58 protein-coding genes, 2 tRNA genes and 1 pseudogene (1 of these 61 cut by a window edge) are annotated in these 57,286 nt (G+C 39.6%); 27 read left to right on the forward strand and 34 right to left on the reverse strand.

What is annotated here, in order from left to right:
- Positions 1-150: 150 nt before the first annotated feature.
- Together B1C82_RS17270 and B1C82_RS17275 are read left to right on the forward strand one after the other, a co-directional pair.
- Positions 151-468, forward strand: a complete 318-nt coding sequence (locus B1C82_RS17270; RefSeq protein ID WP_086448841.1) for a hypothetical protein — start codon at positions 151-153, stop codon at positions 466-468.
- A 3-nt stretch (positions 469-471) separates the two neighbouring features.
- Positions 472-1,116, forward strand: coding sequence for a hypothetical protein (locus B1C82_RS17275; protein WP_086448842.1), 645 nt, complete (start codon positions 472-474; stop codon positions 1,114-1,116).
- Here the strand turns inward: B1C82_RS17275 and thrB are convergent.
- On the reverse strand, positions 1,113-2,090 hold the full coding sequence (gene thrB / locus B1C82_RS17280) for a homoserine kinase (RefSeq protein ID WP_086449343.1): 978 nt from the start codon (positions 2,088-2,090) through the stop codon (positions 1,113-1,115). The two genes, B1C82_RS17275 and thrB, sit on opposite strands and share 4 nt — an antisense overlap.
- Before the next feature lie 120 nt (positions 2,091-2,210).
- Here thrB and B1C82_RS17285 point away from each other — a divergent pair, with 120 nt between their 5' ends.
- Positions 2,211-3,668 (forward strand): sodium:solute symporter family transporter, encoded by a 1,458-nt coding sequence (locus tag B1C82_RS17285; RefSeq protein WP_086448843.1) that lies wholly within the window; start codon positions 2,211-2,213, stop codon positions 3,666-3,668.
- Here the strand turns inward: B1C82_RS17285 and B1C82_RS17290 are convergent.
- The 5 genes from B1C82_RS17290 to B1C82_RS17310 all read right to left on the reverse strand — a co-directional run bounded on the left by B1C82_RS17290 (position 3,643) and on the right by B1C82_RS17310 (position 9,315).
- Positions 3,643-4,458 carry an alpha/beta fold hydrolase gene (locus tag B1C82_RS17290; protein ID WP_086448844.1) on the reverse strand — a complete coding sequence of 272 codons (816 nt, stop codon included), beginning with the start codon at positions 4,456-4,458 and terminating at the stop codon, positions 3,643-3,645. The two genes, B1C82_RS17285 and B1C82_RS17290, sit on opposite strands and share 26 nt — an antisense overlap.
- Positions 4,443-5,432, reverse strand: a complete 990-nt coding sequence (locus B1C82_RS17295; RefSeq protein ID WP_086448845.1) for a hypothetical protein — start codon at positions 5,430-5,432, stop codon at positions 4,443-4,445. Before B1C82_RS17295 ends, B1C82_RS17290 begins: the two co-directional genes overlap by 16 nt.
- Before the next feature lie 4 nt (positions 5,433-5,436).
- Positions 5,437-6,654 carry a pyridoxal phosphate-dependent aminotransferase gene (locus tag B1C82_RS17300; RefSeq protein ID WP_086448846.1) on the reverse strand — a complete coding sequence of 406 codons (1,218 nt, stop codon included), beginning with the start codon at positions 6,652-6,654 and terminating at the stop codon, positions 5,437-5,439.
- A gap of 14 nt (positions 6,655-6,668) precedes the next feature.
- Complete coding sequence (locus B1C82_RS17305) at positions 6,669-8,366, reverse strand: DNA repair helicase XPB (RefSeq protein WP_086448847.1); 1,698 nt, start codon at positions 8,364-8,366, stop codon at positions 6,669-6,671.
- Positions 8,367-8,442: 76 nt separating this feature from the next.
- Complete coding sequence (locus B1C82_RS17310; protein WP_086448848.1) at positions 8,443-9,315, reverse strand: aldose epimerase family protein; 873 nt, start codon at positions 9,313-9,315, stop codon at positions 8,443-8,445.
- A 169-nt stretch (positions 9,316-9,484) separates the two neighbouring features.
- Here B1C82_RS17310 and sppA point away from each other — a divergent pair, with 169 nt between their 5' ends.
- The 6 genes and pseudogenes from sppA to B1C82_RS17340 all read left to right on the forward strand — a co-directional run bounded on the left by sppA (position 9,485) and on the right by B1C82_RS17340 (position 15,305).
- A complete protein-coding gene (sppA, locus tag B1C82_RS17315) occupies positions 9,485-10,480 on the forward strand; it encodes a signal peptide peptidase SppA (RefSeq protein ID WP_086448849.1) in 996 nt (331 codons plus the stop codon).
- A 23-nt stretch (positions 10,481-10,503) separates the two neighbouring features.
- Positions 10,504-11,922 (forward strand): MBOAT family O-acyltransferase, encoded by a 1,419-nt coding sequence (locus B1C82_RS17320; RefSeq protein WP_086448850.1) that lies wholly within the window; start codon positions 10,504-10,506, stop codon positions 11,920-11,922.
- 144 nt (positions 11,923-12,066) lie between these two features.
- Positions 12,067-12,684: a hypothetical protein gene (locus B1C82_RS17325; protein ID WP_086448851.1), complete on the forward strand. Its 618-nt coding sequence runs from the start codon at positions 12,067-12,069 to the stop codon at positions 12,682-12,684.
- Complete coding sequence (locus tag B1C82_RS17330; RefSeq protein WP_086448852.1) at positions 12,681-13,661, forward strand: PP2C family protein-serine/threonine phosphatase; 981 nt, start codon at positions 12,681-12,683, stop codon at positions 13,659-13,661. The genes B1C82_RS17325 and B1C82_RS17330 overlap by 4 nt, the downstream gene beginning before the upstream one ends.
- A gap of 50 nt (positions 13,662-13,711) precedes the next feature.
- A complete protein-coding gene (locus B1C82_RS17335; RefSeq protein ID WP_086448853.1) occupies positions 13,712-13,999 on the forward strand; it encodes a hypothetical protein in 288 nt (95 codons plus the stop codon).
- 14 nt (positions 14,000-14,013) lie between these two features.
- Positions 14,014-15,305, forward strand: a pseudogene (locus tag B1C82_RS17340) (hypothetical protein).
- Here B1C82_RS17340 and glpK read toward each other — a convergent pair.
- Positions 15,306-16,799, reverse strand: a complete 1,494-nt coding sequence (gene glpK, locus B1C82_RS17345) for a glycerol kinase GlpK (RefSeq protein ID WP_086448854.1) — start codon at positions 16,797-16,799, stop codon at positions 15,306-15,308.
- A gap of 31 nt (positions 16,800-16,830) precedes the next feature.
- Entirely contained in the window at positions 16,831-17,787 is a 957-nt protein-coding gene (locus B1C82_RS17350; protein ID WP_086448855.1) for an MBL fold metallo-hydrolase, read from the reverse strand.
- A 276-nt stretch (positions 17,788-18,063) separates the two neighbouring features.
- On the opposite strand from B1C82_RS17350, the gene B1C82_RS17355 reads away from it, so the two are divergent.
- The 9 genes from B1C82_RS17355 (at position 18,064) to B1C82_RS17395 (ending at position 23,686) form a co-directional block, all read left to right on the forward strand.
- Positions 18,064-18,378 (forward strand): STAS domain-containing protein, encoded by a 315-nt coding sequence (locus tag B1C82_RS17355; RefSeq protein ID WP_020768055.1) that lies wholly within the window; start codon positions 18,064-18,066, stop codon positions 18,376-18,378.
- A gap of 33 nt (positions 18,379-18,411) precedes the next feature.
- Entirely contained in the window at positions 18,412-19,227 is an 816-nt protein-coding gene (locus B1C82_RS17360; protein ID WP_086448856.1) for a hydroxyacylglutathione hydrolase, read from the forward strand.
- A 169-nt stretch (positions 19,228-19,396) separates the two neighbouring features.
- On the forward strand, positions 19,397-20,776 hold the full coding sequence (locus tag B1C82_RS17365; protein WP_086448857.1) for a dihydrolipoyl dehydrogenase: 1,380 nt from the start codon (positions 19,397-19,399) through the stop codon (positions 20,774-20,776).
- A gap of 62 nt (positions 20,777-20,838) precedes the next feature.
- A complete protein-coding gene (locus B1C82_RS17370) occupies positions 20,839-21,756 on the forward strand; it encodes an ABC transporter ATP-binding protein (protein WP_086448858.1) in 918 nt (305 codons plus the stop codon).
- The gene (locus tag B1C82_RS17375) at positions 21,753-22,526 is read left to right on the forward strand and encodes an ABC transporter permease (protein WP_086448859.1); all 774 of its coding nucleotides are present in this window, start codon (positions 21,753-21,755) and stop codon (positions 22,524-22,526) included. The genes B1C82_RS17370 and B1C82_RS17375 overlap by 4 nt, the downstream gene beginning before the upstream one ends.
- A gap of 1 nt (position 22,527) precedes the next feature.
- Positions 22,528-22,800, forward strand: coding sequence for a BolA family protein (locus B1C82_RS17380; protein WP_086448860.1), 273 nt, complete (start codon positions 22,528-22,530; stop codon positions 22,798-22,800).
- Positions 22,801-22,865: 65 nt separating this feature from the next.
- Complete coding sequence (locus B1C82_RS17385; protein ID WP_086448861.1) at positions 22,866-23,090, forward strand: BolA/IbaG family iron-sulfur metabolism protein; 225 nt, start codon at positions 22,866-22,868, stop codon at positions 23,088-23,090.
- A gap of 22 nt (positions 23,091-23,112) precedes the next feature.
- On the forward strand, positions 23,113-23,424 hold the full coding sequence (gene grxD, locus B1C82_RS17390) for a Grx4 family monothiol glutaredoxin (protein ID WP_086448862.1): 312 nt from the start codon (positions 23,113-23,115) through the stop codon (positions 23,422-23,424).
- Position 23,425: 1 nt separating this feature from the next.
- Positions 23,426-23,686 (forward strand): glutathione S-transferase N-terminal domain-containing protein, encoded by a 261-nt coding sequence (locus tag B1C82_RS17395; RefSeq protein ID WP_086448863.1) that lies wholly within the window; start codon positions 23,426-23,428, stop codon positions 23,684-23,686.
- Here B1C82_RS17395 and gshAB read toward each other — a convergent pair.
- Genes gshAB through B1C82_RS17430 form a run of 7 tightly spaced genes read right to left on the reverse strand, consistent with a single transcriptional unit; the run spans position 23,669 to position 32,353 of the window.
- A complete protein-coding gene (gene gshAB, locus B1C82_RS17400; RefSeq protein ID WP_162494901.1) occupies positions 23,669-24,709 on the reverse strand; it encodes a bifunctional glutamate--cysteine ligase GshA/glutathione synthetase GshB in 1,041 nt (346 codons plus the stop codon). The two genes, B1C82_RS17395 and gshAB, sit on opposite strands and share 18 nt — an antisense overlap.
- Positions 24,697-26,238, reverse strand: a complete 1,542-nt coding sequence (gene gshA / locus B1C82_RS17405; RefSeq protein WP_086448865.1) for a glutamate--cysteine ligase — start codon at positions 26,236-26,238, stop codon at positions 24,697-24,699. The genes gshAB and gshA overlap by 13 nt, the downstream gene beginning before the upstream one ends.
- Positions 26,239-26,266: 28 nt before the next feature.
- Entirely contained in the window at positions 26,267-28,030 is a 1,764-nt protein-coding gene (gene ggt / locus B1C82_RS17410; protein ID WP_086448866.1) for a gamma-glutamyltransferase, read from the reverse strand.
- Positions 28,030-30,273 carry an ATP-dependent Clp protease ATP-binding subunit ClpA gene (gene clpA, locus B1C82_RS17415; RefSeq protein WP_086448867.1) on the reverse strand — a complete coding sequence of 748 codons (2,244 nt, stop codon included), beginning with the start codon at positions 30,271-30,273 and terminating at the stop codon, positions 28,030-28,032. The genes ggt and clpA overlap by 1 nt, the downstream gene beginning before the upstream one ends.
- A complete protein-coding gene (gene clpS / locus B1C82_RS17420; protein WP_086448868.1) occupies positions 30,270-30,593 on the reverse strand; it encodes an ATP-dependent Clp protease adapter ClpS in 324 nt (107 codons plus the stop codon). Before clpS ends, clpA begins: the two co-directional genes overlap by 4 nt.
- Entirely contained in the window at positions 30,590-31,762 is a 1,173-nt protein-coding gene (locus B1C82_RS17425) for a GNAT family N-acetyltransferase (RefSeq protein ID WP_086448869.1), read from the reverse strand. Before B1C82_RS17425 ends, clpS begins: the two co-directional genes overlap by 4 nt.
- Positions 31,763-31,765: 3 nt before the next feature.
- Positions 31,766-32,353, reverse strand: coding sequence for an RNA polymerase sigma factor (locus B1C82_RS17430; RefSeq protein WP_086448870.1), 588 nt, complete (start codon positions 32,351-32,353; stop codon positions 31,766-31,768).
- A 125-nt stretch (positions 32,354-32,478) separates the two neighbouring features.
- Between B1C82_RS17430 and B1C82_RS17435 the strand changes: the two genes are divergently transcribed.
- Positions 32,479-33,105: an NrsF family protein gene (locus B1C82_RS17435; RefSeq protein ID WP_086448871.1), complete on the forward strand. Its 627-nt coding sequence runs from the start codon at positions 32,479-32,481 to the stop codon at positions 33,103-33,105.
- A 3-nt stretch (positions 33,106-33,108) separates the two neighbouring features.
- On the opposite strand, the gene B1C82_RS17440 is transcribed toward B1C82_RS17435, so the two are convergent.
- The 9 genes from B1C82_RS17440 to B1C82_RS17480 form a co-directional block, all read right to left on the reverse strand.
- The gene (locus B1C82_RS17440; protein ID WP_086448872.1) at positions 33,109-34,992 is read right to left on the reverse strand and encodes an AAA domain-containing protein; all 1,884 of its coding nucleotides are present in this window, start codon (positions 34,990-34,992) and stop codon (positions 33,109-33,111) included.
- 5 nt (positions 34,993-34,997) lie between these two features.
- Positions 34,998-35,999 (reverse strand): PLP-dependent cysteine synthase family protein, encoded by a 1,002-nt coding sequence (locus B1C82_RS17445; RefSeq protein ID WP_086448873.1) that lies wholly within the window; start codon positions 35,997-35,999, stop codon positions 34,998-35,000.
- Positions 36,000-36,029: 30 nt separating this feature from the next.
- The gene (gene leuD / locus B1C82_RS17450) at positions 36,030-36,656 is read right to left on the reverse strand and encodes a 3-isopropylmalate dehydratase small subunit (protein WP_086448874.1); all 627 of its coding nucleotides are present in this window, start codon (positions 36,654-36,656) and stop codon (positions 36,030-36,032) included.
- 12 nt (positions 36,657-36,668) lie between these two features.
- Positions 36,669-38,066, reverse strand: coding sequence for a 3-isopropylmalate dehydratase large subunit (gene leuC / locus B1C82_RS17455; protein WP_086448875.1), 1,398 nt, complete (start codon positions 38,064-38,066; stop codon positions 36,669-36,671).
- 124 nt (positions 38,067-38,190) lie between these two features.
- Positions 38,191-39,666: an FHA domain-containing protein gene (locus tag B1C82_RS17460; RefSeq protein ID WP_086448876.1), complete on the reverse strand. Its 1,476-nt coding sequence runs from the start codon at positions 39,664-39,666 to the stop codon at positions 38,191-38,193.
- Positions 39,650-40,435 (reverse strand): ATP-binding cassette domain-containing protein, encoded by a 786-nt coding sequence (locus tag B1C82_RS17465; protein WP_086448877.1) that lies wholly within the window; start codon positions 40,433-40,435, stop codon positions 39,650-39,652. Before B1C82_RS17465 ends, B1C82_RS17460 begins: the two co-directional genes overlap by 17 nt.
- Positions 40,436-40,438: 3 nt before the next feature.
- Positions 40,439-41,026, reverse strand: coding sequence for a D-sedoheptulose 7-phosphate isomerase (gene gmhA / locus B1C82_RS17470; RefSeq protein ID WP_086448878.1), 588 nt, complete (start codon positions 41,024-41,026; stop codon positions 40,439-40,441).
- Positions 41,027-41,028: 2 nt separating this feature from the next.
- Positions 41,029-41,808 (reverse strand): LBBP_01157 family protein, encoded by a 780-nt coding sequence (locus tag B1C82_RS17475; RefSeq protein ID WP_086448879.1) that lies wholly within the window; start codon positions 41,806-41,808, stop codon positions 41,029-41,031.
- 1 nt (position 41,809) lies between these two features.
- Positions 41,810-42,709 carry a glycosyltransferase family 2 protein gene (locus tag B1C82_RS17480; protein ID WP_086448880.1) on the reverse strand — a complete coding sequence of 300 codons (900 nt, stop codon included), beginning with the start codon at positions 42,707-42,709 and terminating at the stop codon, positions 41,810-41,812.
- A 109-nt stretch (positions 42,710-42,818) separates the two neighbouring features.
- Here B1C82_RS17480 and B1C82_RS17485 point away from each other — a divergent pair, with 109 nt between their 5' ends.
- On the forward strand, positions 42,819-44,789 hold the full coding sequence (locus B1C82_RS17485) for an O-antigen ligase family protein (protein ID WP_086448881.1): 1,971 nt from the start codon (positions 42,819-42,821) through the stop codon (positions 44,787-44,789).
- Positions 44,790-44,791: 2 nt separating this feature from the next.
- Here B1C82_RS17485 and B1C82_RS17490 read toward each other — a convergent pair.
- Both B1C82_RS17490 and B1C82_RS17495 read right to left on the reverse strand, forming a co-directional pair.
- Positions 44,792-44,878 (reverse strand) — tRNA-Leu (locus B1C82_RS17490).
- A 17-nt stretch (positions 44,879-44,895) separates the two neighbouring features.
- Positions 44,896-44,966: transfer RNA gene (locus B1C82_RS17495), tRNA-Cys, on the reverse strand.
- A 59-nt stretch (positions 44,967-45,025) separates the two neighbouring features.
- Here B1C82_RS17495 and B1C82_RS17500 point away from each other — a divergent pair.
- Positions 45,026-45,466, forward strand: coding sequence for a DUF4505 family protein (locus B1C82_RS17500; protein WP_086448882.1), 441 nt, complete (start codon positions 45,026-45,028; stop codon positions 45,464-45,466).
- 32 nt (positions 45,467-45,498) lie between these two features.
- Here the strand turns inward: B1C82_RS17500 and guaA are convergent, their stop codons facing one another.
- Positions 45,499-47,310: a glutamine-hydrolyzing GMP synthase gene (guaA, locus tag B1C82_RS17505; RefSeq protein WP_086448883.1), complete on the reverse strand. Its 1,812-nt coding sequence runs from the start codon at positions 47,308-47,310 to the stop codon at positions 45,499-45,501.
- An 89-nt stretch (positions 47,311-47,399) separates the two neighbouring features.
- Between guaA and queF the strand changes: the two genes are divergently transcribed.
- Complete coding sequence (gene queF / locus B1C82_RS17510; RefSeq protein ID WP_086448884.1) at positions 47,400-47,813, forward strand: preQ(1) synthase; 414 nt, start codon at positions 47,400-47,402, stop codon at positions 47,811-47,813.
- Positions 47,813-48,076, forward strand: a complete 264-nt coding sequence (locus tag B1C82_RS17515) for a SemiSWEET transporter (RefSeq protein WP_165780250.1) — start codon at positions 47,813-47,815, stop codon at positions 48,074-48,076. The genes queF and B1C82_RS17515 overlap by 1 nt, the downstream gene beginning before the upstream one ends.
- Before the next feature lie 58 nt (positions 48,077-48,134).
- On the opposite strand, the gene lsa33 is transcribed toward B1C82_RS17515, so the two are convergent.
- Positions 48,135-49,064: a surface adhesin Lsa33 gene (gene lsa33, locus B1C82_RS17520; protein ID WP_086448886.1), complete on the reverse strand. Its 930-nt coding sequence runs from the start codon at positions 49,062-49,064 to the stop codon at positions 48,135-48,137.
- Between the two features lie 254 nt (positions 49,065-49,318).
- On the opposite strand from lsa33, the gene B1C82_RS17525 reads away from it, so the two are divergent.
- Positions 49,319-49,537 (forward strand): ferredoxin, encoded by a 219-nt coding sequence (locus B1C82_RS17525; RefSeq protein ID WP_086448887.1) that lies wholly within the window; start codon positions 49,319-49,321, stop codon positions 49,535-49,537.
- A gap of 116 nt (positions 49,538-49,653) precedes the next feature.
- On the opposite strand, the gene fliM is transcribed toward B1C82_RS17525, so the two are convergent.
- The 6 genes from fliM to B1C82_RS17555 form a co-directional block, all read right to left on the reverse strand.
- Complete coding sequence (fliM, locus tag B1C82_RS17530) at positions 49,654-50,679, reverse strand: flagellar motor switch protein FliM (RefSeq protein ID WP_020768525.1); 1,026 nt, start codon at positions 50,677-50,679, stop codon at positions 49,654-49,656.
- Complete coding sequence (locus B1C82_RS17535; protein ID WP_086448888.1) at positions 50,676-51,659, reverse strand: hypothetical protein; 984 nt, start codon at positions 51,657-51,659, stop codon at positions 50,676-50,678. Before B1C82_RS17535 ends, fliM begins: the two co-directional genes overlap by 4 nt.
- A gap of 113 nt (positions 51,660-51,772) precedes the next feature.
- Positions 51,773-52,381, reverse strand: coding sequence for a hypothetical protein (locus B1C82_RS17540; protein WP_086448889.1), 609 nt, complete (start codon positions 52,379-52,381; stop codon positions 51,773-51,775).
- Positions 52,381-53,283 (reverse strand): peptidylprolyl isomerase, encoded by a 903-nt coding sequence (locus tag B1C82_RS17545; RefSeq protein ID WP_086448890.1) that lies wholly within the window; start codon positions 53,281-53,283, stop codon positions 52,381-52,383. The genes B1C82_RS17540 and B1C82_RS17545 overlap by 1 nt, the downstream gene beginning before the upstream one ends.
- The gene (argH, locus tag B1C82_RS17550) at positions 53,280-54,701 is read right to left on the reverse strand and encodes an argininosuccinate lyase (protein WP_086448891.1); all 1,422 of its coding nucleotides are present in this window, start codon (positions 54,699-54,701) and stop codon (positions 53,280-53,282) included. Before argH ends, B1C82_RS17545 begins: the two co-directional genes overlap by 4 nt.
- Positions 54,702-54,719: 18 nt before the next feature.
- Positions 54,720-55,157, reverse strand: a complete 438-nt coding sequence (locus tag B1C82_RS17555) for a heme-binding domain-containing protein (RefSeq protein ID WP_086448892.1) — start codon at positions 55,155-55,157, stop codon at positions 54,720-54,722.
- A 72-nt stretch (positions 55,158-55,229) separates the two neighbouring features.
- Here B1C82_RS17555 and B1C82_RS17560 point away from each other — a divergent pair, with 72 nt between their 5' ends.
- The 3 genes in view from B1C82_RS17560 to B1C82_RS17570 are tightly spaced (at most 32 nt apart) and all read left to right on the forward strand, a layout consistent with a single transcriptional unit that may run on beyond the window.
- A complete protein-coding gene (locus tag B1C82_RS17560; RefSeq protein WP_086448893.1) occupies positions 55,230-55,700 on the forward strand; it encodes an NfeD family protein in 471 nt (156 codons plus the stop codon).
- A gap of 32 nt (positions 55,701-55,732) precedes the next feature.
- Positions 55,733-56,668: an SPFH domain-containing protein gene (locus B1C82_RS17565; protein WP_086448894.1), complete on the forward strand. Its 936-nt coding sequence runs from the start codon at positions 55,733-55,735 to the stop codon at positions 56,666-56,668.
- Between the two features lie 6 nt (positions 56,669-56,674).
- A protein-coding gene (locus B1C82_RS17570; protein WP_086448895.1) for an SPFH domain-containing protein crosses the window boundary here: on the forward strand, positions 56,675-57,286 show its 5' portion. Its footprint extends 315 nt past the window's final position; 612 of the gene's 927 nt are visible here — the first part of the coding sequence; the start codon lies at positions 56,675-56,677; its stop codon lies off the right edge, out of view.

Raw genomic sequence — 57,286 nt, forward strand, 5'->3', positions numbered from 1 at the left:
GGGGCGAAAAAGGCAGAAATCCGCCCATATCCATGTGAAAAAAACCGTTCAAATTCAGGCTTATAAAGGAATTATTTCGAAAAAAAATTAAGCAAGCAACCGGATTTCCGATAGGAATTAATAGAGACCTGAAAACGGAGGTTTAGGTTTATGAACGTAAATGGGATACATTCGGGACAGTATCCGGCGACTTGGTCTCCGGTGCAGAAAGAAATTAAACCCGAACAAGAGCCAAGTGGTGATGTATTGGAAATCCATACCGCCGATTGGAAAGGAATCAAACTGAAAAACGAACCCAAAGCAGATGAATTGGTTATGAAACCGACTCCAGTAAGTGCAGAAGAAAGATTGAGCCAAGTGATCAGTCCGGAACAAATGAAAGATCTTTTATCTATGATTGTAAGTTCCAGATTTAGCTCTCTTTCAGAACCGAAAACCGGTCGCGGTAAGATTGATTTAAAAGGCTAACACTTGTCTTTTGAATTAGGTCTTGTATTTTCACCCAAGCTAGATTTAGCCTTAGGCGTCCTTGCGCTCATTGCAGTATCGGGGATGGGATTCTTTTTTTATTGGGAAATACTACGCCCATACGCAGCCAAAACACGTCCAGGCCAAATGGACCCTCCTGAAGAGGGAGATAGCTACGAGATCGTAGTTCCAGAAAGTACTCGTTTTTATAAATTTTCAGTCGGGCAAATCTATGGTAATATCCCTACTCTGTGTAAGTCCATACAAGACGATCATCTAGTATTCGTTATAAAAAAGGGAAAAGATACTGAAGATTACGATATTCTTATCAATCGTTCTGGCCCTGCCATAATGAAACCACCTCGCATGCAGCATTTTGCAAAGATGGAATCCCAGGAAAAATTGGAGAGCCATGAGATTATAGGACAAATCGCTTCTTTTAGGATATCCGATAAGATCATCAAGGATCGTATGACCCAATATTTCGAGATTGGGATTACATCTAACTTTTTTGTAAATAAGCTTGGAAAAGAAAGAATGAGATTCGTATTCTCAGTCCAGAAAATACATCCTGGACTTGCTACTAGATCCAGAGATAAAAAAGGACTCTATTCATTCGGTAAAGAAAGATCTTCGGAAGAAGATTAAGAAATTTTCTTAAAAGAAATTTTCGCTCCGCTTGTATCAGGAGAAAGTCGAACAAGTCTGCACCTTAGCCCTGATTTTTCAGAAAATTGTTTTGTCAGTTCCGAGAATTTTTTCTCCAATCTTTTGGAGTCCTTTCTTCTCGTATAAATAAGAACAGCAGGACCACTTCCGGAAAGAGAAACACCGATAGCGGACTTTTCTATCTCTTGCACGAGAGGTAAAAGTGGATATTCGGAATTCATTCTATACGGAGTATGGATTTTATCTTCCAATGCTCTTTTTAAAAGTCCAGGCTCTCCTGATTCTAAAAATTCCCACCAAGTAGACATTCTACTCAAATTAAAAATAATATCAGAAACCGGATAAGTATCTGGAAGGCATTTCCTTGAATGATTGGTTGAGGTCTCCAGTTCAGGAATGAGAAAGAAACAATGAACATTCTTAGGAAATTTTTTCTTAAAATAATAAAGTTTCTCTTCTGCAAAATAAGAGAAAACGAATCCGCCTAGATAAGCGGGAGTTGTATTATCAGGATGACCTTCTAATAAAGCTAATTGGTATAAGAACTCTGACTCACTGGGAAGTTTGGTATCAGGGAAATATTTCTCTTGAGCGAACCTTGCGGCAGAAAAACCGGCAACAACCGCACTCGCACTAGAACCCAAGCCGCCTTTCAAGGGAAGTCCAAGCTCCATAGTCACAGAATAAGGAATGGGCTGAGAGGATGATTTGATTTGTGGAGATACAAATACTGAAAAATATGTTTTATAAGATTGTAAAACTAGATCTTCATCATCTGTAAACACAGGAGCAGAAGATCCTTTGATCTTTCTCTCGAACTTTGAAGTTTTTCCGAATTCGAAGCTGAACTCATTATAAATCTGGAATGCCAATCCCAATAGATCGAAACCAGGACCTAAATTGGCGGAAGTTCCTGGGACCTTAATTTGGAATTTGTATTTTGGAGTGCTCATTGAACAGAGTATCCGGATTTTCTGCCATCTTTTGGGAAATTCTCCGATCGTCATTTGCTTTTCTAAAATAGAAAGAATTCTGATTTGCGCTTAGGTTCGCAGAAGAAAGAATGCTCGCGTATGCATTTTGCTTGGTCCGATGCTTTGGTTCTATTTTTTTATTTTGGGATCGTTCTTTATTCTGGTTATAAATCCGGACGTAATAGTTCAGAATCCAAGGAATTCTTCTTAGCGAACAGATCTATCTCTTGGGTTCCACTTTCACTTTCCATTGTAGCGACGGAAACCTCTGCATTGACCTTTCTTTCCGTTCCTGGAATTGCTTATTCAGGAAACTTTACTTTCTTACAGGTTGTTTTTGGATATATTTTAGGAAGAACAGTCGTTGCATTAGTTCTCATCCCGCTCACCTATCATCATAATTTTCTTTCAGTTTACGAATGGGTCGGAACCAGATTCGGGAGAAAGTCCCAAAAAACAATGTCAGGTTTGTTTTCAGTCACTCGAATTTTGGGAGATGGAGTTCGACTTTATGCATCCACACTTCCTGTAGCAATGTTATTAGAGCTAGGACTCCCAAAAATTCTACCCTATTCGTTTAGTCAATATTCGATCGGAGTTTGGACATTAGCAATAGTAACCTTGATCACTGTTTTATATACAATGCAAGGTGGGTTCAGATCCGTTGTTTGGGTCGATACATTACAATATTTTGTATATGTGTTTGGAGGAGTATTCGCTCTCGTTCTACTCTACCAATCGAGTCCAGAACCTTTAACAATTATTTCCTCCGCTTGGGAAGGAAATAAACTTAAGTTTTTAGAATGGGAAAATAGTTCAGCGACCTACTTCTTGCCTTGGGCTGTCTTGGGAGGAGCGTTACTTAGTCTAGGAACTCATGGCGCAGACCAAATGTTTATCCAAAGATCCTTAGCCGCACGAAACGTAAAGGATGCTCAAAAGGCAATGGTCGGCTCCGGGATTGCGGTCTTCTTCCAAATGATTTTATTCCTGGCGATTGGAACGTTCTTATACTATAAGTTTAATGGACAGACAATCGCTCAAGACAAGGTATTTTCCAAATTTTTAATAGAAGAAGTTCCAGCACCATTTTTAGGACTTCTACTTTCTGGAATCTTAGCATCCACAATGTCTACATTATCCAGTTCTATAAACTCCCTATCTTTAACAGCGAAAGCAGACTTCGGATGGAATTTGGGAGGACAGAAACTTTCTTCCCTATTCTTTGGGATTTTACTTTTTTTTAGTTCCTTCTTCTTTTTTTCCCTACCCGAAAATTATACCAAAGGACTCCTGGAATTGGGATTAAAAATCTCATCTTTCACAGTCGGATCGATGGTTGCTGTGTTCCTATCCGAAGTAATCCCGTTCTTGCGAAAAAGAATCACTGTTTCTGATTTGGGTTTAGCCTTAGCGCTCGCAGGTTCTATCTTAATAACTGGAATTTCAGGAACCTTGAAGAACTATAATTTCACAGTTCTAGTTCCACTTGGAATGATCTTGTTCTGGAGTTTCGCTTTAATAGCAGGATTTATCTTCCCGAATCGGAAACAATAGAATCCATAAAGCTAGTAAGAATCTTACGAAATTCTTCTGCTTTTGTAAAATGGATATAATGATCCCCACCTGAGATTGTTTCAAATTGAGCATTCGGAAAATATTCTAAACATACAATCTTATCACTTGTATGAAAATATTCAGAGTCTCCGCCGATAATAAATATCACTTTTCCAGAATATTGTTTGTCGGCGCCTGAAAACTCCGCCTGAAACATATTTTTAGAATGAGAGATTGCGTCCACATTCAATTTCCAGCGGTATAGCCCAGATTCGGTTCTATCCAGATTCATGAGCAAAAAATTACGAATAAAAGGATTGGTTACAAATTTAGAAGTCGCCGAATCAATTTCTTGTCTGTTCTTAAAATTAGAAAGATCCGTTCTTAAAACTGCAAGTTCCCCTTCGTATCTGAATTCATAATCTCTAGGTGCAATATCTTGGATGATGAGATCTTCTACTTTTTCGGAATATCTGAGTGCAAATGCCATTGCGACCAGACCTCCCATAGAATGTCCAAGTAGAATGACTTTATCAAAGTTACGATCTTCAATAAATTCTTTTACATCTTCTGCCATTGCGCTCAAAGAATGTTCAGAAGAATGTGGAGAATCACCGTGGTTCCGGAGATCCAGGCTGTACACATTAGAATAAGAACTTAAAAAATCGGAAACGCTTACCCAGTTTTTAGAAGAGCCGAATAGTCCGTGTAATATTAGGATAGGTGTAGTAAGTTTTGCATTTTCTTTTGCAGGATATTCTTTAAAGAAAAGTTTCACTTCTTTAAACATTCCTCTTCTATTACTCTGAGCTTAGAGTAAAACTTCTTTCCGTATCTTGCGGGGAGCTCTTGCACTTTAGTCCTGAAATTTTTAAGGCCCGATTCTTTAGGAAGTTTGGTATCACAAACTAAGGTTTCTCTATCTTTAGAAAAATGAAGAAGTCGTTTTTCTAAATGAGAAGAGAATATAGGGGCATAGTTCCCATTTGGTTGAAGAAGCAGATATTTTAATCTGCGGTTTTCTTCGTCTTGCAAAACACAAATTGGATCCCGGCCGCATCTTATCTCAGGTGTATATTTTACAGCCAAGTATGCAGCGAAATCTCCCGGTTTAGAATTTGGATAAGCTTCCGCTACTTTCCAAAAAGTTTCCGGTCTAACTTTTAGTTTAGAACCTTCTGGAGCATTTGATAATGTATCTGTCCAGGTTCCTGTTTTAGAATATACGCCAAGCTCTGTAGGATTATTCTTTAATAGATCTTCTAATTTTTGTCTCGATTTGGATCTGTATTCTGGTGATTGTAGAACTTCTGCGTATCTTTGTAGAACCACTAATCTACGGATCTTCAGGAACAAATACTCGTTTCCTTGGAAGATGGGACCTTCTTCTATTTTTGTTAAATAGGTAAAAACGGATTCTAATTCGTTTGGTCCAGAGTCTTGGTATAAAAGTTTTTCGATAGCCTTTGTGATAACGGAATAACTTCCCTTATATCCCATCTTAAAAAGAGCACGAGAATCCACCCAACCGGTGAGTCCATCTTTATCAGTGAGTAATTGGAATTTGGAATCTGCTTCTTTTTGATTTTCTGCTGAAAGAATTTCGCCGAAGGAAAGTTTACGTAGCACTTCCGATTTTTTTTCCGGGAACAGATAAAGTTCCGTTCCCGGATCTAAAACGATGTACTGCTTTCTGCCTTGCGGAGAAATGGAGAATGTACAGGTCGCGATCAGTATTAGATATACTAACCGACGGATATACATTCTTTTAACGGGAGAAATCCTTTACCATTTCGGAGATTCTTGCGACACCTTTTTTGATATCTTCTTCTCCCATTGCATAAGATAGACGAAGTGCATTATCGTCGCCGAATGCTATCCCTGGGACCGCAGCTACTTTATACTTATCCAAAAGATGAGCACAGAATAATTTACTCTTGCTTGTCTCTGAACTTGCAGCTTGGAGTTTTTTGAAACCGTCAGTTTCATAAGCTCCAGTCAAGTACGGGAATACATAGAATGCACCTTGAGGAACATTCACTTCTACACCTGGAATCTCATTTAAAAGTCCTACGATCAGGTCCCTTCTCTTCTGGAATGCTTTTGCCATCTCACCTACACAAGCCTGATCTCCATTCAGCGCAGCTTCTGCGGCAGCTTGGGAGATAGAAGAAGGATTGGATGTAGACTGACTTTGGATCGTATCCATGTTCTGGATAATATGCAAAGGTCCTGCACCATAACCGATCCTCCAACCTGTCATGGAGTATGCTTTGGACACACCATTCGCAACAAATGTAAGCTCTTTTAGTTCAGGAGAAAGCATTGCCAGATTCGAAAATTGGAATCCGTCAAAAACAATGCTCTCGTAGATATCGTCGCTTAGGACCATGACCTTATGTTTTAAGATCACTTCTCCGATTGCTTCTAATTCCTTTCTAGAATATGCAGAACCTGTTGGGTTGGATGGAGAGTTTAGAACCACTACCTTTGTTTTAGGAGTAATCGCTTTCTCTAATTGTGCTGGAGAAATTCTGAAGTTGTCTGCCTTGCTAGTAGGAACAATAACCGCCTTACCTTCTGCCAGACGTACTATATCTGCGTAACTTACCCAATAAGGAGCCGGGATCACAACCTCGTCTCCTGGATTTAAGGTAGCTAAGAAGAAATTATAGATAACCTGCTTTCCGCCTGTTCCTACAATGATCTGGTTTCTGGAATATTCCAGCCCATTATCTCTTTTGAATTTAGTGATGATTGCGTCTCGTAGTTCCACCGTTCCGGAAACAGCGGTGTAACGGGTCATGCCCTTATCGATCGCTTTTTTAGCAGCCTCTTTAATATGGGCCGGTGTCTCGAAATCAGGTTCGCCTGCTCCGAAACTTACGATGTCTTCGCCTTTCTTTTTTAGTTCTGCCGCCTTAGCGCTGATTGCTAAAGTGGGTGAAGGCTCGATCACATCCAGCCTTCTTGCATTCCATTCCATTTAGACCTCTTTTTTTATTGTGCTCCGACTTTTTCTTCGAGAGATTCTCTGAATTGGTCTAGAGTATATATTTCGTATTCGTAACCTTGTTCTGTAAGGAAAAGTTGTCTGTTCTGACCGAATCTTTCTTCGTTCGTATCTCTCGAGATCAAAGAATAGAATACAGCAGTATTATCCTCACCTTTTGGTCTCAGAATTCGGCCCAAACGTTGTGCCTCTTCCTGACGAGAACCGAAGGTTCCGGAAACCTGGATTGCGATATTCGCATCCGGCAAGTCAATAGAGAAGTTTGCCACCTTACTAACGACTAGTGACTTAATCCTACCCGATCTGAACGCATCGTATAATTCCTGTCTTTCTCCCAAAGGAGTTTTTCCTGTAATTAGAGGAATTTTGAAGGCCTTAGAAATCTCTTCCAACTGATTGATGTACTGCCCAATCACGAGTAGATGAGACTCTGAGTGTTTTTTCATGATCATTCCGATCGCTTTCAACTTCTCAGGGTTTTCCGAAGCTAAGCGGAACTTCTCCCTATCGTCTGCGATAGAATATCTCATGCGAAGATCGTCTTCCATGGAAACACGGATCTCTTTACATTTTGCTTCCGCGATCCAAGATTTACTTTCCAGTTCCTTCCATGGTACATCGTATTTTTTAGGTCCGATGAGACTGAATACATCCTCTTCCAACCCATCTTCTCGAACCAAAGTCGCAGTGAGTCCCAATCTTCTTTTTGCCTGTAATTCGGAAGTCATTCTGAATACAGGAGCAGGAAGTAAGTGAACCTCGTCATAAACGATCAGTCCCCAGTTATTCGCACTGAATAGATGGAAGTGAGTGAAATCACCTCCCTTCTTCTTTCTGTGTGTGAGAATATTATAAGTAGCGATTGTGATCGGTTTGATCTCCTTCACTTCTCCAGAGTATTCCCCAATATCAGATTCAGGAATATCAGTTTTGTCTAAAATTTCGTTTTTCCACTGGCGAATGGAGAGTGTGTTCGTGACTAGGATGAGAGTTTCCGCTCCCACGATCTGCATTACACCGATACCTACGATGGTCTTACCAGCACCGCAGGGAAGAACAACTACTCCGGACCCACCTTCGTTACCACCGCCAGCATGGAATACTTCCACAGAGGCTCTTTGGTAGTCTCTCATTCCGAACTTTCTACCGGACTTGGTAGTAGGCCTTAGATTAAATCCGTATTTGTTTCCTTCGTCGTAACCTGCAAGGTCCTCTACAGGGAAACCAATCTTGATCAGAGCCTGTTTAATATGGCCTCTGAATTCTTTTTTAATATAGATCTTATCGTTCTCAGTCTTTTCTATATACGGCTGGACCGCTCTATGGTTAGAGATCTCTTGTAAAAATCCTTTTTCGTTGGAGATGATACAAAGATCTCCATTCTCTTCCTTGACTAGTTTTACTTTTCCGTATCTTCCAATCTGTTCTTTGATCTCGTTGACTACGTTTTTCGGAACCGAGTATCTAGAATATTTTTCCAAACATTCTACGATCTCATCTGCACTCATTTTGATAGACGCAGCGTTCCACAAGGAAAGAGGAGAAATTCTATAAGTGTGTAGATATTCCGGACTTTTTTCTAATTCCGCGAATTTAGCTACGACTAGCTGGCAGGCTTCGAATTCAGGATTATCCACCTCTAAAAGCATAGTCTTATCACTTTGTACGATTAACGGTTTACTCACGGCGTGGAATCTCCCCTAAAACTTAGACTGAAAATGACCCCCTCCTTGTCAAGAAGAAAGCGATTATAAGGCCGAATCATGACGCTCTCACCAGAATCCTGAATTCTCCGAAGGTTTCGGAGTGACCTTTTAGCTCCTTCAGATCCTGTCCGGACAAAAGTGCATTGCCTGGAGAGCTACAAGGTTCGACTGCAATTGCAGATCGATCTGGTTTTGTATAAATTTGATAATAATTTAATGGAATCTGTCCTTCATCTGGCGGAGGACTTAGGATCGTGATAGAATACTTTTTAGATTCATTTTCCAAAATAACTCTAGGTTCTTTTCCATAGAACAAATGATCTAAAGTCGGGATCTTCTCTCCTTCCAAAACAGAAGAAATCGGATTAGAAATAAAAGGTTGGATTGGAACTAGATTCTCTCCTAATTCCAAATTTTTATCCAACTGAAGACGGAGTTTCCATTCTTCATCATTTTTTCCTAAATTTATATAAGGATGATAACCGTAAGCAAATCGGATAGAATCAGACCTTAAATTATTAAATTTAGTCTTCACACTCAGAAGAGTCCCGGAAGAAGTCTCTTCGATTGAATATTCTTCTCTGATAGCAATTCCCGAAAGTGGAGAATCTTTCCAATCTTCTGGAAAGTTCACCCTGAACTCTGCTCCCTTTTGGTTATTCTTCAGTTTTAGAAGTTTTCTCTCTAGAGAATGTACGATTCCATGAACAGGGAATTGATTGGAATCTCTGATCATTTCCTTGGCATTCCAATCTTTTCCATTTAGAATGAATTCTGTAGAAGCATATCGATTCACCCAAGGGAACATGAGAAAATTACCGGATTCGAATATACTTATGTTTTTATTATAAGGAAGAATAATAGGAAAACTTTCCTTTGTAATTGGATGAGTCCAGTCCCAAGAAAACCATTGGGTACCGTCGGTCAAAAAACGAGAGTTCTCCGTCCGAAATTCATACATTGCGGGAAGGAGGTTGGGAAAACTAGCTGAGAGGGAAAGTAAAAAACGGATCTGAGACTTTTTTTTGGGCGTCTATTCGAAAGGAAAGGAATTGAAGCGATACCCAGGGCTCCCAGAATGGGCTTGAGGCTTGCCGATGAAATTCCTGTTCCACAAATCCATTCTATTTGTATTAGGAATCTTGTTTTTAAGCCAATGTTTGTTTCTTTCTTTTCCGAACCAAACTTCTCCTATCCCCAAAGAAAAATTAGTCACCGGTTCTTCTACAGATAGCCCTGATAAAATATTACTTATTCCAATTGAAGGAGAGATCTCCGGACAAAAATCCTCAGGAGGACTCTTAGGCGGAGAGAAGGACAGCATAGTCAGCAGGATCAAAACCTATTTATCTATGGCAGCATTAGATCCTGCTATCAAAGGTGTGATCTTAAAAATAGATTCTCCCGGCGGTTCCGTAACTGCGAGCGATCTAATCCATCATGAAATTTTAGAATTTAAAAAGAAGAAGAATGTGCCTGTCCTTTCCCTATTCATGGACACTGCTGCTTCAGGTGCATATTATCTGAGTATGGCAACCGATCATATCCAAGCGCATCCTACTACGATTACAGGTTCCATTGGAGTTCTTAGATTCGGGATCAACGCCAAGGAAGCATTAGACAAACTTGGCATTAAGAGTAGCACAATTCGTTCTGGTCCAAACAAAGCGACTGGAAATCCAGTGGAAGAATTCACACCGGAGCAAAAGAAAGTTTTCCAAGACATTATCATGGAGAATTATGAAAGGTTTTTGAGTATTATCAAAAAAGGAAGACCTAAATTAAAAGAAGCAGACCTTAGAAAACTAGCAGATGGAAGAATTTACTCAGCGAACCAAGCATTAGAAACAGGGCTTATTGATTCTATTGGTTATTTCGAAGACGCCGTCGTCCAAGTGACTAAACTTCCAGGTTACAGGGCTTCTTCTTCCCAAACTCCTAAGATAGTATTCTATTCGTATAAGGGTGTTCAGCCAGAAAACTTCTATCAAATAGACAGTGATACTGGAACTGGCCCTACAATTTTGGAATCATTACTACCTTTCCGGATCTCTCCAGATCATAAATTGCATTATCTATTCTCACCCGAATAAGGTTTTTATAAAATAATTCTAAAATGCTTTTTAACTCCCTTCCCTATCTAGCTTTATTTTCGCTCACTTTCTTGTTGTATTGGAGTCTCCCTCAAAAAGGAAGAAAACCTGTACTTTTAGTTTCTTCTCTTCTTTTTTATTTTTATTCTGGGGCCGCATTTTCGATCCATTTCTTGTTAGTGATCGCAGTGAACTTCTATTTTTCTCTAAAACTTTGGGAGAAAAAAAGAGAAGGTAAGTCTACATCCAAACTTCTGACTTGGATCATAGTTCTTAATTTTGTTAACCTAGCATTCTTCAAATATTTCTATTTCTTTCTGGATTCGCTGGACTTCTTTACTGGGACTTTGAAATTTTCAGAATTTGGAAAAGGGATCCATATTCCCCTTCCACTTGCGATCAGCTTTTATACATTCCAATTGATCGCTCTGCAAGTGGACATTCACAGGGACCATGTTCCCGAAAGGATCTCTTCTTTAGATTATTTCTTATTTATTCTATTCTTCCCACAATTGATCGCAGGGCCGATCATGAGAACTACTGACTTTCTACCTAAACTAGATAAACCTGCAATCGATTTCAATCGTGTACAATGGGGGATCTTTCTCATTCTTTCCGGTTTGTTTAAGAAAGTAGTGATCGCAGATAATATCTCTGGGATAATCTCCGGGATCTATCAGCATCCGGGAGAATATAATTTTTTCAGTTTGTATCTAGTAACATTCGGGTTTGCCTGCCAGGTATATTGTGATTTCAGCGGATACACTGATATGGCAAGAGGTTCCGCATATTTACTTGGTTACGAAATTCCTGAAAACTTCAGAGGACCTTTCCTTTCTCCTAGTTTCAGAGAGTTCTGGGGACGTTGGCATGTAACCTTATCCACTTGGCTCAGAGATTATCTTTATATTCCATTAGGTGGAAGCAGAGGTGGCTTCTGGAGAACTCAAGGTAATTCCATGATAACAATGACCTTAGGTGGTCTATGGCATGGAGCAAACTTCGGCTATGTGCTTTGGGGAGCTTATTTAGGTTTGATCTTAGGAGTGGAAAGATTCTTCTCCCCTGGTGATCCTAAAAAAGAGGAAGAACCAAGAGGATGGAAACGTTTTTGGAAAGTGGCATTGATCGTTCATTTATTTGCGATCTCAGGTATTTTCTTTCGAACTGCGGCTGCTGGTAAAAACTCTCTCAATTTAGCCTGGGACTATTTTACAGGTTTCTTAAATATCGTAGGCGGAAAGGCGATGGTACGTTGGGAAGAATTGGCAGTATTTATTCTGTTTACCTTTTTCTGGAATGCGGTTCAATATTACCCAAGCATCAGAGAAAAAATACAGATCCGATTCCGCTGGTTATTACCTTCTTTCTCCGTAATTATACTTTTACTAATGGGTATATTCGGGGACGGGGGCGGAGAATTCATTTACTTCCAGTTCTGATATTTTACCACCGGGCTTTTGTAAGTTTGGTATAGGCGATTAGAAGATTTACGGTTTGCCTTTATCCGGCCTTAAGCGGATTTTGGAAGTAAAAGCGGATTAGAAACTTGCAAATAATATAATTTTCTTTTCCCTGAATTTCCAATGAAAGATCTACTTACAGTTTTAAGAATACTAGTATTTCTTTTACTTTTTACTGGATGTTTTCCTCCTTCTTGGATCAGAGAACTCCCAGAAAAACCAGAGTCTTCGAGCGATATAACCTTAAAGGGAATTTACAGCAAAAAGCTTCCTCCCTTCTCTCCTTTAACTTCAGTAACTTATAAGGAAAACCAATCAGAAAGATTGGAATTTTCTAATTCAGAAAAATCTTTCCAAAAGTACTACTTGAGGGAGATCGAAGAAAAAGGAAAAATCCGTCGCATCCAAATAGAAGGATCAGGAAAATACGAGTCCAGAGGAAACTGGCTACTCCTAATTACCCAAAGAATCAAAAATGAAGAATCTGTCTGGGAAGATGGAAAACAAATCTCAGGTCCTGAAATAAATTTCCTGGAAACTTCTCACAAACTATTGTATCATTACGATCCTTCTAACGATTCCTTAATTCCGATGATCTACGAATCCGGCTATAGAGAGAAACCTTTTGGAGTTGTAGAAGGAACAAATACACCTTATGCAGAAGACGAATTATTCCGTATTGCACGCAGGAATTATTCCAAGAAGGAATACCAAGGCCATGCCTATTTTAAAGTAAGATGAGAAGCTCCACTACGATCAAACAGTATATGAAGGACGCCTGGCCGGTTTTGATCGTGCTAAATCTTTCTGTTTTGGGTAGTTTGGCAATAGGACTTAAATTTTACACTCCACCTGTTAGAATTCCGATCGTTTTACTTTTAGTATGTTGTTTTACTCTATTCATTAATTTTTCCGCATTCGTTTTGTTTTTAACTGAGAAGATCCTACCTAGAGAACAAGAGTTTGGAAAGATCATCAAACGTTTCCGTCGAGGAGATAGTAGAATGCAAAACTACGTTCTCCCTCTGGACTATGTGGATGAAAATTATGAGATCCGCGGAAGATGTATGACATACAATCCTATCGGCGGAGACTTCTATAATTTTTTAAAAGACAAAGATGGAAATTATTGGATGGGAATTGGAGATACATCAGGTCACGGATATGTGGCTGGGCTGTTTAGCTTAATGATCATGAACCAAATGAGCCACTTAGTCCATAAATTCGAAACCCCTCATGAGATCATTGATCAGATGCTGGAACATTTGGAAGAAAGAACAAACACATTTCCGCATATCCACCGTAGTCTTTATGCTACTTTTCTTTTGATGAAGGCGGATATAAAAGGAAATTTTCTACATTCAGGGATACATCCAAGTTTGGTTCTTTATAAGAGCAAGGAAGACAAAACGTATGTTGTAAGTACAGACGGAAAATTCCTATCTACAGTTATGAATTCTCCTCTCAAAAAGCCGAAACCTTCTCAAATTTTTAAAATGGATAGAGACGATATTTTATTTTGTTTTACCGACGGGCTTTTTGAACAAAAAAATAGAAGTATTGGCGGATACTATGGAGAGAATTTATATAAATTTCTGGAAACTGCTCCCAAAAAAAATATCCGCAAACTGATAGATGATCTATTCTCCGACGTTGTGAAACATACAGGTGGAAGAATACAAGACGATATGAGCCTTTTAGTCGTCAGAAAATTTTAAGAACTTAATTTACTCTTGAATAAAGGGAAATAATCGACAATTTTGTAAGAATGGACCATGAATATTGGGTCGTAAGACTTTCTGGAATCCTAGTCTGGAATGAGAGAGATATTCGTAAAATTTTAAGAGTTGTTTCTGATAGCAGTCTTGTCACAGGACTTACGGAAGAAGAGACGCTGGACTTTTTACAATATGGATTCGATGAAGAACTAAATTCTTTAAAACAAACCTATGACTGGACTCTATTTAAGAAACAATTGGTTTCTAAACTTTCGAAAAGGGAAATGAAAGCACCCGGCCTTTCCGTTTTACATCCGGATCTATTCGAAGAAGAATAATCCTTTCCGTTCCCATGATCTATTTCGAGGGAGAAAACTATCATTTTCTATTTTGCAATCCTGATTCTGTAGCAAGGGTGCATTCTAAAATTTCTCCCTTTTACGACTTTCCATTAACCCAAATAGAAGAACTTCCTTATCTATATTCTCAACCGGCCCTCATCCCTAAATTTCTTTATGAATTAGAATATGATCGTAAACTTACTCCAAGTTCTGCAATCAGAACGCCCCCCTATCTGAAATTCGCAGACGGTTTGCTCTATTCAGAAGATTCAAAATTCCCAAAAGAGTCTGAGGAAATATTTGAAGGCACCAGCTATCCTATCCGTTCCATCCATACCGTGTTGTAGGAACTCCAAAAGGACGTCCTGCAATTCCAATTATAATCGTAAGAGAAAACCTTCAAACCCAGATTGGCCCTGTCCAAATTGGAAAGTTTACACTATATAGAATGTTCCGGAAAAGAATGTTCTCTACCAAATATCTTTCCCTTAGAGATATAGTGAATCCTGAACTGAATGAAGAGGAAGTGATTCAAAAAATTGAAGAACTGTATTTTGATCCTGAAAGCAAAACCTATCTATTTCGTTTAGTAAAGATCTTGTATGCAGGGACTCCTGCAGAAGAGCAAGGATTGGTATCAAATCTATTTACCCACGAAATGGAATTCGCAAAATTTCTGAGGGACCGGATCTTCTCCATTGAAATACTTCCTCTAATACATGGGCCATTCTTGAATTCTATTTTAAATAAATTGGATGAAAGGATCTTAAAATTTTCTATTCCAAAACTCTCTCCTCCTGTTCGCAAAATGGTCGAGAGGAATGTTTCTAAAAATAAATGGAAACAAATCTTAGATGGCCCGAGCAAGAAACCGGAGCAAGGAGAATCATTTCCGGAAATCGTAGAAAAGGAGATTTTTAGCCGTTTTTCCAGAAGGATTTACTATGAAGAAGGAAATTTCCCATTATATAAGGAGATTGCAGAAGAAGAAACTTCTAAAATAGAACTAGAATTCGAAGGTATGTCAGGAGAAAAATTTAATCTAAATCGAACAAGCAACCAGATAGAACTTTATGCAGTTACAAATGACAAAATACTCTTCCGTATTCTAAAGTATATGGAAGTGATCAGAATCGATATTTATCTTTCAAAGAAGGAAAGAGATCAATACGAATTTTTTAAAATTTCGGCTAATTCTATATTAGAGATGCCGAAATATGATCAGGCTAAACTGATTACTGGAGCAGGCATTAATTCCGAAAGAAAACCTTTGGAATTCAGCCTGCTCTCTTTTTCATACTAATCAAGATTCTGAAGTAAGAATTCTTTTTACTGAATTTTTCCAGACTCGAATCTCTTTTTCTCTCAGACTGGAACTTAGTTTAGGAGAGAATTCCTTACTAGTTTTTTGGTTCTTCTTCAGATCATTTACGGAAGAATAAAAACCTCTTTCTAATCCTGCAAGATATGCGGCGCCCAATACAGTCGTATCCAAGTTAGAAGGCCTTACGATCTTCTTTCCTAAAATATCTGCCTGGTATTGCATAAGCCAATTATTAGCTGTTGCTCCGCCATCCACTTTTAGGACTTTGAGTTTGGAGCCTGTATCATTCTCCATCGCTTCTACTAATTCATAAGACTGTAATGCGATTGATTTTAATGCCGCTCTGGTAATCTGCTCTTGAGTAGTATCTCTGGTTAGGCCTAGGATTGCACCTCTTGCATTCATATCCCAATAAGGAGCGCCGAGTCCAGAGAACGCTGGAACAAAGACTACCTCGTCATCCTTAGTTACGGATGCCGCCATCTTCTCAGAAAGTTTGGATTCTTTAAAAAACCTAAGATTGTCTCTCAGATATTGAATCACCGCACCACCTATGAAGATGGAACCTTCTAAACAATAGACAGTTTTTCCTTCGGGCCCGCAGGCAAGAGTTGTGATCAGATTATTTTTGGAAATTTGTAATTTGTTCCCTGTATTGAATAATAAGAAGCATCCAGTTCCATACGTATTCTTTGCTTCCCCAGGTTCTGTACATAATTGTCCAAATAATGCGCCCTGCTGATCCCCTACTAAAGAAGAGATTGGAATTCCATCAGGTAATCCTTTTACACCTTCCGTTCTTCCGAATAAGCTAGAAGAATTATGGGTTTCTGGAAGAATTGCTTCAGGTATTTGCAGAATCTTTAATAGTTCTTTGTCCCATTCTTTTTTTTCGATATTAAAGATAAGAGTTCTACTGGCATTTGTATGATCCGTTTTATGGGACTTACCTGCAGTCAAACGATATAGAAGATACGTGTCTATTGTTCCGAATAAGACCTTGCCTTTTTCTGCTTTTGCTCGAACACCTTTTACATTATCCAAGATCCATCTAATCTTGGTGCCGCTGAAATACGCATCAACTACGAGTCCCGTTTTTCTTCTGAATGTTGGCTCTAAACCTTCTTTCTTTAATCCGGAACAAAAGTCGGAGGTCCTACGGCATTGCCATACGATCGCGTTGTAAACAGGGACTCCAGTTTCCTTATCGAATAGTACAGTGGTTTCTCTCTGGTTGGTAATCCCTATCGCTACCGCTTTTTCCGGTTTCAACTTTCCATTGCGGATCGCTTTCAGGATCAACTTTTCAGTTTTTGCCCAGATTTCTTCGGCATCATGTTCCACCCAACCTGGTTTAGGAAAATGTTGTTTGAATTCGGAATATGCGCTTGAGATCACAGTCCCGGATTTACTAAAACAAAATGTACGTATACCTGTGGTACCTGCATCTATTCCGATGATATATTCACTCATTCGATATCTCCCTGATCGATTGAATTAAAGATTAAATTTGGATTTCCAGACCTTCTCTTGCCATGATGATCTCTAATTGGTTATCTGGATCAAACATTTCTTTGTATTTAATCGCACGCAGATAAACTGCATCCAATTTTTCGTCATCATAAGAAGGATCATGGTGAAACATTACTAATTTTTTAACATTCGCTCTAAGGGCAATATCAGTCGCCATGGAAGCAGTACTATGCCCCCAATCGATTTTCTGTAAAGACTCTTCGAAAGTATATTGAGTATCGAAAACCAGAACATCTGCACCTCTGAAATAGTTCAGATAATCCTCTATATTTTCCATCTCGTCCAAATTGAACTCAGCGTCGGATGCGAAGATCAATGCCTTACCATCCTCCTCAAACCTGTATGAAAAACTTCCACCAGGATGACGCACTGCCTTTGAAATCGATGTAATAGAATCAGTAACTCTGAATGCCCGACCTTCCGGAACATGACGGAAAATTTTCTCTGCTTGGAAACCGTCGAAAGGAACCGGGAAATGAGTGAATGTATGCTGGTATCTTAATCTTTCTTCTAGATTTTCAACAGAGCTGACAAATTCGAATTTATTGCCCGGAGTGTACAAAGGAACGAAGAATGGAATTCCTTGGATATGATCCCAATGAGTATGGGTGAAGATCCAAACCGCCTTTCCCTTTCCGGAAGCGTAGCCCTCGTGTAAGATGGAGTTTCCCAGTTCTCTGAGTCCTGTTCCACCGTCTATGATAACAAGTTTATCTTCTTTGTCTCGGATCTCAATGCAGGTCGTATTTCCACCGTAGGTGCTCCAGTTGGAAAGCGCCAATGAGTCTAAAAAATCCTCGATTGCCTCCGGACTTTGGAGGTCAGACGGAGATGCCAAGCTTAGTATCCTAAGAATTTTAGATCGAATCAGGTCGCCCTGAACGGGGGAAGAAATGGAGCCCCGCACTCCCCAGAATTTGATCCGCATACAGTTTTAAATATCGTCCGAAACCCGTAGTTTCGGTAGAAAATCGAGCACTCAGTTTTACTGAATCAGTAGTTTTTGCGAGCGATTTCTTATTTTATTTGAAATAGATTTAGATCTGTTTTTACTTTAAAAAAGAGTTTACCTCCGCTTTGCCACAAATTAGTCTATTGGATCGGGTTCCCTACCGGTTTGGAAATTTATTCCGAGATTTCTTTCGGAGATCCGTTGTTTTCTTAACCCGAGGATAGTCAGAGAAATAGAGATCGGAGCCACTCATTGGAAGGTTTTCAAACAGACGTATCCCTAGAACAAGGGTCTTGTGTAGTTAAGATCCAAGGGAACGTAAGCCTAAAGAACGCATTTGCGTTAAAAGAACTCATCATTCGACAATTTGATGAGGGCCATAAAGATATCATCCTGGACTTCGAAGGTGACGTGTATCTGGACTCCTCCGGGATCGGCGCCATTTTCAATACCCAAAAGTACGTCACAGAAAGACATGGTCATCTCAAGCTTAGAAACCTAAGCAGAGACGTAATGACTATTTTACGGATCGCAAATTTAGACAAACACTTAGATATCATCCAATAGGACATCTTCCCTTCTTGCCCTTGTCTAAAATCCATGTTAGAAGTTCTTAGGATCTATACAGACAGTCCTCTCCGAAATTTTACCTATCTAATCAGAGAACCTATCTCTCAAAAAACTCTTTCAATAGATCCATATGATCCTGACCAGATTTCTCAAGTTTTAGCGAAGAAGTCTTGGAACCTGGATTATATCCTAAACACTCATGAGCATAATGATCATACCTGTGGAAATGATGGACTGTTTTCCAAATATAAAGCCAAGGTGTTAGCACATCCCGCGGGGATCGGAAAGATCCCACATGCTTCTCATTCCTTGGAAGAAGGAGAGAAAATTTTAGAAAGCCCAGACGGTAATTCGTATCTCAAAGTCCTTTATACTCCGGGACATACGTTTGCACATGTATGTCTTTTACAGATAGAAAATGGATCCCCATACGCAGTGTTTACAGGGGACACTATCTTTAATTCAGGCGTGGGAAATTGCACTAGAGGTGGAGATCCAAAAATACTTTACGAAACTGTTCTGAAAGAATTCCAAAATCTTCCGGGAAACGTTAGATTATATCCAGGACATGATTATCTCAAAAACAATCTAAAATTCAGTTTAGCAATTAATCCTAAAAATGAAGAAGCTGCCAAAGCTTTGTCCAAAGCAGAATCGATGAAAGAAAACCAAGAATTTTGGACTACGAATTTTTCGGAAGAAAGGACCTTTAATCCGTTCTTCCTTGTATTTGATCCAAAAGAAAATCTGGTTTCTGGCATACGTAGTAAAACAGGAAATCAGTCCCTGGCTTCTGATCCTCAAACCCTGTTCATTGCTCTACGATCTCTACGTGATAAATGGTAAAAAGATACTCTGATATTTTCTTTTTATTTTTCCGAAATCAGTACAAACAATATCTAATATTTTGTGAATAAGAGAGAATACTCTGGTAAAATTTTGCAATTTATCGGAGCTTCTCTTGAAAAGATTTCTTTTCGTTTAGAAGCATCCCATTCTCCATTGAATTAATTGCATGAAAAAATATGATATTCTCGTAATAGGCTCTGGTGGAGGGACTAAACTAGTTACTCCTCCTTCTAAACTTGGTTATAAGGTAGCAATTTTAGAAAAAGATCGTTTGGGAGGAACCTGTTTGAACAGGGGTTGTATCCCTTCTAAAATGCTGATATATCCTGCGGAAATATTAGCCCAAGCAAAAGACGTTTCCAAATTTCAGTTAGAAATTCCAGGTCCATTCTCAGTAGATTTTAAAACCTTGATAGAGAGAGTTTCTGCAACAGTAGATGCTGACTCTGATAGCATCATTCCTGCTTATGAAAAAAATCCAAATATAGACTTTTATCCTCACGAAGGAAGATTCGTGGAGAACAAAGTTGTGAAGGTAAACGATGAACTCCTAACTGCAGATCGAATCTTTATCGCGGCAGGTTGTAGACCTTCTATCCCAGATATCCCAGGGCTTGCTGGAACTCCTTATATGACGAGTAGAGAAGCTTTGAGAAGAACTGAACTTCCTAAAAGGCTTTTGGTTATTGGTGGAGGTTATATTGGTCTCGAGCTTGGATTTGCATATTCTGCATTTGGTTCTAAAACCACTTTTATTGTTCGCAACAGAATGCTTTCTCATGAAGATAAAGATATAATAGACGGTTTCGAAAAAGCCTTTTCAAAACGGGAAGATGTTCGTCTTGGCACAGAAGTTAAGAAGGTGGACTATAAAGATGGGATCTTCCGATTAGAATGCCAAAATTCTAAAGAGACCTATACTTTAGAAGGAGACGCTCTCCTCGTGGCGACAGGGATAAAGCCGAATACAGATTGGTTAGACCTCCAACATACAGATATTCAGACAGACGAAAAAGGTTATATCAAAACCAATGAATACTTTGAGACAACAGCAAACGGTGTATATGCTTTAGGAGATATTATAGGAAAGTATTTCTTCCGTCATTCGGTCAACTTTGAAGGAGAATTTCTATTTAACACCCTATATCTAGACGAACTTAGAACTCCGGTCGAATATCCACCAGTTCCCCACTCAGTATTCACCCATCCTCAAGTAGCCGCTGTGGGCAAAACTGAGCAACAATTGAAAGAAGAAGGAGTAGAATATATCTCAGCAATCAATCCATATTCCAGTAGCGCCACCGGAATGGCTAGACTATCCGAAGACCAATTCGTCAAAATATTAGTAAGTCCAAAAACGAGAAAAGTATTAGGAGCTCATATCCTGGGTGATGAGGCTTCCAATCTCGTTCATCTTTTCATACTCCTAATGACCATGGGTGGGACTCTAGATGACTTGCTAAAGATGATTTACGTTCATCCCGCTTTACCTGAAATCGCAAGAAATGCTGCCAGGAAAGCAAGAGAAATCTTAAGCTCTTCCTAAAGCCAAAAGATTGTCGAAACAGGGCTTGTTCAAAATCATAGAATTGGAGCGGTTTTTCGCGGATGAACAAAGCCTTAGAAATAAAAAATTTGGTAAAGACCTATGCCGGAGGGGTGCAGGCCTTAAAAGGGATTGATCTGACTGTGGACGAGGGGGACTTTTTTGCCCTCTTAGGTCCGAACGGTGCGGGGAAGTCCACTACAATCGGAATCTTAAGTTCCCTAGTAAATAAAACTTCTGGAGAAGTGAAAATTTACGGAGCGGACATAGACACGGACATCACATTAGCAAAATCTTATATTGGCGTGGTTCCTCAAGAATTCAATTTTAATATTTTCGAAAGAGTGGAACAAATAGTGGCGAACCAGGGCGGATATTACGGTCTTTCCAGAAAGATCGCTATTGAAAGAACCCATAACTATTTAAGCCAACTTGGATTATACGAAAAAAGAAAAGAAAGTGCAGGTAGACTCTCAGGCGGAATGAAAAGAAGGCTCATGATTGCAAGGGCCTTAGTTCACAATCCAAAAGTTTTGATCTTAGATGAGCCAACCGCTGGAGTCGATATTGAGTTCAGAAGATCTCTCTGGGATTTCTTAGTAAAACTGAATGAATCCGGCATCACTATCATTCTCACCACACATTATTTGGAAGAAGCGGAGAATCTTTGTAAGAAGATCGCAATTATCGATCAAGGAAAGATTGTAGAGAACACTTCAATGAAAGAACTTCTGGTTAAATTAGATTCTCAGACATTTGTGTTGGATCTAAAACAGCCGGTTCCTTCTACAATTGACCTAAACGGATTTCATTTGAATAAGGTAGATGATCTGACATTAGAAGTAGATATAGGTAAAAATAATTCGTTAAACGAGCTATTCCGACTTTTAGACAAGAGCGGAATTCAAATATCAAGTATGAGAAACAAGTCGAACAGATTGGAGGAATTATTTTTGAAACTAGTGGAGAAAAAACTATGAACTTCCAAGAAAAATTCAACGCATTCTCCACAATCGTTCGGAAAGAAACGGTTCGTATTCTAAGGATCTGGATCCAAACATTAATTCCCCCAGGCATTACAATTTCATTATACTTTTTGATCTTTGGAAAACTGGTGGGATCTCAAATTGGAGATGTAGGAGGTCACACATATATCCAGTTCATCGTTCCTGGACTTGTTATGATGTCAGTGATTTTGAACGCTTACAATAATGTTGTATCTTCTTTCTTTGGAGCAAAATTCGGGAAGAATATTGAAGAACTATTAGTTTCCCCTACTCCGGCTTATCTAATCGTTCTCGGATATTCTATCGGTGGAGTGATCCGAGGAGTTTTAGTTGGTTTTATAGTAACAATCGTCTCCCTATTCTTCACTGAATTAAAATTATACGATGCAGGTGTTGTAATCATAACTGTGGCACTTTCTGCTTTGATGTTCTCCATGGGTGGATTTTTAAATGCGCTTTACGCTAAAAAATTTGACGATGTTACCATAATTCCTACATTTATACTTACTCCTCTTACCTATTTAGGTGGGGTATTCTACTCTATCAAAATGCTTCCGGAAGCATGGCAGATCGTTTCTAAGTTCAATCCTATTCTATACATGGTAAATGCATTCCGTTACGGCTTTTTAGGCGTGAGTGATATTGATCCATTAGAAGCAATTACACTCTTGGTGGTTGGAACAATTTTCCTATATTCACTCTCCGTTTTTTTACTCAGCCGTGGTTTCGGTACGAGGACCTAAAATGCAGGATATATTTATAGAAATGGAAAGGCTTCTGAGAAAAGGACTTTCTCCTTCTGAATTACGGATAGAGGATTTTTCAGAACAACACGCAGGTCATTCTGGAAATCCCACACGTAAAAAAAGAGGCACCCATATTCGGATATTTATCACGAGTCCTATGTTCCAAGGAAAATCACTTTTAGAACAACATCGTTCCGTTTATCAGATCATGGACCCATTCCTAAAAGAATGGGGTGTGCATGCCCTGGAATTAAAGACCTCCATCCCTTAGAAAAAAGATTGTCCAGGAAGAGATTCTAAAAACTGCTGATACTATAAGAGTCTAAGATATAACAGATGACTGTCCAAGAAATTCGGGAAAGAATCCAATCAGGACTTCCGGGCTCGGAAGTAGAGATCCAAGATCCATACAACGATGGAGTACATATCAAAGCGATAGTAAAGTTTTCTGGATTTGCCGGAAAGTCTATCGTGGAACAGCATAGAATGGTGTATGCAACATTAAAAGACGAACTCAAGGCAGAAGTCCACGCTTTAGGACTGGAAACGAAGATATCATAAGTAAGAGATAGGAATAAATATTATGGATAAAGAATTACAGGGTAAGATCGAAGGATTGATCGCTTCTAAAAAGGTATTTCTGTTTATGAAGGGAACCCCCGATGCTCCTATGTGCGGGTTTTCCGCCGGAGTAACAAATGTTCTCAGAAGTCTTGGTGCAGATTATAATTCATTTAATGTTCTTTCCGACCAGACTGTCAGAGAAGGAATCAAAGAATTCGCAAATTGGCCAACCATTCCTCAGTTATACATTGACGGAGAATTTATCGGTGGTCATGATATAGTCGTGGAAATGGCAAGAAGCGGAGAACTTCAAAAAAAGATCGGCGTTTAATATGATGAAACTCTTCCAATACGATACCTGTCCTTATTGTGCGTTTGTTCGAGGCCATTTTTCAGAAATGGGCCTGAAAGAAGGTAAGGATTATGAATTGGTGGAGGCTAGCAGAGGAACCCCAGGCAGAGAGGAAGTCCTACGTTTAGGAGGACTATCTCAGGTTCCTTTTCTGGTAGATGGTGATATCAAGATGTACGAGTCCAGAGATATAGTGGACTATGTAAAAAGTAAGATCCAAAAATTAGGAACTGTAACCTAATACATCTAAAATTTTTTCTCCCACCCTTCTATTTTTTCCTGAATAAGGATAATTATGAATATATAATACTGGATTGAAGTTTAATTCTAAGATCCTATAATCTCCTTCTGATTCCAGATTTTTTACTATAATATCTACACCGCAAATCTTTGCTTCTACTGCTTTTGCAGCTTGCACTGCCAGTGTTTTATAAGAAGAATCTGCAATATCAGTTACATCTACTGAATCTCCGCCTGTGCTTATATTTGAGTTTTTACGGATGAAAACCTTTTCTCCTGAGGCAGGGATTGTATCAGGAGTTTTTCCAGATTCATTAAGAACACTCAATTCTGTATCATCCAAACGGATCTTCTCCAGAGGAGTCACATGCCCAACTCCTCTTCTTGGATCAGAGTTTTTTTCTTCTATTAACTCACGGATGGTCTTTTTACCATCACCAGTAACATTCGCAGGAATACGATTGCATACCGCGACACATTCGTCCCCTATCACTAAAAATCTATATTCATTTCCTTCCGCGAATTCTTCTACGATTGCAGTTTCTGAAAATCCAAGTGCAATTTCCAGAGCCTTCTTTTTTTCTCCATTAGAAGAAGAAGGAGGAAGAATACTGATCCCAATCCCGAAATTGGTAGTAACAGGTTTGACCACCATTTTTCTGTCTGAGTTTTTATTTAAGAATTCTAATCCCGAATTTAGATCTGAGACTGCAGTTCCTCTCGGCACCAATATATTCGATTCTTCTAAAATACGTTTAGTGATAGTTTTATTTTCCATCACGAGAAAGGTCATATATGAATCCAGTTCCGTTTTGGAAGCTTCTTTTACAAGTCTTGTGATCCCTTGACCTTTGAGCCGGATAAAATGACTGGGCCTATCCAAAACTTCTACTTCCAATCCTCGATTGAGTGCGTCTCGGATCACGATCTGAGTAGAAATTTCCAGATCCTCGAATCCTTTTAGGATGAATTCATTTGGATCTAATTTCTGCCCGGCTTCCAGTTTATATTTCAATGGTTGCAGATCCTTGCAGTCGGGTTCTTTTTTACTTTTTCGGATTCTTCTATTTTGACTTTTTCAGCCAGAGATTTCTGGACTTCCTTGGCAAACATAGCGAATTTACCAGGTGTTAGCTCCATTTGGGATTGGTTTCTGTAGTTTTCTTTAGCTAAATGGATACCCAAATCTCTGAATTCCCAACCCTCATTTAAAATCCGATCCATTACTTTTCCGGAAGGTGTACATTTTGGGTCTTCCCAGCGTTTATTCATAATATTTAATATTTCTTGGTAGAATCTTTTTCCGGTATGACGATCCAATTCTTCCGCGATCGGCAACAGGCTTTGAGTAAATTCTTTTCCTCTAGTAAGGAAATCTTTCTCTTCCCCATCATCGTCCAAGACTGTTAAGCCTGGCTTTCTTCCTTCCCAGATAATCCTTTTCGTATTTTCTCTGATCCTAAGTTTTTCCTTTTGATCAATGGATTTGCTTTCCTTCAATAATCCATCAAGAAGAACCATTTGTATATAGCCTAAACTCGGTTTATGGATTCCAGTTGGGGATTCAGGTTGTAGATCCAAACAACGGATCTCAATGTATTGGATTCCCCGACTTTGAAGCGCATCTAATGGTCTTTCATCATTTTTAGGAATTTGTTTAGGTCGGATTGGAGAATAAAATTCGTTTTCAATTTGCAGATAATGATCGTTTAGCTGGTTCGGAATTCCACCGTAAGGTTGATATTTCGGATAAGGAGTGCTCACTGCATAACACATTCCATCTATATATTCCTTTAAGGAATTATAATTGATAGGAAGTTCATCTTGAACTTTGCTCGTGTATCCAATCTCGCTCATTCTTAAAGAAGTAGCGTAAGGAGCATAGTAAGTATGATTTTTATGCTTAACAAAAGGAAAATCGCTCTGCACAGGCAAAAAAGTTTCATCAAAAACCGGAGTGGCACCGGTTAAGTATAAAATTTCAGGCACCCTTCTCATAAAGTTTCGTGTAACCGAAAGATATAATTCAGAAATTTCTTCTTTAGTGAAGGAATGAATCTCTTTTCCTAAAATTTGTTTTAAGAATAGATTGGAAAATGAGAAATTATAATGCACACCTGAGATCGTTTGCATTCTCCTTCCATAACGAAGACCTAACCCATTTCGATAGACTGTCTTCCATTCTCCAGAAAAAGAATGACCATATTGTCCCAGAGGAATGTCTTTATCTTCTTTCGGAAGAATTGGAGGCATACTAAAAGGCCAGATCCATTCCTCTTTTAGATGCCTGGAGGTGAATATATGCAGATCTTGTAATTCTCTTACGATAGCCTCAATTCGCGGGCGAGGATTCGTAGCAAACTCAAGCTGTGGTTCCGAAAAATCTGTCTTAATAAAATGGTTAGTAAGACTGGAACCTAAGGATTCCGGATGAGGAGTAGTAGCAATTTTTCCATCGAAAAATATGCGCATACTTTCCTTTTCCAAACCATGTTTAGCCTTAACAGCATGACGCAGATTTGGAAATACCGGAGTTTTGGCGGATCGATTCATTTTATATTCCTAGTTCTTTTTTTCAATATTATTCCCCCAGAGGAATTCCGTCTCCCCTAGGATCCGCAGCACCATATAATGTACCATTCTCTCTTTTTACGCAGAATAGTTTCGCCATATTATTACCGAGTCTTACCTCGTGTTTTTTTGCCTTAAGCTGATTAAAAGTTGCAGTATCAGTCGCGGGGCCTTCGACGGAAAGTGCGTCAGGAAAGAATTGATGATGTATTCTTCCTCTAGCGACTGACTCATATAAGGTCAAATTTAAATCCAGTGTAAACAATATGGATTGTAATACCGCATTGACTATATAAGAACCTCCAGGCGCACCTGTTACTAAAAATGTCTCGCCGTTTTTCAAAACAATTGTGGGAGACATGGAACTTAAAGGCGTTTTTCCAGGTTGGATAGAATTTGCCTCTGCGCCGATCAAACCATACACATTAGGCTCACCCGGAGAACGACTAAAATCATCCATTGTATCATTCAGAACAAAGCCATAACCTTCTAAAACAACAGCTGCACCAAATCTATAATTGATGGAATGTGTAGTGGAAACTGCATTTCCTTCTGCATCCACTACAGAAATATGAGTGGTCTGGGGAGATTCTGCCTTTAAGTTTAATCTGCTTAAGTAAGTAGAACTTGGAGTCGCTTTTCCAGGATTAAAGTCTGAAATTTTTTCTTTGGCATAGTCAGATGAGATCAAAGTTTCCACTGGGATCTTGGTGTATCCAGGATCTCCACCCAAGACCGCTCGATCAGAATATCCTCTTCTCATAACTTCTGCCAAGAAATGATAATAATCGCTTTGGGAAAAATCATACATTGAATGAAGCTCTTTTGTTTCCAGCATCTTTAACATTGTAAAAAGATGAACTCCCGAAGAAGGAGGAAACATAGTTCTAATATTATAATTTCTATAAGTAATTTCTAAAGGTTTTTCTTCTTTTACCTTATAACTTTTTAGATCATTGAAATGAATTGGCCCACCGTTTGTAGAAACTTCCTCTGCGAGAGCCTTTGCGATTGCACCAGTATAAAAATCCTTATCTCCCGTTTCAGAAATGATCCTAAGAGTTTTTGCTAAATCCTTTTGAACAAATACTTCACCCGACTCAGGAATCTTTCCACCTGGTATAAATATTTTTTTCATACCTGGGCTCATATCTTGTTCTGATTCTTGGATTGCCTCTGAAAGATCTGGATATACTACAAATCCTTCCTCTGCTAATCGGATTGCAGGAGCTAAAACATCTTTTAGAGGAAGTTTACCGAACTTCTTATGGATCTGAACTAGACCCGCCACCATTCCGGGAACTCCCACAGATTTATATCCGAGCAGGGATTCTTCCTTTGGGCGTCCTTTATACATATTACGGCTTGCTAATAAAGGAGCTCTTTCCCTGAAATCGAAAGCATATGACTTTCCTGATTTTGCATGGTGATAAACTAAAAATCCCCCTCCTCCGATGCCTGTGGAAGAAGGGCGGGTAACAGAAACTGCAAAGGAAGAAGCAACGGCCACATCAATAGTGTTACCACCCTTCTTATAAATCTCCAATCCGACCTTAGAAGCATCAATAGAATCCGTAGAGATCATAATCTTTTTAGATTCAGCAAATAGAGTGTTTGGATCGATTCCGAATTTAGGAGCGACAAGGTTCTGTGTAGAAACTTCCCTTCCTTCAACAAATAAAACGTTCTTCTTGCAGGATACAAACGCAAGAAGAAGCAAAATAGAAAATAAGAAGAAATATTTGGGATTAGGTCTAACCGTTCTAAAAGACATTATTTTTCTCTAGAACGGAAGACTAATTTAAGTTCTTCGTTTTGTATTTCCAAATTCACATCCCCGCCGTTTTTTAATTCTCCGAATAAGATCTCTTCAGAGAGTTTTTTGGAAATATTGGAATCAATCCATCTTTGGACTGGCCTTGCCCCAAATAGAGGATCATAAGATTTTTTAGCGATCCAGATTAGAACATCCTCTCCATAATGAAGTTGGATACTTTTTTCTTTTAGTCTAGTTTCCAAAAGTTCTAACTGTTTACGAACAACCTTAGAAACCGTTCCTTCATCCAAAGATGCAAATTCTATTACTGCAGTTAATCTGTTTCGGAACTCGGGAGAAAATTGCTTTTCGATGGCTTTCAAACCTCTGTCGGTCAAAGCAGTATTATCAAACCCTAATGGATTAGAGGCCCTTTCTCTGGCACCTGTATTTGTGGTCATGATCAGAATGACTTGTTTGAAATCAGCCTTTCTACCGTTATTATCAGTAAGAGTAGCATGATCCATGATCTGCAAAAGAATATTATAAATATCCTCATGAGCCTTTTCAATTTCATCTAAAAGTAGAACACAATGCGGAGTGCGAACGATCGCATCTGTCAACTGACCGCCCTGCTCAAACCCAACATACCCTGGAGGAGATCCGATAAGACGTGATACCGTATGTTTTTCCATATACTCACTCATATCGAACCGGATGAATTCCACACCTAAGATTGCAGCAAGTTGTTTGGATAATTCAGTTTTACCCACACCTGTTGGTCCTGCGAATAAGAAAGATCCAACAGGTTTCCCTGGCTCTGATAAACCGCTTCTGGAAAGTCGGATCGCTTGCACGAGTTCTATTACAGCCTTGTCCTGACCATAAATTTTACCTTTTAATTCTTCATCCAAGTTCTTGAGCTTTTCTCGATCGTCTGCTTTAACTGTCCTTGGAGGAATTTTAGAAATTTTCGACACAAGTTCTTCGATTTCTTTTACACTCACGATCTTAGATTTGGAACTTTCTCTAAGTTTAACTTTTGCTCCTGCCTCGTCGATTAGATCGATTGCTTTGTCCGGAAGTTTACGATCTAGAATATAACGTTCCGCGAGTTTTGCGGCTTCTTCGACCGCTCCTGCAGAATATTTCACAGAATGGAATTGTTCGTATTTAGGAAGAAGTCCCTTTAAGATTTGGATGGTCTCTTCAACACTTGGTTCATTTACTTCCAATTTTTGGAATCTTCTAGAAAGTGCATGATCCTTCTCAAAGATTGCTTTATATTCTTTATATGTTGTAGTTCCTATACAACGAAGTTCCCCATTGGAAAGCGCTGGTTTCAAAAGATTCGAAGCATCCAAAGATCCGCCAGATACAGCACCAGCACCAATGATAGTATGAATCTCATCCACAAAAAGTACATTGTCCGGATCGGAAGAAATCGACTGCACGACATTCTTCAGCCTTTCCTCGAACTCTCCTCTGAACTTAGTTCCTGCGAGAAGTAATCCCATGTCCAAGGAATATACCTTCGTATTCTTTAATACATCTGGAACTTTTCCGTTTACAATTTGAAGAGCAAGTCCTTCTACAATGGCAGTTTTACCTACGCCTGCGTCTCCCACGAAGATAGGATTATTCTTTCTTCTTCTTGCAAGAATATGAATGGTTCTTTCGATCTCTTCTGCTCTACCAACTAAAGGATCTAATTTGCCTTGGCTTGCTTTTTCAGTTAGATTGACGCAGAAATCTGCCAGTGCATCCCCGCTTTGTTTTTTGGAAGTTTCGTCTGTTGGAGTTCCATCACCGACATTCTCTCCAGACTTTTTGATCCCATGAGAAATATAACGTATAACATCCAGACGGGAAATATCCTGTTTTCCCAAAAAGAATACTGCATGAGACTGATCTTCTCTAAATAGAGAGGCTAATACATAACCCCCATCTAACTTTTTCTTTTGTGTAGACTGCACCTGAAACGCTGCTAACTGAAGAACTCTTTGAGCGCCAATTGTGTATTCAGGCTCTATCTCACCAAAAGAGTCGGGAACTGATTCCATTTCAGTATCTAGATACTCTTTTAACTCGGAACGTAACAGATCTAGATCCGCACCGCAGGCAAGAAGAACATCTGCTGCAACAGGATCATAAGTTAAAGATAGAAGAATATGCTCAAGGGTGATGTATTCATTTCTCCTTTTGAGGGCTTCCGTTCTTGCTTGGTTAAGAGATTTTTCTAGTTCTTCGGATAATGTCATGATTCTTCCCCCTCTTCAATTTCCATTTGGCAATGCAGAGGATGTCCGTGTTCCTCTGCGAGCATATGGGTCTCGTTCACTTTTGTTTTGGCCACATCATGAGAATAGACTCCACAAAGCGCCTTTCCGGTTGTATGTGCCTGTAACATTATTTGTTCGCTCTCGACCTGAGTCCGATAAAATACCACGCGAAGTATCCAAACCACAAACTCCATAGGCGTGTAATCATCATTTAAGATTACTACCCTGTACTTTGCTGGTTTTTTAAGCTTCAGTTTCTCTTTAGTGAGAACCTGCTCTTCTGTTTTTAAATCGCTCATTGGTTTTCGGATTCTCCCCTGACTGCCTCGTCTTTTAATGGGGAAGATAGATTGGTTTCCCTTATCATTTCCTGCATATGCATTCTTTCGCTTTCTAAAAAACGTTCAATCGCATTTCGAGCCTGGTCATGGAAAATAAAATGAGAGCTATAAGTAGGAACGGCAGGAAATCCTCTTAAAAACTTCTGCTCTCCTTGAGCTCCAGCTTCGAAAATTTCAAAACCGTTATTGATAGCGTATTCAATCGGAGCATAATAACAACATTCAAAATGTAGAAAAGGATAATGTGCAGAAGAACCCCAGTATCTCCCATACAACTTCTTTCCTTTTTTGAGATTGAATGTTCCGCCTATCGTGTCCCCATCCTTCTTCGCTAAAAATAATACCAGATTTTGGGAAAACTTCTCCAAAATGATCTTAAAAAATTTACGATTCAAATAAGGAGATCCCCATTTTCTGGAATAAGTCTCCGTGTAAAAAGAATAGATAGAATCCATATCCTCTTCAGCGATATCTTTGCCTTCTTTGCATAAAATCTGAATACCGGATTCTTTGATTGTCTCTCTTTCTTTTTTGATCTGTATCCTCTTCTTGGATCTGAAATCTCCCAGAAAATTTTCGAAACTAGTATAACCTCTATTCTTCCAATGAAATTGGTGGGTTATGCGAGTGGCAAATCCTCTTTTCTCCAAAGCCTTGGCTTCTTCTTCCTCTAAAAAAAGAAAATGGATACTGGAAAGTCCTTCTGTTTTTGAATTTTCTAATAAAGGAGGAAGTAGGACATCCAACGCTTCTTCCGCAGATACATTATTTCTTCTGAATATTTTCTTACCGTTCACCGGAGTGAATGGATAAGCAACAAGTCCTTTAGGATAATAAGAAAGCCCATTCTGAGAGAAAAAATTCGCCCAGGAATGATCGAAAATATACTCACCATAAGAATCATACTTATGATAAAAAGGAAGAGCGGAATGTATCCCATCCTCGTCTTCCGCCACCCAATACTCAGGATGCCAACTAGTCCTTCCGCCTACACAAGAAGAAAGTTCCAGAGAATGTAAAAATTCGTGATTGGAAAAAGGATTTTCAGGATCCCCCAACAGATTCCACTCCTCAGGAGAAATTTCTCGGAGCGATGGTATCCTGGAGATCTTTGTTTTACCGGGCATTTTCTATTTCTTGGACGTTTTTGAGCCTTCTATCGTTCTCTCGGACTCAGAAAAAAATCGTTTCAATTTTTCCAGAGAACGATGGACGATCACCTTAACATTCGATTCGGAAAGTCCAGTGGTTTCGGAAATTTCTCGGACCGATTTTCCTTCTAGCTTAGCCATTGTAAGGATCCTTCTCTGTCTAGGTTCCAAAACATTTAGCCAAGATTCTAGTCCTTGTTGGACTTCCCACTTGTCTTCGATAGAAGTTTTTTCTTCCTGAGCAAAACCTTCCATTTCAGTAGACACTAGTCTATCTCTGGTGCCTTTTCTGCGGATATAATCGATTGTCTTGTATCTTGCGATGGAGAAAAACCAAGGTGCAAACGGTTTTTCCCTTCTGTATGTGGCTCTCGCTTTATGGATACCAATTAGAATATCCTGGATCAGATCTTCTCGATCTTCTTTGTCACGAACCTTAGAGCTCAAATGATTATTTAAAATTTCCCTGCATTTGGAAAGAAGGAGTTCATATTCCTTAGAATCTCCGTCCTGGGCTAAGCGCATCCTTTCCGAAAGAATTTGCCAGATTTCTTGCTTTTCCGCCATGTAACCTTATGCAGTTTGACTCGAATGAATTCATGAGTCGTATAAAGAATAGCTATTGGACTGGATTTTTTAAGGATGTCCAATCTTTCTTACTTTAAAGCGGAAAATCTAAACCGGGAGGAAGCATGTCTTATTCAGAATCTGACAAAACCGAAAAACTGATCCAAACATTGAGTTCCGACCTGGGAAAAGGAAGCCTAAACATTTATACCCTTTTCGTGTCCTGTTTAAGTTTGGTAGTTTTAGGAATTGTATTAGGATGGTCCGCTTCCAATTTAATAGGACGTACGAATGCTTTTCCTGGATGGTGGCCGGAGCCTATATTATTACTAGTTTGGGGAATTTTTTCGGCCTATCTACTAAGCAAACTAGCCTTCCCTGAGGAAACTTCCTCTTGGGTATTTTGGGCAGCGGGTGGCTTTTTACTCTCCTGGACAGTTTTTATTTTAAGCCGTTTTTTTACCGAGGAACCTTCAGCACATGTTCATGTCGGACTTTGTTCAGTAATCTTAGCAACAACTTCGATTATATTCGGAACCGGGGCTTGGTTTATTCTTAGGAATATGGCAAGTTCCAGACCTGGACTCTCTGGATTTTTATTCTTAAACCTATTATTAGCGAGTTCTAATCTAGGGCTAAAGTTTGTCTGCCCGGTCCAAGATCCTTCTCATATTTTGATCTCGCATGTAAGTTTTACATTAGTTTGGATCGCACTATTATATTTTCCGATCCGAAAAAAATTCAGTTGGTAAGTTTTAGTCTAAAAACTCCCAAGCAGTTCTAAGCTCTCCCGCAAGTTCTACAGTTTCCAGTAGATCATTAAAAAAATCATTTTGTCCTAAAGTGGAACCATCTCCCACCATCACCAAAAGTTTTTTAGCTCTGGTCATCCCGACATTCCATCTTCTTGTCTCGGACAAAAATCCGATCTGTCCTTCTGGATTAGATCGTACCAAACTGAAAACCACTGCATCCGATTCTCTCCCTTGGAAAGAATCCACGGTTTCCACATCTAATTGAGAGGAATACTCCGGCAGGATCTCCTCTAGTTTTTGTTTCAAAAGATATCTCTGGTATCTATAAGGAGAAAGAAGGATGAGATTTTTAGGATCCCATCCGGAATCTATGATCTTCTTTACTATATTTACCGTAAACTCTGCTTCCCAAGGATTTCCCAAACTTCCTTCCGAATTTTCTTCAGCAGTGTCTGTGCCTGAACTATCTAAAAATACTAAACTGGAACCAAAAGGTTCTCCTGACTCAAAAGGAATTTTCTCTCTAAGGTTTTGTTCTAATCCGGATTTTAATCTGTTCTCATAGAACTTTAAATTAGGGAATGTTTGGATGGGATCTGTCATTCGATACTGTGTATCCAAAAGAAAAACTCTTTCCTTGTCTTGGAACACAGGAAGAAGTCTCTCCATTAAGGAAACCTTTAGTAATGGATCTTCCGAGATTACAGTTGGAGGAAGTTGAAATGGATCTCCTGCAATTACAAACTTATTCGCTTTTAAGATCGGTATCCAAGAAGAAGGTTCTATTGCTTGGCTACCCTCATCTAAAATTGCATAATCAAATTCTAAATTATGTAGTTGGTAAGAAGAAGCCCCAGTATGAGTGCATACAATTACCGGATGAGACTCAAGTAGATACCGGATCAGGACCTTTTGTCTTTCCTTAATACTTTTTCGTAAGGAGTCCGCTTCTTTATAAAGGCTTCTTCTTTCTTCTGCTTCTTCTTTGCCAAAACTTCTCTTGTATTTTCGGGCCTTCTTCAATAATTCCTGGACTTCTTTTCTGTCCCTTTCTATCAGCTTTGCTTCTGGAGAATGATTCAATTTCATCTCCAAAGAGTTCTGAATAATATCAGGATGCATCCTAGCCGGATGACCAATTCTTAAAACTGGTACTTTTAGTTTTTCTAAAGATTCTACAAGTAAATCAGAAGCTGAGTTCGTAGGAGCAGAAGCAAGTATTCTTTTTCCCTCGGAGGCGAGAAGCCTGATCGCTTCTACGATCGTTTTAGTCTTTCCAGTTCCAGGAGGTCCATGAACTAAAATAAAATCTTCTGTCTGCAAAATTGCAGATACTGCTTTCTTTTGAGAATCGTTGAGTGTTTCAGGTAGATTTGATAAAGGTTTAAAATTCGGTTTTGAAACTTCTAATTGATTCGAGAATAGATCCGCAAAGTATTTTTCTCTGGAACCTTTTTTAGCGGAGATTATTTTTTCTAGGGCCCGGTCCCATTCCTTAAAACTTGTCTCATCAGGAAGGATCTCTAAAGCAAGTTTGCCCTCTTCTACCCAATCAGGAACTTCTTCCATATATACTAGATAGGAATCTTCGTTTGCTTTTAATAGGACCGAGATATATTCTTCTGATTCTTTTACGATCCTGACAGGTGTACCTGGTCTAAATAGTTCAGGAATGTTTTTGGATTTTGTGGGTTTGAGTAAAACCTTCCAATTTCCATCTGCGCTCAATTCAGCGTCTTCGAATACGAGCGGAAATACGGTAAATCCGTCTTGGACTCTTTTGTTTAGATCGGAGGAAGAAATTTCTTCTTTATACTTATCCAGCTCCGCCTTTCTTTCTTTTTTTAAAGAATCACGTAAGGCGGAATAATAAGATTCTTCCATTCCAATTAGAGTCGGTCAGGAGAAAGTACTACAATCTTATAGCTAGGAGTTTTTTGGTCCTCTCGAGTAGGAAGGCTTTCCGCATAATGGATGGCAGATGCGAGTGTGGTACCGGTAGTCAATCCAGCAAAAATACCTTCTTTTTGGTAAAGCTCGGATTGGTAACGAAGCGCCTCGTCTCTATCTACTCCAATGTATTGGTCAGTCACTTTTGGATCAAAAGACTCAGGAAGTCGGATACTGGAATCACCTTGGATCATTTTACGGATGAATCGGGAATTTTTGCTCACTCCCATAATCACTCTCAAAGAAGGCTTTTTACTCTTTAAATATCTTCCTACACCAGAAAGAGTTCCACCGGAACCTCCTCCTGCAACGAACGCATCCACATTGCCAGCAAGGTCTCTCCAGATTTCAGGCCCGGTAAATAAAAAGTGTGCATTCGTGTTTGCCATATCCTTGAATTCATTCAGGATCACGCTATTTTTCTCTTTGTCCTTGGCTGCCTTTGCAGTTTCTAAAAGAGAATCATCCCAGTTGCCTTTTGCAAGTTGAACAACTTCGACACTAGCACCGTAGGATTTTAATTCTTTGATCTTTTCCTGATCTGTATCAGGAGCTAAAAATACTTTAAACTTGTATTGGCGAAGAGTAGCGATCCAAGCAAGAGAAATAGCAGTAGTATTATATCCGGCTTGGAAAATAGAACCGCCGGGTTTTAATTCTCCCCTTCTTTCTGCAGCAAGAATCATAGAAAGTGCAGTTCTATCTTTTACACTTCCGGTAGGATTACAGAACTCAGCTTTTAGATAAATTTCCACATTCGGAATATGAGAACCGATCTGGTTCAATCGAATAAGAGGAGTATTACCAATCATCTGGAGAACATTCTCCTTGATCGGCTTAGCTACACTTAGCTCTCTTCCGAAAGCATTTTGAACATTATTCAAAGCCCCCAGAAGGCTATTGCCGAATTCATCTATGGAGCGTGAAATTTCGTCGAACATAGTCTTCTAGAGTCCTGTATTTTTAGAAAATTACTTATGAGAAGCGTACAACCAAGGAACATCTTTTCGATTTTTCTCTTCATAAGAAGAGATTTCTGCAGCATGCTGCAAAGTTAAACCGATATCGTCCAAACCATTGAATAAACAATACTTACGGAAAGAGTCCACTTCAAAATTGTAAACTTTTCCGGAAGGACTGATCACATTCTGTTTATCCAGATCGATCTTAATTTTGGCTCCCGGAGTCTTATCCACAATTTTGAAAATTTCGTCTACTTCTTCCGGCTTTAAAACAACTGGAAGCATACCGTTTTTGAAACAATTATTGTAGAAAATATCGGCGTAAGAAGGAGCAATAATTGCCCTAAACCCGTAGTCTTCCAATGCCCAAGGAGCATGCTCTCTAGAAGAACCACATCCAAAATTGTCTCTGGTAACTAGAACGGAAGCACCTTTATATCTGTCTTGGTTTAGAGAAAACTCAGGATTCGGCTTGGTTCCCTCGTCATCCAGGTATCTCCAATCATGGAATAGATGGATTCCGAAACCGGTACGTTCTATCTTCTTTAAAAATTGTTTAGGGATGATTGCATCCGTATCTATATTTGGGCGGTCAATTAGTACCGCTAAACCTTCGTGTTGAGTAAAGGGTTTCATGAGTCAGTATCCTTATTTCCAGTTCCGAATATCTACAAAATGTCCTTCGACTGCAGCAGCTGCAGCCATTGCAGGACCAACTAGGTGAGTTCTTCCACCTTTACCTTGTCTTCCTTCGAAGTTACGATTAGAAGTAGAAGCGCATCTGTCTCCTGGTTGTAAAACATCGTCGTTCATAGCAAGGCACATGGAGCAACCCGGTTGTCTCCATTCAAAACCTGCTTCTATAAATATTTTATCCAGTCCTTCGGATTCAGCCTGGCGTTTCACACGGCCGGATCCTGGAACTACAATTGCCTGGACCTTACTCGATACCTTCTTACCTTTTACAGTAGTAGCAGCCACTCTCAAGTCTTCAATCCTTGAATTTGTGCAAGAACCGATGAATACCTTATTCACAAAGACATCTTGCATCTTTTGTCCAGGTTTCAGGTCCATATATTTAAGCGCGTTTTCGATACTGATCTTTTCTACAGCATCAGGTGCGTCTTTCGGATCAGGAACAATCCCAGTCACAGGAACTACTTGTCCTGGAGAAGTTCCCCAAGTTACTTGAGGAGCGATCTCTTCTGCTTTTAATACTATGCTAGTATCAAATTTAGCTCCCTCATCTGTTACGTAACGTTTCCATTTTTGGACAGCTAGATCCCATTCTGCACCTTTAGGAGCGAAATCTTTTCCTTTCAGATAATCAAAAGTAGTTTGGTCAGGAGCGATAAGCCCTGCTCTTGCACCTGCTTCGATAGACATATTACAAACAGTCATACGAGCTTCCATACTAAGGGAAGAAATTGCAGATCCTCTATATTCGATTACATATCCGGTTGCTCCACCAGTACCTATCTTTCCGATGATCGCAAGAACGATATCCTTAGCGGTTACATGAGGAGAAAGTTGGCCATCTACTCTGATCTCCATTGTTTTTGCTCTTCTTTGCAAAAGAGTTTGGGTAGCAAGCACATGCTCTACTTCTGAAGTTCCTATTCCGAAAGCAAGTGCTCCAAATGCTCCATGAGTAGAAGTGTGGGAGTCCCCGCAAACAATAGTCATACCTGGATGAGTGAGTCCCATCTCCGGCGCGATCACATGGATGATCCCTTGGTCAGGGTGATTTAGATCGTATAAAGTAATTCCGTTCTCATTACAATTCTTGATAAGAGTTTTCATCTGGTTGGCAGAGATCGGATCAGCCAATTCCAGGTCACGGATCCGAGTGGAAACGTTATGGTCCATGGTAGCAAAAGTAGCTTCTGGACGACGAACCTTTCTTGCTGCCATACGAATGCCGTCGAAAGCCTGGGGACTCGTTACCTCATGGATGAGATGTCTATCTATATAAAGTAGATAAGACCCTCCGTCCAATTCACCGACCAAATGGTCTTCCCAGATTTTTTCGAACATAGTTTTCATGGTGTGCAGATCCCCCAGGGGGTAATTCAAGAGTAAAGATTAGACTTCCTTACGGAAGCTCTCTTCCATGCTAAAAATCAGGGGTTTTTCGTAAAGAAGGTTCCGAGGGAAGGCCCCGAATCTATCACTTACCGCGGAAAACGAGTAGAGCTTTGCCTATCCCTATCTCATCAAAATCGTATAAGATTCTTGGTCTCAAAATTTTTCTACCGTTCAAGAAGGTTCCCGCCTCGGAAACCAGATCGTATAGAATATATCTATTACGGACCTTTCTGATCCTAGCATGATTTTTACTGACAGATTGTTCGTATAAAACCAGATCACAAAGGTCAGAATTTCCTATATTAGTCTCGGCTCTTGCGAGTGAGTATTGTTTACCTGGATTTCTTCCTTCTTTAAAAACGAGTGTTGCCTTTTCATAGGATTCACCCTGTTCGAATTCTTTTAGAGCAACAGGAGCTGCCCTTTCCGTTTCGATCCTATCTTCGTCCGAATAAACCAATTGGTATTGGTTTCCATACATTTTACGATAGGCATCTTGTTCGAATTCTATTGTATGAAGTCTTTCTGCCGGGCTTACAGTTCCTTCCGGACTATGCCTTTTCCCTTTTTTCATAACTACAATTAAGGCAACCAGAGTAAGAATTAGTAGGAAAGTAAAGCTTGGTAAAAAGATAGAAGGATGTAATAAGAAAACTGCGAGCCTTGTTCGGAAAGGCAGGTCGTAGGAAAAACTGAGCCGTCTGGAATTTTTAGTTTCGAGTTCTACTTCGATATTTCCATTTCCTTGGAACTGCCACTCATCTTGAAAAGGTGATTCGTAAACCAAGGACCAAGGTTCTTTTCTGAAATAGTCCAAATCTCCAAAAACTTGGGTCCTAAAATCTGGGCTATTCAATGAATAGAATGTTCCACCATATCTTTTTGCTAAAAACTTTGCGCCATTAGAAGGAAAAGACAAAATTTGGATTGGGATATTCGGAGTGTATTCTCCGTTCTGTGCCTCATTAGAAGGAATCAAATCTTGGTCATAAAATATGGTCAGAATATAATCTGTTTCTTTCAAACGAGGAGAGATCTTTTGAAAAACATAGTCCAGGTTTGCAGAAGTATTTCTGTTGGATTTTCCACCTGGGACCTTCGCTTCTTTTAAAGCATCCGTTTTACTCAGGTCATCTTTTGAGAAGAATACATCATCCGTAAAAAATACAAAACTAAATCTGTCAGCGGAATCTGATTTTTCTACAATCGTCTTTAAGATCTCTGTGGCTTGCACATTATGATCGAATGAGTTCGTCATCTGAGTGATCAGATAAATATGGACTGGTCTTGTACCTTCTGATCTATGGATTTTGAGAGGACCTACTCTTCTGGAACGATTTTCTTTTCGTTCAGAGACTGTAAGTATTTCCTGATCCAAGGGAACACCCTTGCCTGCTCTAAGCTTTAATTCAAGCTTAGGATATTTAGAAATATCATATTCTTCTAAATGGATACTTTCTGCCCCGACAAACGAAGGATATACGCTTGCCGCTATGATCAGAAGGTTTAAGAAGACTGTGCGGATCATGAGATTTTGCAATTTAAGCGGGATTTTCATCCAAAGTAAACAGTTTTCTGGAATACTCTAAACTTGGTTCCCAAACACCATTTCGGCTTTTCAGGGTCTCGAGTTTTTCCCCACTTTTCATCACTGTAATAGTATCGGCTAGCTCCCGTGCAGAACTAAGATCATGGCTGATAAATAGAAGTCCCGCTCCCAGATCTTTTACCCTGGATTTCAAAAGTTCCAAGATCGCCTTTCCTGTAATCGGATCCAAGGCCGATGTGGGCTCATCTGCCAGAATAAGTTCTGCTCCGGAATACACCGAAAGTAGTACTAACACCCTCTGTCTTTCTCCTCCAGAAAGTTGGTGAGGTCTCGCTCTCCAGGCTGCTTCTGGATCGGAAAGTCCGAATTCTTTTAGGAGTCGAATTCCTGTTTCTGGAATTGCAAGTTCAGGTTGGATGAGAGAAAAATATTCCAGGATCTGAGATCCGATACTTAAAAAAGGATGGAGACCGATCGCAGCAGTCTGAGGTATCAAACTGATCCGCCTACCTCGCCAGTTTTTCCAAAGGCTAAAATCTCCGCTGGGTATATCTTGGGAGAAGATACTGAATTTTTTCCAGGTTATGGAAGTATCTTCACTTAAAAGTCCGAGGACAGCGCTTGCAAAAGTGGATTTTCCGCTTCCGGATTCTCCCACCAATGCGTGGACTTCTTTTTTAGAAATTTGGAAATCGAAGTTTTTAAGAATATGAGCAGATCCGATTTTTACATTCAGATCTTGTATAGAAAGAATCGTATCGAAAGAATCTCTCTCCAAGTTTTATCCTAACTGAAAGAGTTCGTATTCTATAATTGAACAAACAATATGACCGATCAGAATATGAGATTCTTGGATGCGTGCAGTCTCTTTCCTAGGAATGACGAGATCTAGGTCTGCCATTCCTTTCATCTTTCCACCATCCCCACCTAAAAAAGAGATCGTTTTCATCCCGATCTTTTTGGCGGATTCCATAGCAGCGATCACGTTTTTGGAATTTCCACTGGTTGAAAGTCCTACAAGAAGATCTCCGGGTTTTCCAAAAGCTTCTACCTGACGAGAAAACACAAACTCATATCCATAATCATTGGAGCAAGCGGTCAGAACCGCAGAATCGGCGTTCAATGCTAATGCAGGGAGTGCTCTTCTTTCATTGCCTGATTTATAACGGACCACAAGTTCTGCGGCAATATGGGATGCATCACAAGAAGAACCACCGTTTCCACAAAAAAGGATCGTATTCCCCTTTTTTAATACTTCAGAAGCAATTTTTCCTGCTTCTTCAATTTGAGGAAGAAGTGTATCCAATACTGCTTTTTTAGTCTCTATAGAGTCCTGTATCTGTTTGGATGCGATTTCTTTTAAGTTCATTCTCATTTATCCTTTTTAGACCGAATTTTAGAGAGCACTGACTCAAAATCCTTTTTAGCTGAATCAAATTCATACAGTGTCAAATTTTCGGAATGCGGAGAATTCCTGTTCCCGCTTACGTTTAAAAAATACAGTTCTTTGGAGACGATCCGTTTTACCCTTTCAGAAGAATTTGCCTGAAAAACATCTTCAAATTCTTTTCCGAGAAAGACTAGTAATACAGCAATCGTGCTCGGTCTAAGATTAATCAAGATTTGTTGTTTCCAAATAGGATCCCAAGTTAAGATCTCTTTCCAGGAATCAGCAGAACGTTTTAGATCCGGTTCCTCTTGCAAAACTGCCCAAGACTCCTCATCCCAATTCGGAGTATTAATTCCTGATAAGATACTTTTTAGACTCTTATGATCCCCACTTAAAAGTCTGTTAAGATCAGCCTCTCCTAAAAAAATCACCCCGCTAATCTTATCGCCCTGCTCAGTTAAATAATTTCCAGTCGAGACTACTAGAGAATATTCTCTGCCTGATTTTTCCTTACCTTCTAGACGGAACAGATTGCGGTTGTTTTTAGTCAGCTTTAAAGAAGGGCTTTCAAAAATTACACCGGAAGGTTTTTTACGGGTCACAAAAAAACGATCCGCTTTTTCTCTTAGGTCTTTTAATTCCCAGGTATAACCGCGACTATCTCTAACAACTTCTTTTTCGATTTCAGCTGCGGCCTTCTTTTTCTTTCTCCAGAAAAAGAGCTTACTCCAAAATCCTGATTTTTGTTTGCCCTTGGCCATCTTAGTTCCCGTAATCTTTTCGGAGATTAGAAGGGCGTTCTATCAATTTTTTCCCCAATTCGTAAACCTTTGCTTCTTTTAGAAAAGTGGAATACGCAGAAGAGATAGCGATCGTAAATCCTGGAAATCCGTCGAGGAACCCAAACTTGAAAATATAGATCTCTACAAATTTCCCAAAAGGTTTGATGATTGTACGAGCTAGCGAGAATTTTTTATTCTTCTTCCATCGAGTCCAGGAAACAATCGAGGAGAACTTATTGATCGTATCCACTTGTTGTGAAAGGTCTGCAAAACTATAATGAAGTATATCCCCTTTTATCTTTTTACCTTTCCCCTCTACCACCAGGTAATCGTGAGGATTTTCGCCTACCCATTTGGACTTTGATTTTCGGATAATGCGAAATTTGGTCTGGGGATACCATCCTGAGAAACGAATAAACCTTCCCATATGAAATGTAAGTCTAGAAACTTTGAGTCCGTTCAAGGAAGGATCTTCAGGACTTTCTAAAAACAATCTAAGAGAATCTCTGAGTTCTTCACTCAAACGTTCATCTGCGTCCAAAGAAAGAATCCACTCGTTCTTGCAGAGAGAGATCGCGTCATTCTTCTGTTCTACATGCCCTTTAAAATTCTGAGACGAAAAACGAACTTCAGGAAAGGACTCGCTGATCTCCTTTGTTTTGTCTGTACTGTTTGAATCTAAAACGACGATTTCGTCAGCGATATCTCTGCAGGATTTGATACAGTCCCCTATATTCGCTTCTTCATTATAAGTGATGATCGCAACTGAAAGTTTTTTTAAAAATCTTTCCCGGACCTCATTTCTGCTCAAGGGAGTCTTGGCTTTAGATTTCTTTTTTTTAGAGGAAGAAGGTTCCTTGGTTTTAATGGATTCTGCCATATATTTGAATATCGCAAAGAAGCGAATGAATTCCTAAAATAGTAGGTTTTCCTTCTTTGTCAGCGGTTTTTTCTGGAAATCTGGGAGGAAAAGGAAAGTCTGGGGACCGGTGAAACCTAGCTTCTTTTCTCAAATTTCAGAGACCTCAGGAAAGATCTCATTCTATTCCTTATTACTATTTCTAGTAGCATTTCCACTTTCTGTTTCGGCCTCTCAAATCCTGGCAGGCTTATGCATTTTCTGTTTTATATTCTCTCCAAAGGAGAATTTCCAAAAAATAAAATCTTACCTTCTGCCATGGGGTTTCATTTTAGGAGCCTACTCTCTTGTATTCATTTCGTCTCTGTATCATTGGGAAGAATATTCCAATTTTTGGAAAACATTTACAAGACAATCGGAGGCGGGAGATTTCTGGCTCTCTATCTTATTTCCGATAGCGGCTGTACATTCTTCCGATGAAAAAAATAGAAAGCTGATCTATCGTTATCTTTGGATCTCTTTTCTACTTGTTCTGATCTCCGGGATCGCATCCATTTTCAGCGAATATAGACTGGGTAAATTTATCTCAAATGGTTTTACTCCTGCCCCAGGGGATAGAAGGCAACATCCAGCCGGTCCACTTTTCGGTCTCGAAACTTATCTTCCGATCGGACTAATGAACACTCATTTGACCTATGGCGGATTGATTTCTTTTTATATTCCAGGACTTGCACTTCTTGTTTTACAAAAGATAAAGGAGAAGGATCTAAAACGTATAATTGGATTCGGAGTCCTTCTTCTTTTTGCACTTTGGGTATTTCTACTCAATCAAAGTAAGTCTGCATGGCTTGGAGTTCTTGCAGTAACAGTTTATTTTATTTTGAGCAAACGGAAAGATTTCTCCGGTAAATTTCCAAAGATAACACTTGGGCGAGTTTCAATCGTCATCGTACTTTTGATCGTTCTGGGTGGACCGGTCCGTTTCTTTTACCAAAAGAATTGGTTACTACAAAGAACTCTTGCGCAACTTACTCAGGTCCAAACCCCAGAAAACCAGAGATATTGGATCTATAAACTTAGCCTTCCTCTACTTGCGGAAAATCCGATCTTAGGCACAGGGGGAGGAAGATTTAAAGAAACCAGTTCAGATATTTCTAAATCGCTTATAGAGAAGAATGAGCAACTTTGGTATGAGCTGTACATCACCCCGAACAAACATGCACATAATGATATTTTAGAATTTGCAGTCGTAGGTGGATGGCTTTCCGGAATTTTATGGATTGGATTCTTTTATCTTTTATTTAGAAAGATTGTATCTTCTAGTTTAGAAGAAGGAAATTTTCCCTTAATCGGAATTGGATTTATCTGGGTAGCTGGATTTTTCCAATGTTATCTCTTGGATGATGAGGTTGCACTTCCCTTCTTTGCTTTGGCAGGACTTTTATGGGGAAGAGAAAAGGAAACTTCTTCTAAATTCTCCACTTCTTCTGTAATCTTCTTAGGCCTGACCTTCATACTAAATACTTCCTTTTGGATTTGGAGACTTTCTATTCCACCGGAACTTGCGTATGGAAGACAAGTTTTTGCTTCTTCTTCTACACTTACTAAAAAGATAGAAAAACGTATTCTACCTTTTAGGAACCAAACAAAAGAAAGAGAAAAAAGAATTTCAGAAACCGTCCTAATCTCTGGCTCGGAAGGAAATTCAGAATTTTCTATTGAAGGTTGTCTCACTCATAGATATCCAAATCCTGCAAAACTAAGAGAAGAAGATCATTCTATTGGGATCTATATTTCTCCGGATGCAATTAACCCACCGACTAAGATCTCAGTTACTGTATTCTCAGAAGAATCTTTTGATGAGGACAAACTATATTGGTCTCATAGAAAATACGATTTAGGAACTAAAGAGTTAGATTTGAAACCTGGTTGGAATTCCTTCATTTGGAAAGAGACCATTGGGCTTTCTAAAATTACGGTCTTTCCGGATATCGTATTTTTTAGGAGTTATAAGATCCGATTTGGAGGTATCCGTTCGGAGAAACAGATGGATCTGCCAGTCTTAGACTTAGGAGATCTCTGCGATTTTAAATTGAAGTAAGTTGGTACCTGGAGCGGGACTTGAACCCGCACGAGCGTGAACTCACAGGATTTTAAGTCCTGGGTGTCTACCTATTCCACCATCCAGGCGTTTGAGAGACTCTGCCAGGCGTCGCCCGGATTCGAACCGGGGATCAAGCTTTTGCAGAGCCATGCCTTACCACTTGGCCACGACGCCGATATGAGGTATGATTTTGTGTGTGGGCAAGGTGTCAATAGAAAAGTGGAGGAAAGACTTTGAGGACCTATTTCTATCGAATCGACTCGAACGCGCGACTTTTCCACGAGGACTCAGAGCTGACGGATAAAAAGTTTTTAGACTTCTTTTTCACTCATCTCGAAAAAAACCGGACCGGTAAATACCCTGAATGCGCTTATATCTCTCCTTGCGGAAAGGAAATGAATTTTGTGCAGACGGAACATTATCCAGTTCTGTTTAAACACAGAATTGGAGATAAACTCTATTACGGCGGAGAAAAGGGGATTCTATTCCAACCAGAAAATTTGAAATTCGATCCATTAGGAAATCTAGTCCACCCTTTTCAAAAAGAGATCTGGGGAAGAATTTCTACGGAAATCCTTTTAGATCCCGAATTAGAATGGGGAGAAAATTCCGAGAATTGGGATTTGATCTGGAATAGGAAAAAATTCATTATCCCAAAATTCAGGTCCGACTGATCTTTCAGATAAAGCAGAGTGCCTTGTAGAATTTATTCCCACTCGATTGTGCCGGGAGGTTTGTTTGTCAGATCAAAAAACAAATACTCAATTTGAGGTGTTTTTAGAACTTCTGAAACGAGTTCCTCCAAAACATCTTTCTCCAATCTAAAAAAACTAGCAGTCATCGCTTCTTGAGAATCCACGGGTCTAAGAACAATACTTCTTTTTCCGGATTCGGAACCCAAAGGAAGAAGTACCACAGGCATTTGCCAGATCTGATCATAGATCTTTCTTTTTTGGAGAATTCTCTCTACGGCAGCATCTGCCTCTCTCAAAATATCAGAATCTTTTTTGTCCAAGTCGATTGCTTGGAATTTGAAGTTTGCTTTTTGGAATTCGCTGGATTTTCCTAAAAATAGAACAACTCGATTGACTGAAGAGATTTGGTTTGTGATCGCCGTGGAAATTTTATCCAATTCGTCCCAGGTCTTATCTCCAGAAATCGCCGCACAATGTGCATAAGATCTCTGATCCCCTTTTACACCAACGGAAGCAACAGGAAGAAGTTTTGCTTGCAGGGCAGAATCCGAACCTACCAGTTCATCCAGTTTTTTCTGAACGGATTCCTCTACCGGTTTTTCTTGTGCGATCATTCGGACCACAAGTCCAGGTCCAGGAAAAGGATGTCTCCCAGTCCATTCTTTAGGAAGCCCAAGATAGTTCCCGAGTTCACGGACCTCGTCTTTATATAAGTCCTTGATCGGTTCTACTACCTTCCCTTCCTCCATTAATTTTTGGATGGCTTCTACTCGATTATGATGGGTCTTAATTGTATGAGAATGTTTAGTTCCGCCACTTTCTATCGTGTCAGGATAAATGGTTCCTTGTCCGAGTAACCATTCGTCTGCGTTCAGACCTAAACTTTTCGCGCAGTCTGCCTGTGCTTGTAAGAATAGATTTCCAACGATTTTTCGTTTTTCTTCCGGATCTTTTTTACCTTTGAGAGCTGAGTAAAAAAGTTCGGAAGCATCATGAACATGCAATTGGATACCTTGCGGAGAAAGTTTTTCTTGGAGACTCGCAACCTCGTCCTTTCTCATAAACCCGGTATCTATCAGAACTCCTTTGACTCTGTCTTTTCCTAATGCCCTGGAAAGAAGAAGATACGAAACAGTTGAATCTACTCCCCCGGATACTAATAAAAAAATCTTTTTGTCTGCAGGAACAATCGAATGTAACTCTTCTTCTTTTAGATCTAAGAATTGTTTTAAGTTCCAGGTACCTTCTGCCCCTGAAATTTTTACGAAGTTTTCTAGAAGTACAGAACCTTTTTCCGTATGAGTTACTTCTGGATGGAGTTGTATCCCGAACCATTTTTGGGTCGGATTTTCTACTACTGCATATTCACAATCTTTACTGGAAGCAGTTCGAGTAAAACCTGCTGGCAAACGAGTAACTTCGTCACCATGGCTCATCCATGCAACCTCTCCGCCTTGGAAACCTTTGAGTAATTGTGTTTTGGATGTATCAATAAAATCTAAGGCAGCTCTTCCGTATTCTGCTATGCCCGCTTTTTTAACTTCTCCACCTAAAAGTTTCATCATGAGTTGGTGGCCGTAACAAATCCCTAAAACAGGAATTCCTAGTTTTAAGACCTCGACTGGGAGAGATGGAGAATTCGGTTCGTATACACTTTCCGGTCCTCCGGAAAGAATAATGCCTGAAAGTTTGGAATATGTTTCAATAGGTTCGTCGTTACCTAAAATTTCTGAATAAGCCCCCAAACGACGAATTCTGGACGCGATCAAATGGGCGTACTGCCCTCCAAAATCCACGATCCCAATTACATTTTGGTGCTTCATTCCAAGGTATCCTTAACGTTTCCTTTATGTGAGTTGTAAAAAGATTCCCAGAGACAAAGTCCGGAAAACTCTGGTTTAAAGAGGGAATCATGAGCCATCAACAAGAGTCGATCGGAATTTCCGCTTATGAGGGAAGACAGGACCATATCCCCAGTCTGAAACTTCCCGAGATAGAATCTTTCGCCAATGTGTACGAAGGTAAGGATTACACAATCGATTTTACCATTCCAGAATTCACCGCAGTTTGTCCTAAAACAGGACTGCCAGATTTTGGAGTGATCGAGATCAGCTATATACCAAAGGCAAAATGTATAGAGTTAAAATCTCTAAAAGAGTATATTCTCGCCTACCGCAATCTTGGGATCTTCCATGAGAATGTAGTAAATCATATCTTAGAAGACCTGGTCCAGTCTGTAGATCCAAAATATCTCAAGGTCAAGGGAGATTATAACCTAAGAGGTGGGATTAAAACAATCGTAACAAGAGAGTATACAAGCAAATGATAGATCCGATTTCTCTACTTGGATTTATTGCTTGTACTTTGACTACTCTGGCATTTCTTCCCCAGCTAATCAAAGTGATCCTGGAAAAAAGGACCAGGGACATTTCCAGAAACATGTATCTTGTTCTTTCCGTGGGAGTGTTTTTCTGGCTTTGTTACGGGATACTAAAGAATGATTTTCCGATCATTCTCGCAAACGGCTTCACTCTACTTTTTACCACCACCATTCTTTGGTACAAACTTCGGTCCAAGGAAGAAGAATAAAAAAAAAGCCGCTTCCTTTCGGAAACGGCCTTTTATTTTTTCTGAATGGAAAACTACTTTATTTAGGAGCGGCTTGGTCTTTTAGGGACTTGCGCTGGTTTTCCAATTCTTTCTTAGCATCATCCATAGAAGATTTTACTTTTTCTTTCTCTTCTTTACCTGCTTTTTGGATAGCTTCTTTTTCTTCTTTTCCAGCGCTCTTAGCTTCTTCTAGAAGTTTACGATTTTCTTCTTTTGCGCCTTCGATCAGCTCTCTATTTCTTTGTTTTTGATCTTCCAAACCTTGGAGGATACGAGCCTTATTCTCTTGGAAATCTTTCAGGATCTCTTGGATACGAGCTCTTTGTTCTTCCGTAATAGATTGAATAGTAGCAGAATCGTCTTTCAATTCTTGGGCTTCATCCTCTGTTAGAGGTTGTTCTTTGAATGAATCTCCGTTAGAGCTAACATTTTCCCCTGCATCTGCCACTGCTTGGCTTTCAGGATTATCTGCGTCAGCAACTTCAACTGATCCATCAGACACTCTAGTGCTCGTTCCTTTACCTGATTCTTCAACTATGAATTCAGTTCCTCTAACAGAAGCTACGACTGTTGGAGTAGAAACTGTGAATTTAGAAGTTTTGGTGAGCTTACCTGCAACCTTAGTAAAAATTTTACCTTTGGTCAGGCCCAGGTCCGCAAAGGTTTCTCCATTTGCGGAATCTATAAAAATTTTCTTCAGAGTGAGGCTTGTGTTTTCTTTGATTCTAACAAGAACGCCTTCGGTTAACTGAAGGTCTGCATAAGAATCCTTTCCGGTCTCGATCTTATCTTCCGGCAAAAGGAAAGTATCCAAAGATACTGCCTTTTCTTTCCCCGCCTTATCGAAAATTTTTACTGTTCCTTTGGTGAATGTAATCACTCCACCTTGGAGATCTTCTTTGGCTTTCTTACAATCTACAAATATAAAGCTGAGGGCCAGAAAGAAGGTTATGGCAATCCGTTTCATTTAGTTCTGATTCTCCCTTGAAATAGGTTTGGGAAGAATATCGATGAAAGAAATTTCCGTCCACATTTTTAATCCACCCTATTGAATTATTCGGGGAACACCTTGTCTAATATACAGAAGGCCTCAAATCCCATTGAGACTGGCAATCAGTGGTGGAATCTAAAAGGAAAAGGTATTGCGCCATAGCCCCAGTCTAGAAATTGTAGCCCTAGACCGCCAACATAGAACTAAAAAAGTTCCAAAGGAGTGACAGAATGAGCAAAATAGCCTATGTAGATAAGGACAACTGTACTTCTTGCAACCAGTGTGCAGACAATCTACCTAAGTACTTTCAAATGGACGATAACGATACTTCCGAGACTCATATCGGAGGAGAGAGTGTAAATCAAGCTCAGATCCCTGAGGAAGATTGGAAAACAGTTCAGAAAGAAATGGATGAATGTCCCGGTGAATGTATTCACTGGAGAAAGTAATCGTTTTCCGATTTCTATATTCTTTAAAAAGAAAAAGCGGGAATCCATTCCCGCTTTTTTTGTGTCTCGCTGAAACTCTCGATCCGAATCAAAAGTTTCTGTTATAGATCTCTAAATCAATATTCTTGTTCCGATCTAGTAGAACCAAGTAATTCGTCAGGAATATCTTCGACTCGATCTCCTATCTGGATAGCGAGTCTATTTCCAACACGTCCAGGTAGACATTTAAACTTCTTACGTTCCCCTACTTTTACAAGCATGTCTGATCTAGTAGTGGTGTTTTCTAATTTAACAACATCACCAACAGTTAGATTCATAAAATCCAAGATGGAAATATCTACGGAACCAACTTCTGCGATTACAGGGATTTGTACCTGATCCAAACGTTCTTGGATGATGGCTCTGTTCTCGTCCAACTCACCTTTACGAATGGAGGAATACCAGTATTGAGCGGACAGTTTGTTAATGATAGGCTCGATCGTGATGTACGGGATACAAAGGTTGGTCAAACCTTCGACCTCTCCGATCTTGGTCTCTAAGTTGATCAAAACCACCATGTCATTCGGAGGTACGACCTGAGCGAACTGTGGGTTTGTTTCAATGTTACCAAGACGAGGCCTAAGATCGATCACAGTGGACCAGGCCTCTCTCATGTTTCCTAAGATACGAACGATAATCCCTTCCATTACGCTCATCTCAATCTCGGAAAGTTCTCGGGAAATTTTTGCAGTCTCTCCCTTACCACCGAAAAGACGGTCAATGATCGTAAATGAGATAGAAGGATCTATTTCTAAAATTGCAGAACCTCTAAGTGGGTCCATATTGATTACAGCAAGTGTAGTCGGATTCGGAATGGAACGAATGAATTCTTCGTACGTTAACTGATCCACAGCAGCTACGTGAACGTGAACCAAAGCTCGCAACTGAGCGGAAAGTCCAGTAGTTGCCAAACGAGCAAATGTCTCGTGCATCATTTGTAGAGTACGGATCTGGTCTTTAGAAAATTTGTCGGGACGTTTGAAGTCGTAAATTTTGACCTTCTTCTGTTCCCCTACGGAAGAATACTCATCCTCCGCCACTTCTCCGCTAGAGATCGCGTTTAATAATGCGTCTATCTCGTCTTGGGATAAAATTTCGGTCATTTTCTTACCTTCGCTAATAGATTAGCCACTTTCCAAAACATTCCGTTTTCGTCCGGCATTCTTCTTAATGTAAATTCGTATTCGTATCGGACAGGAACCTTATTCACTCTTCTTTCCACAGCTACTCTTACCTTGGAGAGATTGGAACTCACCTTTTCCGTTCCCAGGATCTTATAGTATTGTAACACGCCTGATCTGTTTTCTTCTAAATAATTTCTGAATTCTTCTAGAACAAAATCTTTTTCAGCTTCTTCCGATTGCTGCCAATCCCTGGCAAATCTATCATAAGCTTGTATGTATTCAGGGAAATGAATCCATTTAAAATGGAGCTTCCAGTTTTTCTTTTTTTCAGCACCTAAGAATAAATGGATCACTTCTTCCGGTTCTAGTCCATCCGTTGATGGATCTTGGTAAGGAACTCCAGGGACCACCCAATCTTTTTTACGTTCTTCTACACTAAAATAAGGATGGCTTTCCGATCTTACAAAATGGTCTCCATACTCGGAGATATTAGGATAGAAGTAAGCGGTTACGAAATATTTTTTGCCAGGCTCTAATTCATACAGATGATCGATCCGGATCTCTTTTGAGAATGTTTCGTCTTTATGTAAAATGATCTCTTTGACCTCGTCGCCTACAAGGTTCTCGACTTTATTCCTTCTTCTTAAGACAGGATCCTGTTTTCTTTCTTCTTCAATTCTTGAAACAGTTCTGCCGTCTTCATCTCTTACGATTACTTGGAAAGATCGCAGATCTTTTCCGTAGGGGAAAATTCTTAGAACCTCATTTCCAGTATTTCTCACGGAAAGTAAGGCTGAGATAGGTTCCTTTTCTCGGAACTGCATTTTAGGAAGTTTGATATCCACTATGCCTTGGGCTTGGATATAATTTTCGGAAACTTCTCCCCTTGCATTTCTGTTAGGATATGACCCTAAACCGAATGCACTCAAGAGAATTAGTATGATCAGAATTCGTTTCATTCTAAAATTTCAGTCCGTGTGGACGCAAAATCTATGGTCCTCTTTTAGATTTCGGCAAAAAGAGACAAAACCTAGTAAAAAATACGGGAAATTATCTAAGAAACATAAGTCTTTCAGCCTTCTGCGTCTTCTATAATATAGTCTGCAATCCGGATCAGTCGCCCAAGAACCGGCTTAAGCTTACTGTATTCCTGGTAACATTCCTCATATTTTTCCAAAATTGGTCCGATTTGGGCCACAGATTTAGGAGATAAGTTCAAACTGGAAATATTGGATTCGGAGAGTTTCTCCGCAGATTCCAAACTATCGAAGAATCGAGTGATCTCTTTAAGAATGGATTCATCTGCCCTATCATTCTTTTCGAAATTGGATTCTATTTTAAGAATATAGTCAGTAAGAGTTTGTTTGAGTCTGACTTCCTCTTCGTTTGCTTTTCGTTTTGCAGTCAAGGTATTTACCTTACTGTAACGTGCCATTGCCTCTTCATAAGAATGGCTAACTGACTGCCTGTTTTGTTGGATCAAGCGAACTAATAAAACTACCGAGCGGAAGTCCCAGGCAGTGTCTTTTTTATTCCGGATCTCAGGGAACATTTCGTCACCCTTGGAATCATCCACCTGTAATCCGGAAAGTTTTTCTAAAATTCTTCCCGTGGACCCAGAGCCTTGTATCTCTCGGGCCACCGAAAGAAAAATAGGATTTTGGTCCAGGGAAGTACTCATTATTTTGCCCTCTTATCGTAGATGGACACTTTGCGGATTGTAGTTTTGCCGTTTCCGGAAGCGATAATCTTATCTACGACATCAGCACCTTGGATGATCTGTCCGAATACAGTATGTAATCCGTCCAAATGAGGAGTATCTACTTGGTTGATGAAAAATTGAGAACCGTTTGTATTCGGTCCAGCATTCGCCATTGCAAGCGCGCCTTTGATCGCCTTCTTACTCTTTACTACATTATTATAACGATAACCTAATCTGAAGAGTATCTCCATGACGGAAAGATTTTTGGCTTTTTCCAAATTGCTTTCCAATTCTTCTCTTCTTTCGTCTGCTTCTCTTTGGCTACGAATCCCAAGCTCTCCACCGATATATCGATAAAGATAACCTGTATAAAATTGGGACTGTCCGATCTTAACTTGGTCTAGGCCTAAACTTGCAGCGTTGATCTCATCAGCAAATCTGTATCCAGGAGTTCCGGATCCATCACCATATGGACATCCACCTTGGATCATAAAACCTTCGATGACCCTGTGAAAAGTTAATCCATCATAGAATGGTCTTTTTTGGGGTTGGCCGTTACGAAGAGTGAATTCCTTCTCTCCTTGCGCAAGGTCGATGAAGTTTTGGACCGTTTTAGAAGCATCCTTATCGTATAATTCGAAAAGCATATTTCCTTGAGTGGTTTCTATCAACGCGTAGATCGCAGGTTTTTCAGGAAGTGCAACACGAGGCTTTTCTTCTTTTCTAACTACAACTTCGACTGGGCTATATGCTTCCGGAGCATATCTTTGTTCCGCATAAGGGTTTGCCTTGCAGGCAAACGAAAATAATAAAATCGCAAACCATACTAAGGCACCAAAAAGTCTGGGCTTAGAATTCGATTTTACATTCATATAATTCATTTCGTATTCCTTTGGATTGATTTAATAGATTGTTTCGCGAGTTCCAATTGTTCTAATTGTCTAGATCTAGAAGTTCCGCCATAACTGGATTTTTTATCGGTAGAAAGTTCCAGACTTACCGCTTTCGAATATTCTTCTCCAGCGAAATAAGGGGAAATTCCTTTTCTTATATCTTCTGAGATCGTAAATAAATTCTCTTTTCTTTCTACACATTCGGAAACAAGTCTTCCTACAAGTTCATGCGCAGTTCTGAAAGGGACCTTTTTTTCCCCTACCAGAAAGTCTGCCAGATCGGTCGCAGTAGCAAATCCTTCCTTTAGGGACCTTTCTCCTCTTTCCGGCCTGAATTGCATTTCAGAAACCATGGCTTCCAACCCTTCCAGACTTAATAGAACAGTTTCCACAGCATCAAAAACGGCTAACTTGTCTTCTTGTAAATCACGATTGTAGGTAAGAGGCAATCCCTTTAAAAGTCCGATGAGATGATTTAAGTTACCCGCCACCCTCGCGGATTTTCCACGGATGAGTTCAGCAATATCCGGGTTCTTTTTCTGGGGCATGATAGAGGATCCGGTAGTGAGTGAATCAGGTAGTTTCACTAAGCCGAATTCCTGGGAAGAATATAGAACAATATCCTCGCAAAAACGAGACGCATGAGACATTGTTTGCACAGCTGCAAATAAGAACTGCAAGAGATGATCTCTATTGGAAACACCATCCATACTATTGGGAGAAATAGAATCCGCCTTTAGTTCGGAAGCCAAAAATTCTCTGTCGTTTTGGTAATTCACTCCAGCCATCGCGCCTGAGCCTAAAACGAGAATATTTGCGGTCTTCTTCGCGAATTCAAAAAACTCCAAGTCACGAGTGAACATCCAAAAATATGCCAATAAAAAATGAGAGGCTCTGATTGGTTGCGCAACTTGAAGATGTGTATATCCCGGAATGATCGTATCTATATTTTTAGAAGCCTGCTCATGCAAAGCTTCTCTCAGAGAATCTAAACGATATAAAATTTCTTGGATTCGATTTCTAACATAGAGCCTTGTGTCCTGTGAGACTTGATCATTTCTGGATCTGGCAGTATGTAATTTCTTCCCTACTTCTCCTTTTAGTTCAGTGAGTCTGGATTCCACATGCATGTGAATATCTTCCAGCTCTCTGCTAAATTTGAAATTTCCGGATTCTATCTCTTCTTCTACCTGATTTAATCCATCTAGTATGTCTTTTAATTCTGTGGAGTTTAAGATCCCCATCTTTGCAAGCATCTTAGCGTGGGCTCTACTTCCTTCTAGATCTTCTTTATATAATTTTTGGTCGAAAGAAATGGATTCCCCTATTCTTTCCATAATGGAAGAAGCTTTTTCTTTAAATCTTCCTCCCCAAAGTTTAGAGTTTTTGTCCTCAGGTGTGTTCATTAAAATGATTTCGATGCCTTATTGATTTTCCGCAAATGTTTGGAGCCAGTCTCTCAATATCTCTATTTCTTCTTGATCCAGTTTAGAGTTAGAATGTAAGAAAATATAATCCTTGGGAGGCATATGACCTTCTTCCACTTCTTCTAATATTTCTTCCGCTAGATCCGCCTTTTTTTCCGGTTTTAAGCTTTCCCATTCCGAAAAATTTAATTCTTCCCTGCCTTCTTCTATATGATGGGAGATATATAAAGAAACCGGAAAAACCTTAGAATACCAGGGCCATTGAACCAGGTCCGAATGGCAGTCATAACAAGACTTACGAAAAATCTTTTTGACGCGTTCTTCCGTTTTGATTTCATTAGCATTCTTTCCCAACGGAGGCTGTACGGGGATTAACTGAAGAACAAGGAATAAGACAAGTAGTCCAGTTCCTAAACGAATCCAAATTTTTCTCATCACTCCCGCTAAGAATATGGACGGGAATGTTTTTGAAAATAGAATTTTTCCCCTTTCTTCTACCTAAAAACCATGGACTTTTTACAAGACGGACATAACCTCTCTTATCTTTGGATCGCCTCAGGGATCATACTCATGGTGGCAGAACTTTTTGTCCCGGGAACCTTCGTATTCTTTTTAGGGCTCTCTGCTGCGATTGTAGGAAGTCTTTCCTATTTTTATGAAATTGGATTTTGGACCCAAGCAATCGTTTGGGCGGCACTTTCAGGAATTCTAATCTGGATAGGAGGTAGTTTTCTCAGAAAATTTTTCCCTTCTTCTTCAGAAAGAGCGACTCTCAATCCAGAAGAAGGTCCAGGAAGGATCGTTTTAGTTTCCAAAGATATTCTTGTAGAACGGAAAGGTGGAAGGGTCGTATTCCAAGGCACTGAATGGGATGCGATTAGCAAATCCAAACGGATCTCTGCAGGAAAAAGAGCAAGAATATTGGAGCGAGAAAATCTGACATTCGTTGTGGAGCCGATTGAGCTTCCTGAAATATAATCATTATTGAATAGGAGTTAGAAACTTACAAAATGGACCCATTTCTATTTTTTACGCTGATAGTTATTGCAGCAATCTATCTCATTATGAAGACCTGCATTGTAGTTCCCCAAAACTATTGTTTTGTTGTGGAAAGACTGGGAGTGTTCCGCGGAGCACTTGGTGCAGGTTTTCATTTTCTGATACCGGTCATGGACCAAATCAGATACAAACAACTTCTGAAAGAAATCGCAATAGATATTCCTCCTCAGACCTGTATCACTAAAGATAACGTTTCCATATTGGTCGATGGTATCCTGTATATCAAAGTAATGGATGCTTATAAGGCTTCTTACGAAATCGAAAATTTCCGAAACGCAACCATCCAGCTCGCTCAGACCACTCTTCGTTCAGAGATAGGTAAATTAGTATTGGATCATACATTCTCAGAAAGAGATGATATCAATGCAAATGTGGTTCGAGCATTGGATGAAGCAACTGACCCTTGGGGAATTAAGGTAACTCGTTACGAGATCAAAAACATTTCCCCACCTAAAGAAATCCTACATGAGATGGAAGAACAAGTAAAAGCAGAACGTGTAAAACGTGCTGAGATCACTATCTCCGAAGGTGAGAAGGCTGCCAGGATCAATCGTTCCATGGGAGAAAGACAGGAAGCAATCAATCTTTCCGAAGGGGAAAAAATCAAAAAGGTAAACGAGGCGGAAGGTAAAGCCAAAGAGATTGAATTTATCGCCCAAGCGAAAGCAAAAGGGATCAAATTGATTTCCGATGCTAGTACAAATGAAGGCGGAACAGAAGCAGTCAATCTTCAGATCACTGAGGATTATCTCGCTGGGCTAGGCATCATTCTAGAAAAAGCAAAAACTACAGTTCTTCCAACTGAAATGGCAAATGTAGTCGGTTTCTTTGAAGGTATTTCTAAGGTAACCAACAAATTCCCAGGATTGGATTCAGAGAAGGAGTAAAGACTAATGTTTGTTTCAGTATTTTTATGGATATTTTGGCTCGGGTTTTTACTCTATATTGCATTTAAACTTTATCGTTCCTTAAGAATTGTTTCTGCTCAGGAATGTATCATTGTAGAAAGACTTGGAAAATACAGCAGAACCCTTCACGCAGGTTTCCATATTCTAATTCCTTTCATAGATTATGATGCATATTATCATACTCTAAAAGAACAAGCGATTGATGTTCCTCCTCAAACTTGTATCACTAAAGACAACGTTAAAGTGGAGATGGATGGGATCCTTTATTTGAGAGTTCTTGATCCCCAAAAAGCAAGTTACGGGATAGAAGATTATAGATTCGCGGTTACTCAGCTAGTACAAACCACTATGAGAGCGATCATTGGAACCATGGATCTGGATACAACTTTTGAAACCAGAGAAGTGATTAATAGCAAGATCCTCGAAGTTTTAGACCAAGCAGGTGAACCTTGGGGAGTTCGTGTAAACCGATATGAGATCGTAAACATCTCCCCTCCTAAATCCATTATCGAAGCAATGGAAAGAGAGAAAAAAGCGCAAATCTCTAAGAAAGCTCAAATCTCTCTTTCAGAAGGAGATAGAGATTCTAGGATCAAC

This window comes from Leptospira venezuelensis (assembly GCF_002150035.1).
In the GTDB taxonomy this organism is placed as follows: Bacteria; Spirochaetota; Leptospiria; order Leptospirales; family Leptospiraceae; genus Leptospira_B; species Leptospira_B venezuelensis.

What these genes read in the sequence shown, in the direction of transcription:
- B1C82_RS17350 (WP_086448855.1), bottom strand. Translation starts at nt 17,787, where the DNA reads ATGCGGATCAAATTCTGGGGAGTGCGGGGCTCCATTTCTTCCCCCGTT.
- B1C82_RS17360 (WP_086448856.1), top strand. Translation starts at nt 18,412, where the DNA reads ATGTTAGAAGTTCTTAGGATCTATACAGACAGTCCTCTCCGAAATTTT.
- thrB (WP_086449343.1), bottom strand. Translation starts at nt 2,090, where the DNA reads ATGAGCACTCCAAAATACAAATTCCAAATTAAGGTCCCAGGAACTTCC.
- B1C82_RS17330 (WP_086448852.1), top strand. Translation starts at nt 12,681, where the DNA reads ATGAGAAGCTCCACTACGATCAAACAGTATATGAAGGACGCCTGGCCG.
- B1C82_RS17555 (WP_086448892.1), bottom strand. Translation starts at nt 55,157, where the DNA reads ATGAGAAAAATTTGGATTCGTTTAGGAACTGGACTACTTGTCTTATTC.
- B1C82_RS17535 (WP_086448888.1), bottom strand. Translation starts at nt 51,659, where the DNA reads ATGAAACGAATTCTGATCATACTAATTCTCTTGAGTGCATTCGGTTTA.
- leuD (WP_086448874.1), bottom strand. Translation starts at nt 36,656, where the DNA reads ATGAAACCCTTTACTCAACACGAAGGTTTAGCGGTACTAATTGACCGC.
- gmhA (WP_086448878.1), bottom strand. Translation starts at nt 41,026, where the DNA reads ATGAACTTAAAAGAAATCGCATCCAAACAGATACAGGACTCTATAGAG.
- B1C82_RS17430 (WP_086448870.1), bottom strand. Translation starts at nt 32,353, where the DNA reads ATGGCGGAAAAGCAAGAAATCTGGCAAATTCTTTCGGAAAGGATGCGC.
- lsa33 (WP_086448886.1), bottom strand. Translation starts at nt 49,064, where the DNA reads ATGAAACGGATTGCCATAACCTTCTTTCTGGCCCTCAGCTTTATATTT.
- B1C82_RS17335 (WP_086448853.1), top strand. Translation starts at nt 13,712, where the DNA reads ATGGACCATGAATATTGGGTCGTAAGACTTTCTGGAATCCTAGTCTGG.
- B1C82_RS17435 (WP_086448871.1), top strand. Translation starts at nt 32,479, where the DNA reads ATGTCTTATTCAGAATCTGACAAAACCGAAAAACTGATCCAAACATTG.
- B1C82_RS17270 (WP_086448841.1), top strand. Translation starts at nt 151, where the DNA reads ATGAACGTAAATGGGATACATTCGGGACAGTATCCGGCGACTTGGTCT.
- ggt (WP_086448866.1), bottom strand. Translation starts at nt 28,030, where the DNA reads ATGTCTTTTAGAACGGTTAGACCTAATCCCAAATATTTCTTCTTATTT.
- B1C82_RS17295 (WP_086448845.1), bottom strand. Translation starts at nt 5,432, where the DNA reads ATGTATATCCGTCGGTTAGTATATCTAATACTGATCGCGACCTGTACA.
- B1C82_RS17560 (WP_086448893.1), top strand. Translation starts at nt 55,230, where the DNA reads ATGGACTTTTTACAAGACGGACATAACCTCTCTTATCTTTGGATCGCC.
- leuC (WP_086448875.1), bottom strand. Translation starts at nt 38,066, where the DNA reads ATGAAAACTATGTTCGAAAAAATCTGGGAAGACCATTTGGTCGGTGAA.
- queF (WP_086448884.1), top strand. Translation starts at nt 47,400, where the DNA reads ATGAGCCATCAACAAGAGTCGATCGGAATTTCCGCTTATGAGGGAAGA.
- B1C82_RS17375 (WP_086448859.1), top strand. Translation starts at nt 21,753, where the DNA reads ATGAACTTCCAAGAAAAATTCAACGCATTCTCCACAATCGTTCGGAAA.
- fliM (WP_020768525.1), bottom strand. Translation starts at nt 50,679, where the DNA reads ATGACCGAAATTTTATCCCAAGACGAGATAGACGCATTATTAAACGCG.
- B1C82_RS17440 (WP_086448872.1), bottom strand. Translation starts at nt 34,992, where the DNA reads ATGGAAGAATCTTATTATTCCGCCTTACGTGATTCTTTAAAAAAAGAA.
- B1C82_RS17365 (WP_086448857.1), top strand. Translation starts at nt 19,397, where the DNA reads ATGAAAAAATATGATATTCTCGTAATAGGCTCTGGTGGAGGGACTAAA.
- grxD (WP_086448862.1), top strand. Translation starts at nt 23,113, where the DNA reads ATGGATAAAGAATTACAGGGTAAGATCGAAGGATTGATCGCTTCTAAA.
- B1C82_RS17475 (WP_086448879.1), bottom strand. Translation starts at nt 41,808, where the DNA reads ATGGCCAAGGGCAAACAAAAATCAGGATTTTGGAGTAAGCTCTTTTTC.
- B1C82_RS17565 (WP_086448894.1), top strand. Translation starts at nt 55,733, where the DNA reads ATGGACCCATTTCTATTTTTTACGCTGATAGTTATTGCAGCAATCTAT.
- glpK (WP_086448854.1), bottom strand. Translation starts at nt 16,799, where the DNA reads ATGAGTGAATATATCATCGGAATAGATGCAGGTACCACAGGTATACGT.
- sppA (WP_086448849.1), top strand. Translation starts at nt 9,485, where the DNA reads ATGAAATTCCTGTTCCACAAATCCATTCTATTTGTATTAGGAATCTTG.
- B1C82_RS17320 (WP_086448850.1), top strand. Translation starts at nt 10,504, where the DNA reads ATGCTTTTTAACTCCCTTCCCTATCTAGCTTTATTTTCGCTCACTTTC.
- guaA (WP_086448883.1), bottom strand. Translation starts at nt 47,310, where the DNA reads ATGAAGCACCAAAATGTAATTGGGATCGTGGATTTTGGAGGGCAGTAC.
- B1C82_RS17425 (WP_086448869.1), bottom strand. Translation starts at nt 31,762, where the DNA reads ATGCCCGGTAAAACAAAGATCTCCAGGATACCATCGCTCCGAGAAATT.
- clpS (WP_086448868.1), bottom strand. Translation starts at nt 30,593, where the DNA reads ATGAGCGATTTAAAAACAGAAGAGCAGGTTCTCACTAAAGAGAAACTG.
- B1C82_RS17300 (WP_086448846.1), bottom strand. Translation starts at nt 6,654, where the DNA reads ATGGAATGGAATGCAAGAAGGCTGGATGTGATCGAGCCTTCACCCACT.
- B1C82_RS17285 (WP_086448843.1), top strand. Translation starts at nt 2,211, where the DNA reads ATGCATTTTGCTTGGTCCGATGCTTTGGTTCTATTTTTTTATTTTGGG.
- clpA (WP_086448867.1), bottom strand. Translation starts at nt 30,273, where the DNA reads ATGACATTATCCGAAGAACTAGAAAAATCTCTTAACCAAGCAAGAACG.
- B1C82_RS17445 (WP_086448873.1), bottom strand. Translation starts at nt 35,999, where the DNA reads ATGTTCGACGAAATTTCACGCTCCATAGATGAATTCGGCAATAGCCTT.
- B1C82_RS17460 (WP_086448876.1), bottom strand. Translation starts at nt 39,666, where the DNA reads ATGAAAATCCCGCTTAAATTGCAAAATCTCATGATCCGCACAGTCTTC.
- B1C82_RS17540 (WP_086448889.1), bottom strand. Translation starts at nt 52,381, where the DNA reads ATGAGTACTTCCCTGGACCAAAATCCTATTTTTCTTTCGGTGGCCCGA.
- B1C82_RS17480 (WP_086448880.1), bottom strand. Translation starts at nt 42,709, where the DNA reads ATGGCAGAATCCATTAAAACCAAGGAACCTTCTTCCTCTAAAAAAAAG.
- argH (WP_086448891.1), bottom strand. Translation starts at nt 54,701, where the DNA reads ATGAACACACCTGAGGACAAAAACTCTAAACTTTGGGGAGGAAGATTT.
- B1C82_RS17290 (WP_086448844.1), bottom strand. Translation starts at nt 4,458, where the DNA reads ATGTTTAAAGAAGTGAAACTTTTCTTTAAAGAATATCCTGCAAAAGAA.
- B1C82_RS17395 (WP_086448863.1), top strand. Translation starts at nt 23,426, where the DNA reads ATGATGAAACTCTTCCAATACGATACCTGTCCTTATTGTGCGTTTGTT.
- B1C82_RS17370 (WP_086448858.1), top strand. Translation starts at nt 20,839, where the DNA reads ATGAACAAAGCCTTAGAAATAAAAAATTTGGTAAAGACCTATGCCGGA.
- B1C82_RS17545 (WP_086448890.1), bottom strand. Translation starts at nt 53,283, where the DNA reads ATGAATTATATGAATGTAAAATCGAATTCTAAGCCCAGACTTTTTGGT.
- B1C82_RS17325 (WP_086448851.1), top strand. Translation starts at nt 12,067, where the DNA reads ATGAAAGATCTACTTACAGTTTTAAGAATACTAGTATTTCTTTTACTT.
- B1C82_RS17385 (WP_086448861.1), top strand. Translation starts at nt 22,866, where the DNA reads ATGACTGTCCAAGAAATTCGGGAAAGAATCCAATCAGGACTTCCGGGC.
- B1C82_RS17380 (WP_086448860.1), top strand. Translation starts at nt 22,528, where the DNA reads ATGCAGGATATATTTATAGAAATGGAAAGGCTTCTGAGAAAAGGACTT.
- B1C82_RS17525 (WP_086448887.1), top strand. Translation starts at nt 49,319, where the DNA reads ATGAGCAAAATAGCCTATGTAGATAAGGACAACTGTACTTCTTGCAAC.
- gshA (WP_086448865.1), bottom strand. Translation starts at nt 26,238, where the DNA reads ATGAATCGATCCGCCAAAACTCCGGTATTTCCAAATCTGCGTCATGCT.